Here is a 57,516-nt window from a genome sequence, read left to right as displayed (position 1 = left end):
CTGTGCCCTTTCGCTTGAAGCGTCCTCTGGGTTGACCTCGACGCCGCAGGGCGATCACACCATGTATTTCGCAGGTGGGATGCCATGTCATCGCGATGGAAAGCCGATGAACAATATCGTCAACGGTGCCGTTCAGCAGCGCTTCGCTGATATTGATGTTAGCTATTATTTGTCGTCGAAGCCGGAGATCACTCATCGCTACGAGACTATCTACGACAAGGTAGTAGCTTACGAGGGATTGATCGGCGGTGCCGCGAGATCTTTGGACCGAACGGCTAACGCCAGGACGCATGCCCGCGGGTTGATCTCAAATGACGACAGTCCATTCGCAATTCCTGACTCTGCCTCGGCCCGATACCGTATAGGCGCGGTAAACCGAAAGCTTATGGGACGGGTCGCCATCATAGGCCTTGGCGGGACCGGGTCCTACCTGCTCGACCTTCTTGCCAAGACATGGGTCACGGAGATCCACCTGTATGACGGGGATCAGCTTCTTAATCACAATTTGTTCCGGTCGCCTGGCTCGCCTGAAAGGGAATTGCTCAAGGAGTTCCCTTTCAAGGTGAACTACTACACGCAGGTTTACGCGCGTATTCACAAGGGCATCGTTTCCCACCCGGTCCGCGTTACATATGGCAATGTTGACGAGCTCTCGGGCTTCGACTTCGTCTTTGTCTGCATCGATAAGGGCTCGTCGCGGCGCGAAATCGCTGAGGGACTGGTCCGGTTGGCGATCCCGTTTATCGACACCGGGATCGGCGTTGGCCTGGAGGATGGCAGGCTGGACGGATGCGCGAGGGCGACGTTCATCCGCCCAGGCACCGACTGGAGCGAGGTCGAGAGGCTGCTTCCCTTCGGCGATGACGTAGAAGATGACGATGTCTACCGAACGGATATCCAGATCGCGGCCATCAACTCGCTAAACGCAATCATGGCCATCATGCGCTGGCAGCGGTGGGCGGACTATTTTCGTGATGAGCGTAATGAGATGAATTCGGTTTACATGATCGAGGGGAACAATATCTCGAACAGGGCTGCGATATGACGCGGATTAAAAGGCTGAGAACAGTCTTCACAGCGGAGATACCTGAAACTCTCGACGACGGGGTTTTGTATGTTTCGCGGGAGTGTCGCGTCGCACTCCACAATTGCGCGTGCGGGTGCGGTGAGGAAGTATCGACGCCTCTGGTCGCGACCGAATACAAGTTAACTATGCACGGCGACAACGCATCGCTCTGGCCATCGATCGGCAATCACGACTTTGCCTGTGCTTCGCACTACGTCATCGATCAAGGGATGATAGTTTGGGCCAACAAGATGTCACGGGCTGCAATCGAGGCCGGCCGAGAGAAGGATCGGCTTCTTAAGCGACCGCCCGCGCCTTCCCCTATTGCAGAAACGATGGGACCAACAGCCGGAGGTCTATTTGGCTGGTTCAAGTCCATCTTCCGAAAGTTCTTCAACTGACAGGCGGCGGACGCAGGCGAACAAAGACCTGCGTCCTTCTGACATTTAGTGGCTTGCGGTGACGGGAAGGCGGAAAGTTCTCGCTCGGGCTACCCAATCGGTCCACCGTCGGGCTCCAGTGATAATGACTCGCGTCGAGAGCCGGCATAGTGCAATCTGGGGTAGGGGGAATCAGGGGTAGGACATGCATCTCATCTTCGGCTTGGCAGCAGATGGTCGAGTTTATCCCGACGCGCACGACGCATCCGGAAGTTTGGATGAGGATGTCGTTGGACCCTTGGGTCTGGTTCAGACGCTTGAAACCCAGCTAGGAATGCTTGCACCGAGCGTTTCGAAGGCGGTGCGCATTTCGACTTATCTCGCAAAGCTCCGTGCTTGCGGTGGCGATCGTTTCTGGGCCTCGTCATTTTCGAGGGATCCCTGGTCTACGGCCGCCACCCTCCTTGAGTGGCGCGATACGCTGGTGGGCGGTGGCTGGCACGGTACCGCGACCGGTAGCAATCGCCTAGACGATCTCGCTGCCGCAGAGGCAGTCGAGCCAACATTGCCGGCGGGCTTGGAAGATCGCGCCATAGCTTTGCTCGACGTCCTTAAGACAAGGCCTGGCCTAAGAATTCACCAACTCGGTTTGGCAGACCGGCGGGATCTTTTGCCGCCACTGTGGGCACGCATTGTTAAGGCTCTCGAATCCGTCGGGGTCACGATCTTCCAACACGAGCAGCCCGACCTGGCGGCAGAGGGCTCTGACCTGCGCATAGTGCAGAGGGTTCTATCAGGGGAGCCCGTCCAGCCACTGGCAGGCGACGGCACTCTTACAATGGTGGAAGCCGATACGGAGCTCATGGCTGCTGAAACGATCGCCGACTGGTTAGCAGCCTTGCCGTCGGAGGACCTGCGCGGAAGCGTCATTCTCGCTTCCGACGGCGATACGGCGCTCCTGGACCATGCTTTGCGGGCGAGGGGCATTCCAGCCCTCGGGCTCTCCGCCTCATCACCCTGGCGTGGAGCACTGCAGGTTCTTCCTCTGGCTTTCGCCGCCGCGTGGCAGCCGTTCGATCCCCGCGCGCTATTAAACCTCTTTCTCCTTCCCAGGCCACCTGTTGCGGCCTGGGCCGCGCGTCGGCTCGCACGCGCGCTCAGCGAAGAGCCGGGGGTCGGTGGCCGCGTCTGGCGCGAAGCATGGGTCCAAATCGAGGATCGCCTGCTCGAAATCAATACGCGATCCGACGCGGATACAGCGCGCCGTAAAACCGACACGACGCTTGCGGAATGGCGCGCATGGACGGAGGTCGGGCGCTTTGCGAGAGGCGAGGGGATGCCACTGTCGGAGGCGTTGGCGATCTGCGGGAGAGTGGCCGCTTGGGCGATGCGTTCGGACGGTGGCGATGGCGACCGCTTGCTGATGGCAGTTTCGAATGCTGCGGCTGCTGTGTCTGACGCCCTGAGCCGCCTGGAGCTTTCGGTCATTCCCGCCCTCCTTCTCGAGCGGGTTGTCTTGCAAGTCCTGTCGGAGGGCGTTCCCAATCCGGACCATTTTGCGGAAGCTGGTGCTGTTCGTGCCATCAAGGCGCCAGGAGCATTGTGGTCCTCGGCCCTGCGTGTCATCTGGTGGAACTTTGTCGGTCCTGGCGAAAAGATTGCCATCACACCATGGGACAATGCCGAGCGTGAAGCGCTCATTGCCAATGGAGTGGAGATCGATGCTTCACCAGCGATTGCGCGTCGGATCGAGGCCGCCCATAGCAGTGTCATCCGGCGTTGCCACGGAAACCTCATTCTCGTGCGCCCAGCGCTTGCGCGCGACGCGCAGACGACCCTTCATCCAATGGCGCATCGTTTGCGGCCTCTGCTGAAAGAAAGCGGGGCGGCGATCACCTTCAAGGCGGAACGGCTGCTGCGTGAACCCGATGCCATGCTCGCCGGCAGGATACTTCCTCGCCAGCTTGTTGGACGGCAAGTGCAGCCGCCAGCAGGGGTTCCAGTCTGGACAATACCGCCGGGAACGACACGCCTTACCGACACCCGTCGTGAGAGCGCGACTTCGCTGACACGGATGTTGAACTGTCAATTGAGCTGGTTCGCCCAGGATATTCTCAATCTTCGGCCGGGTCGTTTTGCAGAAATCCCAGGCACCGACCAGCTCTTCGGAAATCTCGCCCACGAGATCGCCCGCCGGCTGCTCCTTCCGGGCGCACCACCGGCCGAAGCCGGTATCAGGACGGAAGCAATCAGGCATTTCGAAAGCCTGCTTCCCGAGATCGCAGCTCCGCTCCTCCAGCCCGAACATGCCGGAGAACTCGCGGCCGCTCGCGAAATGGTGCCACGTGCCTTGGAGGCGCTTGTTCGCCTGCTCCATGCTCAAGGTCTGGAGATCGTCGGGTCGGAGCTCGATCGGGAAGGTATCCAGGGGCAGCTCCTGCTTCAGGGCAGACTCGACCTCCTGGTTCGTCGCGGCGACCGGATCGCAGTTCTGGACCTCAAATGGACCCGCTCCGAACGGCGATATAGGGAGGAAGTCGCGTCCGGGCGTGCCATCCAGCTAGCCATCTATCGCGGGCTTTCGGCCAGCGACGGGACGGGTGCTCCGGGAGGCTATTTTCTGCTGCGCCAGCGACGCATAGTAGCGGGTCCGGGCTCCATTCTGACCGGCAATCCTATTGAAGCGGATATAGATGACCTCGCTACGCTTGGCCATGTGAAAAACGATTGGCGTCTCTGGCACGATCTCACCACGAAGGGGACTCTGATTGCGGCCGGCTTCCCCGATACAGGTGATCTGCGACCTGCTGGGCTTGCGATTGATGCAGCGAAAGAACCCTGCCGCTTCTGCAATTTGCGCGGCCTCTGTCGCGTCTACGAGGAGCTTGTTTGATGTCGCGACTGACGACCATTACCGCCGCCGCTGGCGCCGGAAAGACGACGAGGATCGTCAATGACATCGCCGACGAGGTTCTGGTGCGTACGCCCGAACAGATCCTTGCGACGACGTTCACCATCAAGGCGGCGGATGAACTTGTCGAACGCGCCCGTGCCAAACTATTTGAGCAAGGCAAGGCGGACGCAGCTGCCCAGTTGCTCGGTGCGCGCTTCGGCACTGTCAACGCCGTTTGCAGCCAAATCGTCAGCGAATTTGTCATCGACCTGGGGCGCTCGCCGTCGACCGCTGTCATCGGTGAATCCAACATGTCGCTGGTGTTCAGCGTGGCCGCGGACGGTGCAATCGCCGCACGTGCCGAGGTCCTGAACGAACTCGCGGACCACTTCGGCTACAATGATCCTCGTGCGCCGGGGACGGGAGAACCGCCTGACTGGCGCCGGACTGTGCGCAGTATCGCGACCCTCGCGCGGGCAAATGGAATTGAGGCTGACCAGTTAGCCTCGTCGGCGCAGCGATCAATTGAGGCCTTTCTGGCATGCTTTCCACCTCCCGCGGCAGACGCCGCGGACCTCGACGCAGCACTGGCCAACGCGTTGAAGGATGCCTTCGAAATGCGCCCGGCCATCGTGAGCAGCACGGGAGCGGATTCGGTCGAGACGATCAGGGCGGCGCATGAACGCATTTTACGCGGCGAAACGCTCAGTTGGTCGACTTGGGCGCGTTTGACCAAGGTGAAATGCGCGCCCACCAAGGACGGACAGCCTTATAATCAGGCGTTGATCCATCTTATCGCCGCGGCGGGGCGGCACAGCGAGCATCCGCGGCTCCGGTTCGAATGCGAGCAGTTCATCACGGAGACGTTTCATTGCGCCGCCGAGGCGTTGACCGCTTACCAGGATTGGAAGGCCGAGCGTGGGCTATTGGATTTTACGGATCAGGAAGCTCTCGCGCTAGAGATCCTCAAAACACCTCACCTGGCCGCAAGGCTCAAGGAACGTGTCAGCCGTGTCTTCGTCGATGAGTTCCAGGATTCGAGTCCCTTGCAGCTTGCCGTGTTCACACTTCTTGGGGAGCTGGTCGACGAGAGCACCTGGGTTGGTGATCCGAAGCAGGCCATCTACGGCTTTCGCGGCGCCGACACCGAGCTGACCCAGGCTGCGTTTCTCGGCGCTGGGGGGAAGCCCGAGGACAATCCGGTCCTGTCCAAATCATGGCGAAGCCGCAAAAGCCTGGTCGATCTCTTCAATGCCATGTTTACGCCGGTCTTCGAACGGATGGGACTGCCGGCGGCGAAGCACGCGTTTTCGGATGCGGCGCGATCCGACGCTGGCTTTGACAAGCCTTCAGCAGGATGGTGGTGGCTGATGGGCAAAGTCGACGAGCAGGCACAAGCCCTCGCGGAGGGAATCCGGCAATGTCTGGCCGAAGCCGACAACTGGCTTGTCGAAGACGACAAGCACGATCACAGGCCAATCACGCCAGGTGACATCGCCATTCTCTGCCGTTCCAATACCGATGTCGGACGTTTTGCCCTCGCCCTTAGCCGTGCTGGACTTCCGGTGGCAGTTGAACGATCGGGACTTGCGCGTACACCCCATGTGGAATTCGTGCTCGCCGCTTGTCGGCGCGTGGCTGACGCGACGGATCGCCTTGCCCTCGCGGAGCTCGCCCGCTTCTTCGCTGATGATGCCGGTTCCAATGCATGGCTGCAGGCTGCTACCTCTGATGATGCCGACGCAGCGCTCCGGGCAGCCGTGCCGATATCGGATGCGCTTGATAGGCTCGCAGGTCAATTGCTCAATTTCACGCCGGCCGAACTGGTCGACGCCGTACTCGCGTTGCCAGCACTGTTGAGCCATATCGAGAGCTGGGGCGATACCGCGATGCGCTTCGACGACCTCGAGGCGTTGCGCGGTTTCTCACGCGCCTATGAGGAAGAGTGCGCTGCATCCGGCTCGCCTGCGACCCTGCAGGGGCTGCTGCTTGCGCTCGACGGAGCGGAGCCGAAGCGCCCCCCAAGCCTTGCCAGTGATGCGATCCAGGTCATGACCTATCACGGATCGAAAGGCCTTGAATGGCCAATGACGATCTTGACCGGACTTGCCTGGGAATCGAAGGCGCGGCTGTTCGAGCCGGTCGCCGAGACGACCGGCGAGCTTGATTGGCGCAACCCTCTGGCGGAGCGGTGGATTCGCTTCTGGCCGTGGCCGTATGGTCAGAGTGGAAAAGGCGGCACGATCGATGTTGAGGTAGCGAACTCAGAGACGGGGCGGCGTGCTTTGCAACGCGCTGTCGAGGAAGACACCAGGCTTCTCTATGTTGGCGCCACGCGAGCCCGCGACTATCTGATCTTTGCTCCGCCGGCGAAAGGCCCGCTCAATTGGCTGAGCCTGCTCAATGCGCCGGAGGCCGCAGCGCATGTCGTTCCTCCCCAGAACGACGATAACCAGCTTGGGGTTGGGAACCAGAATTTCACAGTCAATGTGAAGGCGCTTGCGACGAGTGGCGAATTGACGGAGCGTGGCAGGCTGCCCACCTACGTGCGAGCGCGAACGACCGAGCCGCAGGTCCGTCCGCCCTTGTTTCTGAAACCAAGCGAGGCGGTAGGTGGAAGCTGGAAGGTCGTCGAAAGGGTTGACCTTGGCGGAAGGCTCCCGATACACGGGATCGCCGACATTGCAGCGCTAGGCGAAGCGCTCCATTCCATCATCGGCTATGATGATCCAGACCGCGACCGAAGTCAGCGCCTTGCCGACGCGTCGTCTATCCTGACGCGTTGGAACGTGATTGGCTTCAAAGCAGATGATGCGCTTATCGCCAGTGACCGACTAGCAACCTGGCGCCGCGGCCGATGGCCGGTGACCAGGTGCATTGCTGAAGTGCCCGTCACGTCACCCGCAGCCGATCAGCTTCTCAAGGGCCGTATTGATATGCTGGTCGAAACCGGGATTGATTTCGCTATTATCGACCACAAGAGCTTTCCCGGCCGTTTCGAGCTTTGGGAAGAACGAGCCGTTGGCCACGCGCCGCAACTTGCTGCCTATGCAGGTGCGGTGGAATCAATCACCGGACGGCGTTGCTCTGAACTCTGGATCCATATGCCCGTAGTTGGCACAATGTTCCGATTGGCTCCAGTGACGCGCGATCCCTGAAACATAAGCCATGGCCGCCGGCGCAACGCCGGCCAATCTCCTCGAAAGTGTTGAGGTTAAGGTGCAGCAACTTAACGACGTTTTTTGTCAGGCTACGGCTTCCATCGGAGGCCTCTACTTTCATCTACCAGTCCATGGAAGCGATCCCAAATTTCGCGAACGCGTATATTGCTATGAATTATATCACCAACTTCGGCAGATCTGGCCGTCGGACACTGCGTTCGTGTTGAACGGTGAAGTAGACAAACAAGGACACGCTCTGATCAAGGCAACCGGCGCCCGTCTCGCGTCGCCGGATCTGCTTGTTCACATCCCCGGATCGATGGACAACAATCATGCCATCATTGAGGTGAAACCTGGTTCTGCGCGGCTTGGCGGCATATGTAAGGATATTCTAACGCTATCTGAATACTGTCGCCTCGTAGGCTACCATCGCGCTATTTACCTGTTCTATGGCGAACTTCCAGAACGTCTGATCACCCAAGCGATCGAGATTGTCACAAAAGTCAACGGGCCGATCACTCCCATAGAGTTGTGGTTCCACCCTCAACCCGGAACACCGGCCGAGCTAGTCGGCACATTGATTCACGGTGACTCTGCGTCCAAGGGCTTTTGAAATGCCTGGGCGCGCTAACGCGTAGGGGAGTTGACTAATCTTGTCCTGAAAGGGAACAAGCAGATTATCACACGGGGCTTTATGCATGAACAAACAGATCGATCCGCAAGACCGAAACATTAAATCTCTTTTCCAAGACTTTTACCGCGTTCCCGATTATCAGCGGGAGTACGTTTGGGGTGAGACGGACCCTCGCGGTGAGGGTGGCGAAGAGGTCGAACAATTTCTGAGCGACATCTACAGCGAGTACCAGAATGCCAGTAAGAACGACGCGCCTGAGTATTTCATCGGGACCGTTGTTGTTTGTCGCGAGGCCGGCGATGTTTTCGACCTCATCGACGGTCAGCAGCGAACTACAACCGCCTATCTCACATTATGCGCGCTCCGCGATAAGCTGGTCGCTTTAAAGGCAGATGTTCCAGAGGAACTTCCCGGACAGATAATTTACAGCTCCACCAACTGGCAGGGCGAGACAACGCAAAGTCTAAGGCTCGACCTTCAATACGAAGATGCGGGCGACGTCCTAAGAAGGTATGCGGAAGGTGCAGGCACCGACGCCCCCAGCGATGGAACGAGGTCAATCCGAAATCTCTACAATGCATATCTGACAATCAAGGAATTTATTGAGACCACGCTTAAAAACGATCCAGCCGAAGTACGCCGTTTCTACGGCTACTTCACCAACAAGGTGAAGATCATCCGGATCGAAACTCCGACCGTAGCCGTGGCGTTGAAAATATTTGAGACGATCAATGATCGTGGCGTCGGCCTCGACGCCATGGACTTGCTCAAGAACCTCCTTTTCATGAACGCAAAAGGTGAGGAGTTTAGCAAGCTGAAAGCTGTGTGGAAACAGCTCACCGATGCTATCTATCAGGCGAACGAAAAGCCGCTACGGTTCTTGAGGTACTATCTGCTTGCGGCGCATGACGTAGACGGAAGGCTTCGTGAAGACGCGATCTACGATTGGTTTCGGAAGAACGCGGAGCAAACCAATCACGAAAAAAAACCGCTCGCTTTTGCCGGAAAGCTGCTTGACGCTGCCAAGGCGTATGCTCACTTCGCGAAGGGACAGAACGTCGCTGGCGAAGAAGAGGCAGGAATCATCAACACCCGTCTGCTCGGAGGAAAGTCCATAAAGCAGCACTTTATTCTCCTGCTTGCTGGTCGCTCCCTGTCCCCTGCGAATTTCAGCAAACTTGCCGACGATCTGGAGAAAACCATGTTCGTTTGGCTACTGACCGGCACGTCAGGTAAAGAGTATGAGAGACGTATTATCGAAGCTGCGCATCAGCTCAACAAAATCTCTGATGCGCAGCTTGAACTGTTTTTGGAGAAAACCTTGCGTGCCGAGCGTCAAACGCTGGCCCTTGAATTCCGGAGGACGTTGCTTGGTTTGAAGACCTGGCAGCTCCGCGGCTTCCGTCTCCGCTATCTACTGGCAAAGCTCACGCAGTATATCGACCTGCAGGCATACGGCTCGAGTGCATCGCGCGACCGCCTGTCCGACTACACGGCCGGCGGCAACGACATTGAGCACATCTTGGCATCGAATGCTTCTTTCGAGGCTATGGAAGAGTTTGGCGAGGGTGCCGCCGATATTCATATTCGCCAGTGTCTCGGCAACCTGTTACTCATCGAGAAAGCGATCAACAGGGCGCTTCAGAACGGCCGGTATTCCGGAAAAATCGTAGCGTATGAGCAGTCGAAATTTCTGCTAACGAAGTGTCAGGCGGATGCTGCAGCGCACGAGGTGGGCAAGGACGACAGGATTACGGCAACCGTGCGCAAGCTTGAAAGCTGGCAAACTTGGAATGCGGTAGCTGTCACAGAGCGTCAGGAGTTTCTGAGTAAACTGGCGGAGGTCGTCTGGGATATCCCAATGCCTTCAGCATCAAGCAACTGACAAGGAGTACCAGCGGCTGCACGAAGGGTTATGCGCGGACTACCTGACACGACTAAGGTGCTGAGCCAGCGCAGGTAACCACATGCGATAAAGCGCTTCGAGCCCCACCTGCAGTGCGGGCCGGCCCGTCAAAAACGTCCGGGTTGAATATCGCTCCGTGGGACTCTGTATGGAAATCGTTAGGGCTGCTTGATTACAGGCCGCATCTCTATCGAGATCTGCAGATCTCGACCGTCACGCCAAGACCGGTTGGTCCGTCTCCGGGCCCAAAGGGTGCCTGGTCTCCAATTCCAAGATCAGCCGTTCGTTTCAGTAATCTCTGTCTGTTTCTATAGGTTCATTACGCCCGTATGCTTCCGTCAGTGAATGGCAGTTTGTTCAGCCAGATGGAACCCTTGAGGTCCCGCCTAGTCATTGGTCTCCATTGCGCACTCATTCGAGTCACCCAGCGTGGATGTTGGTTTGATTCCTCGTCCCGAAATAGCGCCTGCTTAGGCTAAATCGATTGGATGCGCGGTAATCAAAATAGGTGGTAGGCCGTCTCCGTGATCATTCCAAACCGTCCTAATGCAATAACTGCGGCCATTCGGCATCCCGACAAAGCAGTCAACGACTAGCTTCATTCCGAAGGCATGTTTCTCTACTGAAGCGACAGGATTGCAAGCAGCGTGCTCTCGCATCGTTTCCTTAAATGACTCAATGTCTTCACGTTTGTGGCCAACGCCTTCAAAAAATTTGGCCTTCGCTGCTCCTATTGAATGGTTGTTGTTGAGAAGGTAGTCAGCGACCTTATTGTCGGCAATGCGAAGGTCTTGGGGGTTCTCAATCCACGATTGCTCGCCCAATGGCTGCCAAGGCGGGGTGTCATGCATCGATCGGCTCCAGATCACTCCCGAAGACCGTTACTGTCAAAGCCGGGGCAAGCGAAACCTCAACCTCGTATGCATCTCGCGACGGATAGCTATCGACGATGACTCCTTCTGTGCCTGCGGGAATATCGATTCTCGCGGCCGTGAAAGCACGCCGCAGCCTGACTAGGGAATGTGCGGCAAACCGATGGCCCGCTGTCCTACGGATAATGTCCTCAATCTGATGGGGCGCGAACGCTACGTCCCAATCCCAGCGACCGAAGCCACCTGAAGCATTGATTGCCCCGATCCACTCGTCGAGCGCGAGCCTTTTTGCCTTGTCCTGAGGGCTGTCAGTGCCCTTGACTTCCAGCGCCAGCATCGTCCCACCTGTGAGGCGCACAAGGAAGTCCGGAACATAGCGTCGCCGCGAACCCGCCCACATGTAGTAGATCTGGAAGCCGAGATGATCGTTCTTGGCATAAGCGATGACGTCGTCGCGCTTCTCGAAGATGTTCGCTGCATGTCCCTCCCAGGATGAATCCCCAACCAGGTGGCTGATATGCGACTTGGTTGTCGGAAAGCACGGCTTGGTGGTGTACCAGGTCCGCATCTGGCCGGTGGCGCCGATCGGGTTTTCCTCGTCGAACACCGGCGTCAGACGTTCCGTGTTCTGCTCTGTCACGTTGCTCAGCACATGCTGAACGACGAGGTCGATGTTGAGTGCGATCAGAATCCGCCGCCGAAGCGGGTCGGAGTGGAACAGCGACGGGATGTCGAGGCGGTCGGAGTTGAGGAACGCCTCAACGATCTTGACCAGCTGCGCTGCGAGATACTCGTAGTTACCCGAAAAACCGTGGCTGAGTTCGGCGAAGGCCTTCCGTGCTGCCTGAAAGACGAGACGTTGCAGACGAAAGCCGTCAGGCAGTTTCTCGAGGTCGATGGCTGTCACCTTGCCCATGTCGGTCGCGCCGCCGAGCGCGGGGGCCAATTCCGCGCTGATTGGCGTGCTGGCAGGGTCGAGCACGAGCGGTGTTACCTTGCCCCAGTCCATGGCAAGTTGTGGTCTCACGACCGTTTCAACCCGCAGCACGTTCGGCCAGCGAAGTTCCAGGTGGGCCCGCTCGGGCAGGACTTCGATCTGAGTGGTCGGTTTCGGAGGCGGTGGAGCTTCCCCGCCTTCGCCTGTTTCCGAAATGGAAAGCGGCACACCGAAAACGTTGACGTATTCGGGCAGGAACAGGCCATTCTCGTCCGTGTCATAGGACACCCGACGCAATCCGCGCCCGACGACCTGTTCGCAGAGCAGCTGCGAGGTGAAGGCCCGGAGACCCATGATGTGCGTGACGTTCTTGGCGTCCCATCCCTCCGACAGCATCGCAACCGATATGACGTTCTGCAGATCCTGTCCGGCCCCATCCCGCTTTCCGACGTTGTCCACGATCTCACGCAGCAGTTCTTCCTTCTTCAGGGCGCGGAACTGCTGGCGGCGGGTCTCGGGGATGGTCGCAGCGTCGATGATTGCCTTCAGCCGCGCCTCGTAATCCTTGTCGGAGGTCGCGGTCTCGCCGATCTCAGCCTTCTCCAGCACCTTGGAATCGACCCGGAGCGTTCGGGTCGGTGCGTGCAATTCCGGCCAGTGCGCATCGCCCTTGTTGAAATAGGTCTCGATGCGGGCTGCGGTTTCGGTGCGGTTGCAGACCGTCAGCATGACCGGCGGGGAATGATGCCCGGCCTCCTGCCATTGCGCCCGAGTTTCCCGCCAGTCGGCGCCGAGCAGCGTATAGGCGTCCTGGACCAGCTTCGGCAGCGCTTCATGCGCTTCGGCCTTGCGGTTCAGATCTTCGGAAACGGTCGGGTCGCGGTAAATGTGGTAGAGTTTCGAGCGCAGCGTCTTAGCATCCGGAACCGCATCGTCCCTGACCACCACGCGCGGGGTCTTCACCAGCCCGGCCTCGATCGCGTCGTTTAGGCCGAAATCCGAGATGATCCAGTCGAACAGCGCAGTATCGGTGCTCTTCTTACCCGTCGGCGCGAAGGGCGTTGCCGACAGGTCGAAGCAGCGCTGGATGCGCCGGGTCTTGTGGATGCGGTCGAGCCCCTCGATCCAGCGCGTTGCCTCGTCGAGGTCGATGCCATGCTCCTCGGCATGCTTCTTGCTGATCTTCACCTCGGGCGGCTTGCGATAGGCGTGGTGTGCCTCGTCGTTGATGACGATGATGTCCTTGTGCGCCGCCAGCTTGCCCAGCACGCGCCGTGTGAAGGCTTCGTCGGATTCGCGCCCCTTCTTCACCACCGAGCGGTCCGCTTCCTTCAGCGGCATTAGCGTGTGCCAGTTCTCGATCATCACCTCCGCCTGGTTCAGTTTCTGGCGCAGGGCCTCGGACGGGCACAGGTTGAACTCGTCGTAATAGCTGCCCTCGCTGGGCAATAGCACCTGCAGCCGTTCCTTCACGGTTAGGCCGGGCGCCACGATGAACACCGCACGGCTGAAATCCTTGTTCCGCTTCGGATAGGTCAGCGCGTTCAGCACCTGCCAGGTGATGATCATCGCCATCACCGTGGTCTTTCCCGCGCCCGTCGCCATCTTGTTGCAGAGACGCTCCCATACTCCGCCATCGCCGGGGATCGCGATGCCCTGCTTGTAGCCTGCCGCACCCTCGACCCACCAGATCAGCGTCTCGATGGCCTCAAGCTGGCAGAAATAGAACGGATGCTGTCGCGCTTCGTGGTCGTGCCAGTGCTCCAACAGCTTGCGGGTGACGATGGTCACGCCGGGCCAGCCGTCTTCGCGCCACTGATCCACGCGGATGCGGATCGTGTTCACCAGATCCAGCACCTCTGTGCGTTTGGTGTTGTTGCGCGCGTCAAAGACCTCGTAGCTTGCCGGCCGCCGCTCGGGCTTGATCTCCAGCTTGCCGCCCTTGGCCTCGACCCAATGCTGCGCCGGGCAAACGAAGGGCGAATTGATGATGAGGGACATGGGCTTATCCCTCCAGCGACATGATCTTGAGCGACTCGATCCCGCGGTCGTCCACGATCTTGACCGCGATGCGTCGGTTCTCGCCCGCTTCGAAGGGCAGCGAGACGGTGCCGTGGAACTGCTCCAGCAGGTCTTCGTCCAGCTCTGCCCTCACGGTTTTGCGCAGGCGGTTCCAGCCGCCCTTCGCATCCGCTATCGGGAAGAACACCTGATGCGGCATCAAGGATCGGTTGTCGTAATCCACGTCAAGCGACCACATGGCGATCTGCTTGGTGCCGCCCGAGACCAGATCGCCCTTGCGCGGATCGAAATAGTCGAAACCGTTGACCTGAACCTCCCACAGCCCGTCCTTGCGCTTGCGCAGGTCCACATCGGGCTGGCCCATCAGCCAGAAGGACTGGTTGGAACTGCGGCCCTTCTTCAAGTCTTCGGTCAAAAGGTCGGTGTTCATCTGCGCCTTGAGCAGCGTTACGCCCGGCCAGTTCACCTCGGCGATGTCTTTCGCAGCCTCAGGGTCAAAGGTGAAGGCGCAGAATAGGATGAATTTCGGCGACGGGCGCAGGGTCTCGGCTTCGGTCAGCGCCAGTTCCACCTGCCGCTGCTCCAGCGCCGCGTGCTCGGGGCCGAAGCTGACGACGACGCGTTCGCCCGTCTCGGCCAGCAATCCGCTGGCGTGTATGTGTTTCAGCCCCGGCAGCGTCTCGAATTCGGCGAAGCGGAGCATGGCGCCGCCCTTGCCACGCACGCCGGTCTTCAGCAGTTCGTCGCGCCAGAGCGCTTGGCGCGACGTCTCGCCGGAGCGGGCGACGGTTTCGTCGGCCTCTTGTGGGGGCAAGCTGTCGTCCAGCGACAGGACGGTAGGCGCCGGCACCGCCTCGACTGAGAATGGCCCGCAGATGCGCAATTTGGATTTGTCGATGCGCGGCTTGTCGTAAAGCGTTTCCTGCTCGGCGTGGTCACTTATGCTCTGGTCCATGCGGCGCAGCATCGCCTGCCGGGCTTTGTGGAAGCTTTCGAAGGGCGCACGGGCTGTATCGGGCCATGCGTCGGGCCAGTCTAACGGCACTTCCCATTCGTGCAGGGTGTCACCTTTGGCGAAGTCTACTGGCTCACCCTTGCGCACGCCTTGGCTGGGCTTGAGTGGCTTTGGTGGAGTGGCGGCCAGCGCACTGATCAGATCGGCCAGCGCCGCGGCGATTTTGGGATGGTCTTCATCAAATATCTTGTCGATATCCGTATTGCTGCCAATCGACCCCAGGCTAATGCGCTTTGCAGTTTCATGATCAAATCCGCCCTTCAATCCTTCGTGCGGGTATTTTAGAATGTAGTAGTCAAAGCTGGCAGTCATCAGCCGCTGCTTTGCGAGCGTGATGGCAATACGTGAGGTATCGCAAGTGATCCAGCGGCGCCCCCATTTTTCAGCTGTAAACGCCGTAGTTCCGGAGCCGCAGGTAATATCTAACACTAGATCACCTGGATCTGTCGTCATCAATATGCAGCGCTCTACAATGCGGGTGTTGGTTTCGACGACGTATTGCATGTTGGATGCGCCACCAAACCCAAGCCAAACTGAGTGAAACACCTTGTATTCGAAATCAGTCGCAAATTTCTTCAAACGAAGCGACGTAGTTTTCGGAACTATCCGCCCAGCTTTAGCCGCGCGATCAAGTCCTTCGATCGGCACCTTCCAATGTTCATTCGCGCCGCACGGCCAGCTCTTTCCCATGAAATTGTATGGGCAGGTGGTCGTACTTCTGAAGCCATCCGATTTCAGCGGGTCTTCAGAATAGTCGCCATCCATATCCGGCTTTTTTTCATAGAGAGTTCGGTACTTCAGGCGATCTTTGTTCTTCGCGTAAAACAACAGGATGTCGCAAACCTTTCCGAGGTGGCTGCCAGTCACAGATCCTGTTTTCGAGAATGATATCTGCGAGACAAAATTTGTAACGCCGAATATTTCGTCAAGCACTCCCCTGACCAAATGTACATTCTCATCAGATATCTGCACGAAGACTGCTCCACTATCGTTCAGCAGCTCTCTTGCCAATATTAAGCGGTCACGCAAATAGGTGAGGTATGAATGGATGCCGAGTTCCCACGTGTCCCGAAAGGCCTTGATCATCTCGGGTTCTTGGTTGAGGTCCTCATCTTTATCCGAGTCTGACAGCTTTCTTTTGTTCGTGAAGGGCTGGAAGTTTGATCCGTATTTGATGCCATAGGGCGGATCGATGTAGATCATCTGCACCTTGCCGCGCATGCTCTCCTTGGCCAGAAGCGAGTTCATGACCAGAAGGCTGTCGCCCGCCACCAGCCGGTTCGACCAGCCCTTTTCATGGTGATAGAAATCCAGTGCTTGGCGCAGCGGCAGGTTCTCGAACGGTGCGGCGAACAGGTCCGGCTGCCGCCACTGGGTCGGCGCATCCTTGCCCTTCAGCCGCTTCGCCGCATTGGCGAGGATCGTCGCCGGGTCCACCCGTTCATGGACATGGAGCGAGACGGTATCGACCTCGAAGCTCAATCGCTCTGCCTTGCCAGTCCAGTTCAAATAGGGCGCCTGCAGCCGCTTCAGTTCCCGCAGCGCGTCCTCCATCCGCTCGGGATCTTCGCTGGCCAGCGCGTCGTCGATCAGCTTCTCGATTCCCGCGCGCGCAGAGTCAAAATTCAGCACCGGGTCGAGATGCGGGTCATAGGCCCAGACCGTCTTGTCGCCATCTGGATCTGTACCGGCATGGACCATCCCGACCTCGGGGTTGTTCACCCGCGTCTCGCCGTGGCGGTAGGACAGCACCTCCACGAGCCCGTCCGCCCTGCGCGCGACCTTCTTCCCGGCCTTGGCCCTTCGCTGACGCGAGGCGGCCTCTTCGGTGTGGATCAGTTCGAACTGGTCGTCCTCGTCACTCTCATCCTCGTCTAGGTCGTCTTTATCATCGTCCGGTTCATCCGTGACACGGAAGATCGACCCGCCACGTCCCTGGCCACTCCCCAGCACGCCCTCATCGATCAGCGCATCGCGCGCGGCGATGTAGTCGTCTTCGGCAAGGTCCGGCATGTGCTCGCGCAGCAGCGCAAGCATCGCCCCGTTGCCAATGGTGGAGCCATCTTCGGGTGTCAGGGACAGGATTAGATTGGAAATATCGGACATGGGGCCAGGAACTCATAAACGGTCTTGTTCTTCATTACCTATCGCGCCGGTTGTCCGTTTGCACCTAGGAATTCTATTTCCTGATGCCCGACTGAAGATCATAAAGCGAGCAAGTATGCGAATGGTCGCTTCGGCGAAGCTCTAGCGCAGCATCGAGGGTTGTCGCAAATGGCCCCTGAGGAGCGTGAGCGAGCCGCTCTCAACGCGGAACGTTTGCTTTACCCGCTGCACTCCAACAAACGGCCTGACAGGTTGCGGTCCCCTTCCGGACAGCCCATAGCAGACCAGATGCTTGATCTGGCTGATTTATTTACCGCCTTGCATCCGAAATTCTGGCGGGTCGTTGGTTCATATCCCTTCAAGGCGTCTATCTTGAACCTCATCCAATTCATTTCGTGGACATGGGTTTGGGTTTTGGTTGGTACAGGCGCCGTTTGACGAGCGCAAAGCGTTGCGGAGATCCTTGTCCACCACCGCAAGATCGAGCCATTCCGGATCGAAGTAGCCGCCGCACCACCGGATAGTTTCAGTATATTCCGGATCTTCCTTGTCGGCGATGATCTCCAGGAAGCGCTCATAGCCGGAAACGCCGCCAACATCTTCGGGTGGCCGCGCCCTTTCGCCAGCAATGCAGCTTCCCTGTTTTGGCGAAGGCGCGAGTGTCAGGAATTCCTCGACCGCAACGGTGTGCCGCCAGCCATCCCCGAAATCATAGTTATAGCTGAAGACAGAACCTTCTTCAAAGTCCAGCAAGCGAACCTCTGTCTGATCGAAGACGCGAGGATCGTCGTCGGTCGCGTCCTCTGTGAGGACCTCGATATCACCATAGCGTAGACCACCAATCCGAAACTCGTAGAGATGATAGTTCCACCAGTTGAAGGCAGCCTGAATTCCGAGATGCAGGTGCTGAAGATTCCAGTCGATGGGCAGGACTAACCGACGCCAGACTTGCGGCTGGATCTCGTCGATGGAAACTTTGATCTGCACGGCGTTTGCGGGCTTGAACATGACAGGAATGAACAAGGTCGCAAGGAGATCGTCAAGAAGGTCGCTCGACGATATGGCTGGGATCGGCACGCTCCTGGCAGCAACCTGCCGGCTTGTGCAGGCGTCGATGCTCACTATCTCTGGTATGGGCCTGAATTGGAGCATCGCCATGGATCAAAGCGCGGCCGATATGGTGTCGAAGGTGTGCATCGAAATTCTTCCGCCGGAACGGGAAGACACCTGCACTCCGGACGCAGCAATCTGTCCCTGCTGTCGAAAGTTGCGCCCGGCATCGAGCATGGATGACGATGGCTGTGGGATTTGTGACGAATGCCTGGCGCCCTGACCTCCAGCAAAGAAGCGTCTGCTGTTTCTGCCTCATTTGAAGCCGCGCTTGCCAGACTATCTGACGGCTATATTCACGGGAATTTCGGTGGTCGAGCATGGGGCGTGACCGTCAAGCGGTCGGAGGACGGAAAGCGGACTTGGCTCTATGGCGAGGAGCTTGGCGGAACAGATATCATCAGCTTCAACTTCTATCGATTGGCTGCATCAGGCTCGCTGCTGAAGCCGTGCGAAATGTCATCCACCAAGGTGATCGAGTTCGTTCTCGGCTTTGAGCCGAGTACGCAGAAAGCTGTGCCTTCATCATAGTGGCCGAAAAATAAGCAAAAGATTTATGTTGCAATGCAGCATACGCATGGCTGCATTGCGATCTGAATGCTGGCGATCAAAGAAGCCTCTGGTATCCTCAGGGCATCGAAGCAATGCACCTCCTCCCGCAGGGCTTCGTGTTTCAGGCGACCCACCCCTCCTCCCAAGGGACGTCTGACGGAACAGCGGCACTCCTCCTCCCAGCCGTTGTTCAATTCTTTCGAAAAGCCTGCCGCACCTCCTCCCGCTGCAGGCTTTTTCGTTTTACGACAGATTCGTGGTCTGAGATCAGGCGTCAAAGCAGACTACCCTGTTCCACCGGCTCTCCGGATTTCGACACGATCGTAGATCCGTATGGTTCGCGTGAAGAAATGATGAGCGCATCATTCTGTAGTGGTCGAGCGAGGTGCTTTGCCTCGTCCCAAGGCGCCCGCATCCAGATGTCGGTTTCTTCCTTTGTCAGCAACAGTACCGGCATGGCCTTCTCGTGGATGGGCTTGACGAGATCGTTGGGATCCGTGGTGAGAAACCCATAGAGGTCGTCAGTGGTCAGGCCGTCCCTGACCTTCCGCACGCTTTTCCACTGCGGCACATGAATGCCCGCAAAGAACATCAGCGATTTCGCCTCATCGCGGGCAAACCAGGTATTGGGTACCTTGCCGCCGGTTTCCTGGCTTGCCGGATCCGGTTCGGCAAAGCTTGTGACCGGGACCAGGCATCGATGCTCGATGCCAAACCATCGTGTCCAGTGGGGAAGGTTAAGCTTGCGGACATTGGTCACGCCCCGGTCCGGTTCCATGCGGATGAGCTCGTCCATTTCGACTGCCTGACCCTTGGCTCTCAGTTTCTCCGCCCGAGCTTCCGCAGCCTTCTTTTGCACGAAAATCGGCGATGGCAGGCCCCAGCGCGCATGCACGAGCTGCTTTCTTCCGTCAGCCGTGTTGCGGACGACCGGCCCCATCTGGTCGGGGTTCATCTGATAGGCCGGCATCAGATTGATCAGGCTTTCGGCATCCTGGGCCCACTTCGCGACCCAGTCCTTGTCTTCCATCCGGTAGAGATTGCACATCCAACGCCATCCACGTTCGCAAGGTCGTGGAAGACAATCTAACGGACGATACCGATTTCGCTAGTCGAGCGTGAAGACGTCGGCATTGTCCTGACGTTCCCGCAAGCCCTTGTAGGATGGATGCCGCAGTTTGCCGTCTCCGGTCCAGGCCCGAAACTCGATCTCGGCGATCAAGGTCGGCGCGACCCAGACGATGTCAGCTTTCCCGGCGAAGGACACAGGTGGCTGCTTTTGCTTCCAGCGCAGATTGTCGAGCGTCTTGCGCAGCCTATCCATCTCGGCTTGCTTGAAGCCCGTGCCGACGCTCCCAACATGAACAAGATCATGGTCGCGGTAGGCGGCAAGCACGAGAGACCCGAAGCCGCCAAGCGACGCCGTGGATGGCTCATAGCCGACGATCATGAAGGCTTCGCTCTCAACGCATTTGACCTTCACCCAGTCGCCGGTGCGGCCGGAGCGATAGGGCTGATCGAGGTTCTTGCCGACGATGCCTTCGAGACCAAGGCGGCAAACGTTCTCAAGCAGGACAGCGGGATCCGCGTCGAACGTCTCCGAAAGACGGATGGCGCCATCTTTCTCGGTGAGCGTATCCTCAAGAAGATGCCGGCGCGAGCGGTATTCGATCCCGCGCAGATCATGGCCGTCGAGATAAATTAGATCGAAGGCGTAGAGAATGGCGTCCGAGGCGCGGTTGCCAGCGGCCTTTCCAGAAGCGCCGAGCGATTGCTGCAGCAGCTCAAAATCCGGTCGCCCTTCTTGGTCAAGCACCACCGCCTCGCCATCGATGATCATCGTCGCCGGCCCGAGCGCCCGAGCGGCCTCTGCTATATCAGGAAAGCGATGCGTCCAATCATGGCCACCACGTGTAAGGATGCGCACACCTTGCGGCTCGATATGGACCGCCAGGCGATAGCCGTCCCATTTCAGCTCCCAGCTCCACTGATCACCTTTTGGCGGATGTGCCTTCAGCTCAGCCAGCGCTGGCTCAACCCGATCGGGCATGGGATCGAAAAGCAGCTGTGGCTGTGCCGGATTGCGTTTCCTGCGTGGCTTCGAGCGGATCGGAGCTTCGCCGTCACGAAGAAGCGGCTTTGTTCTAGGTGGGTTTGACCTGGGAGGCTTTGTCATGGCTGAAGTGCAGCACAAAAAGCTTAAGAACATTGCGACGAACTGACTTCTTTCCCCGCTATCCACCGGCAGGGCCCAAACGCCCGGAAACTGCGCCAAAAATTCTTTTCGGCCTTACGCGATTGATTCCGTTCGCAATCTTCAAGATCGCTAATGCTAGGCGAATATTCCTACGCTCAATGTGTCTTGACTCTTTGCTGGCACAAGAACAGATAGTGAACATATCGCCCGCCCGACATGATGTCGATCCCGCCAACGCGACCTTGAAGGGAGCCGTGAACGATGAATGCTGCCCGTGCCACGAGGGCCCCTGAGGAGGTTTCCGATGTGATCGCCAATCTGCGCGAGCGCATCGCATCAATGGAGGGTGCGCAGGCCAGACGTGCCGGCTGTCTGCCCTTCGGTCTGTCGGAGATCGATGCGGTCCTGCCGGGCGGTGGTCTCGCCCATGGAGCGCTGCATGAGTTCGCGGGCGGCGGTTCCGGTACTGTTGATGGCGCGGCGGCGGCACTCTGTGTGGCCGGCATTGCCGCGCGAACCAAAGGCCCCGTCGTTTGGTGTTTGACCCGACCGGATCTATTCTTTCCGGCGCTTGCCCAGGTGGGCCTCCATCCCGACCGGGTGATTTTTGTCGAGTCCGACAGGGAAGAGGATGTTCTGGCCAATATGGAGGAGGGACTGTCGTTCGGCGGTCTCGGAGCGGTCGTCGGCGAACTTGTCCGCCTGCCGATGGTCAGTTCCCGCCGATTGCAGCTAGCCGCCGAGCGAACCGGGACGATGGCTCTTGCCGTCCGGCGATGGCGACGGCAGACCGAGGCGAATGATTTTGGCCAGCCGACGGCGTCAACAACCAGATGGCGGGTCAGTGTGATGCCATCGGAAGAGCTGCCGGTACCGGGGGTGGGCAGGCCTCAATGGTTTCTTGAATTGATGCGCGTGAAAGCGGGTGAGTGTGCTGAGTTTCTCGTGAGGGCGTGTGATGACAAGGGTCGTCTCGATCTATCTTCCGGATCTGCCGACGGATCGTATTCGGCGGGCGGATCCCTCCATTTCGCCTGAACAGCCAATTGCCGTGATCGCAAGAAGCGGGTCGAAGCGATGGGTTTCGGCTGCCGACCCGGCTGCCCGGGTGGCAGGCGTGCATGTCGGCATGCCGGCGGCAAAGGCGCAGTCGCTGTTTCATGGCCTGATGATGGTCGACGCGGATATCGAAGCCGATCGGGTAGCCCTCGAACGCATCACACTGTGGGCACTAACAATCTATTCGCCGATCGTCGCGATTGACGGGATCGACGGCATCGTGATGGACACCGAAGGCGCCGACCACCTGCAGGGCGGCGAGCTGCCAATGGTGACAAAGATCGCCAACCAGTTTCTGGGCAGGAAGCTGACTGCCCGCGTGGCGGTCGCCGACAGCTGGGGTGCAGCCCATGCCTGCGCCCGCGCAATCAAGCGCGAGACGATTGTCATTCCGCCGGGTGAGACAGTGCGGGCCGTCGAAAAGCTGCCTATATCGCTCCTGCGCCTGCCGGCAACGATTGTCAGCGATCTCCGCATTCTCGGATTTCAGACGATCGGGGAGCTTGCCAATACCCCGCGCGCGCCGCTGACGTTGCGCTTTGGGCCGGAGGTTGGGCGCCGTCTCGACCAGATGCTCTGTCGCATCGCCGAGCCGATCAAGCCAATCCGGACGCCTGAGCTGGTCGAAGTCTCGAAAGCCTTCGCTGAACCAATTGGCGCTGCCGAAACGATCAACAAATATGTCGGCCGCCTCGTCGTCCAACTGGTCGATGAGCTTCAGAAGCGCGGCCTTGGGGTGCGCCGCGCCGACCTGATCGTCGAGAAGGTCGACGGCACCAGACAAGCCATTCGCGCAGGCACTGCCAAACCTGCCCGCGACGTTGCCTGGCTGACGAAACTGTTTCGGGACCGGACGGAAAAGATCGAGCCGGGTTTCGGGATCGAGAGGCTCACCCTTGTCGCCGTCATGGTAGAGCCATTGGAGGAGGCGCAGAAAGTCTCTGCTCTGGTCGAGGATGACATCACCGATGTGACACCGCTCATCGATATCTATGGAAATCGGGGCCAGCGGGTCTATCGCGTCGCGCCGGTTGCATCCGATGTGCCGGAACGTTCCGTCCGGCGGATCAGTCCCGTTGCTGAACCGATCCCTGTTGCCTGGGTGAGCCATTGGCGCCGTCCAGTCCGGCTTTTGCCACGACCCGAACTGATCGAGGCGATTGCGCTGATGCCGGACCGGCCGCCTGTTTCCATCGTCTGGCGCGGCAAGCGCCGTAAGGTCAAACGCGCCGACGGCCCGGAACGCATCTTCGGGGAGTGGTGGCAGCGTGACGCCGAGATGGAGGCGGTGCGGGACTACTTTCTCATCGAGGACGAGGCAGGCGAGCGCCTGTGGGTGTTCCGCTCCGGCGACGGAGTGGATCCCGAGACCGGGTCCCATCGCTGGTTCTGCCACGGGATCTTCGCATGAGCTACGCCGAGCTGCAGGTCACGACCCACTTTTCCTTTCTGCGCGGCGCCTCCTCTGCACAGGAATTGTTCGAGACGGCGAAACAGCTCGGCATCGAAGCACTCGGCGTCGTCGATCGCAATTCGCTGGCCGGGATCGTCCGCGCCCTGGAAGCATCTCGCGCCACGGGTCTGCGCCTGGTCGTCGGCTGTCGGCTCGATCTCGCGGATGGGATGTCTGTGCTGGTCTATCCGATGGACCGATCCGCCTATTCGCGCCTGACGCGCCTCATCACGCTGGGCAAATCGCGCGGCGGCAAGAACAACTGCATCCTGCACTGGGACGATATCGTCGCTTACTCCGAGGGGATGATCGGCATTTTGGTGCCGGATCTGCCGGATGATCTTTGCGCGATCCAGCTTCGAAAAATGGCTGAGCTGTTTGGTGATCGCGCTTACGTCTCTCTCTGTCTGCGTCGGCGACCGAACGACCAGTTGCGGCTGCATGAGATTTCCAACATGGCGGCTCGGTTCAAGGTCAGAACCGTCGTCACCAATGATGTGCTGTTTCATGAGCCGGGCCGGCGGCAATTGCAGGACATCGTTACCTGTATCCGGCACAACACCACGATCGACGATGTCGGTTTCGAGCGCGAACGCCACGCCGACCGCTACCTCAAGCCACCGGAGGAAATGGCACGCCTGTTTCCGCGCTACGCGCAAGCACTCGCGCGAACCCTGGAAATCGTGCATCGCTGCAAGTTCTCGCTTGAGGAGCTGACCTACCAGTACCCGGAGGAAGCCATCGTTCCGGGCAAGGACGCCCAGGCGTCTCTCGAGCATTATGTCTGGGAATGTGCGCCGGACCGGTACCCGGAAGGTCTGCCGCCGGACGTGTTGAAGACCGTACGCCACGAGCTCGATCTCATCCGCACCATGAAATACGCGCCGTACTTCCTGACGGTGTTTTCGATCGTGCGCTTTGCCAGAAGCCAGGGCATTCTCTGTCAGGGCAGGGGATCGGCGGCCAACAGCGCCGTCTGCTATATTCTCGGCATCACATCGATCGACCCCTCGACCAATGATCTCCTCTTCGAGCGTTTCGTCAGCCAGGAACGCGACGAGCCGCCGGATATCGATGTCGACTTCGAGCACGAACGGCGCGAGGAGGTCATCCAGTGGATCTACAAGACTTATACCAAGGAGAAGGCGGCACTTTGTGCGACCGTCACCCGATACCGGGCCAAGGGCGCAATCCGCGATGTCGGCAAGGCGCTTGGCCTGCCTGAAGATGTCATCAAGGCGCTGTCGTCAGGCATGTGGTCCTGGTCGGAAGAAATTCCCGACCGAAACATCAGGGAACTCAATCTCAACCCGGACGACCGGCGCTTAGCGCTCACCCTGAAACTGGCACAGCAGCTGATGGGCGCGCCGCGTCATCTCGGCCAGCACCCCGGCGGCTTTGTCCTCACCCATGACCGGCTGGACGATCTTGTACCGATCGAGCCGGCGACGATGAAAGACCGGCAGATCATCGAATGGGACAAGGACGATGTCGAGGCTCTGAAGTTCATGAAGGTGGATGTCTTGGCGCTCGGGATGCTCACCTGCATGGCCAAGGCTTTTGATCTCATCCGCGAGCACAAAGGGCAGGATCTTGATCTCTCGAAAATCAGCCAAGAGGATGCGGCGACCTATGCAATGATCCGCAAGGCTGACACGCTCGGCACCTTCCAGATCGAAAGCCGTGCGCAGATGGCGATGCTGCCGCGGTTAAAACCGCGCACGTTCTACGATCTCGTTGTTCAGGTGGCGATCGTGCGGCCGGGCCCAATCCAGGGCGACATGGTGCATCCCTATCTCCGTCGTCGCGAAGGCAAGGAGCCCGTCGAGTATCCGACACCCGAGTTGGAGGCGGTGCTCGGCAAGACACTTGGCGTGCCGCTGTTTCAAGAGTCAGCGATGCGCGTCGCCATGGTCTGTGCCGGCTTTACCGGTGGTGAGGCCGACCAGCTGCGCAAATCCATGGCGACCTTCAAGTTCACCGGCGGCGTCTCGCGCTTCAAGGACAAGCTGGTGTCAGGCATGGTCAAGAACGGATATTCGGCCGAGTTCGCCGAAAAGACCTTTTCGCAGTTGGAGGGCTTTGGCTCATACGGCTTTCCGGAAAGTCATGCGGCCTCCTTTGCGTTGATTGCCTACGCTTCGAACTACATCAAGTGCCATTGCCCCGACGTCTTTTGTGCAGCCCTTCTCAACAGCCAGCCAATGGGATTTTATGCTCCGGCCCAGATCGTCGGGGACGCGATCAAGCATGGCGTCGAGGTGCGGCCGGTCTGCGTCAACCGCTCGCGATGGGACTGCACGCTGGAAAGGATTGGAGGCAGCGATCGTCATGCTGTGCGCCTCGGGTTTCGGCAGGTGAAAGGGCTGGCTGTCGCGGACGCCGCACGGATCGTTGCAGCGCGCATGAACAACCCGTTCGCCTCAGTCGATGACATGTGGCGCCGGTCTAGCGTGCCGACCGAAGCGCTTGTTCAACTCGCGGAGGCCGACGCCTTTCTGCCATCGCTGAAACTCGAACGACGCGATGCGCTTTGGGCGATCAAGGCGCTGCGCGACGAGCCGTTACCGCTGTTTGCCGCCGCCGCCGAACGTGAGGCAACAGCAATTGCCGAGCAACAGGAGCCGGAGGTGGCACTTCGGCAGATGAACGACGGCCACAACGTGATCGAGGACTACAGCCACATCGGGCTGACTTTGCGCCAGCATCCGGTCGCCTTTCTGCGCAAGGGCCTGTCGGTACGCAATATCATCACCTGTGCCGAGGCGATGAATGCTCGGGATGGCCGATGGGTTTACACCGCTGGACTCGTGCTGGTGCGGCAGAAGCCGGGATCGGCCAAGGGTGTGATGTTCATCACCATCGAGGACGAGACGGGTCCGGCCAACGTCGTTGTGTGGCCGTCGCTATTCGAGAAGCGTCGGCGTATCGTACTGGGATCCTCAATGATGGCGATCAACGGGCGGATCCAGCGAGAAGGGGAGGTGGTCCATCTCGTCGCCCAGCAACTCTTCGATCTCTCAGCCGATCTGGTTGGCCTTGCCGATCGAGATACGGAGTTCAGGCTGCCGACCGGGAGAGGCGACGAGTTTGCCCATGGGGGTGGGCCGGATTCACGTGATCGGCTAAAGCCGGTCGTTCCGCGGGACATGTTCACACCCGATCTTCATATCGATACGCTGAAGGTGAAGAGCCGGAATTTTCATTGAGCGATCTGGGTAAATGTCTGGTCGGAGGCGCTATTGGTTCAAAGCGATGTTACTTCTCAGTGGCCACTTCGCTGAAAATCTAGATGTTGACCGAGGCGTCGGGGAATTTCGCGGTGATCTCGAACGTGCCGCCCAAAGCCTCCATATAGCGTCGCAGGCTGCTGACATAGATATCGCCACGCTGCTCCAGCTTTGCGACAGCCGGCTGCTTCACATAGAGTGCGCGTGCCAGATCCTGCTGAGTTTTTTCGGGCCACGCGCAGCTCGTGTAGCGCCAAGTCTTCGAGAATTGTCTTTGTCGCTTCATCTTGCGGGCACGGCCTTCTGGGCCATTCTGTTGTGCAAGGTGTCGGATGAGAAGGGGAGGGAAAGGAAGTTGCTGCCGTTTGGCTTCTAGAAGCCCCGACTGCCCTTACAATATCGTCCTGAACGGCCTCGATCAGCGTCGTGTACCACTCACCAAACTCGTCGTTTATTGGGGGAACAAGAGGCGTGCGAAGCATACGCTAAGGGCGAACGGAATGAGAATTTAGGCTCCCGCAATGCGACGCTCTCGCTGAGAACGTCGCGCAGTGTTCAGGCACTGTGATGATTAGTCCGGACCTGCGAGCGAAGCTCGTCTCGTCGCCCAAGAACCTAGAGAATTAGTAACGTAAGGTTGTTACTTAGGTGTATTGGCGGTGGCGAATGTATGGCGACCGGGCAAATGAATAGACGCTCAATGCAGAAACAGAGAATATGACCGTACACACTTTCAAATCCTCTTCCAGCTCTCCCGAAATAATTAAGATCAACAAAGGCTTAATCCGCGAGAATTACCGGAACCGAAGGCAGACAAATGTGATGGTGGACACCAACATCCTGCTGACGATTGAAATCGCGTATAACGGATCGCAGCGGCATAAGGACTTGAAAGACGCAGGCATTGTCGATCTGGCAAGGTTGATCGAGACGACGTCAAAATACGGCGTTTTCATATCGCCTGCTGCTGCCTACCAGGAGCTTCCGCCGGGGCGACGGGCTCCGGTCGAGGCTGCGTTCGAAAGGTTTTGCAGAGACTACCTGCCCAAGTTCCGGGATGACCCTAACTCAGTGAAGGTTCCTTTCGCCGGCGAAAGTTTTGAGCCCGAGGCCTTCAGTGCACTATCACCGGAGCGTCAGACGACCATCGCCTGCTCTTATGCGTCACTGCTGGCCTTAAACATTATTTATCGCCTGGAAGCGTTGGACGGGTTTGAAAAATTCACGCTCTACATCGACTACTGCGAGGAAGTCCTTAACCTCATCAGCCTGAAGGAATTGTCGATCGCGCGATACGTATTCGCTCCTGAAAAGGGTATGACTGACGTTGTGAGGACGCGGAAGTCGGCCACTGTGAACAATTTCACGAAACTGAAGAAGGGCGGCGCCAAAGGCTTGACCCGGGTCCAAGAGCTACACCGTATCGCGCTGAACGGTGCTAATGACCTAAAACTGATCTCCGCCGCTGATATCGTGAATAATTCACGAGAGCAGTTCATGTTTGGAGTGATCGAGCACGATGTGTGGATCGCGACTCGTGACGAAAAACTCTACGAGTTCTGCCGCGCATGTCCAGGTTTCGTTGGCTGGGGGGCCGGGGGACCCCTTGCCCGCTTCGTTGACACACACGCAGATATAAAAGGCACCCGCTATTGGAAGGACACCATAGACCTGCAACAGCAAAGGCTCGAAGCGCGTTACGCAACGGTTGATCGAGCCAAGGAAATGGACGACATCGTGGCGGCGGCTTTCAATATTGAAGCTGACCTCTTGGACGATAGGGCAATCGGGTACTTTTCAAAGAGATCATGGAGATCTCAAGGGTGACGAGCATTTGCGTCTAAAAACCTCGACAGAGCTATGGTCGGCACTGAGCAGGTAAAAAACCGTGCCACTAAGAGTCCGTGCCGAAACTGGTCATGATTGGCGTGCGATGCGTCTGACGAGGATCATGACGGCTGCCGCGTAGAGGAAAGCGGTGGCGGATTCGATGGTCGCCTCGGCGTCCTTCCATAGCCTGCGGTTACGGCTGATCCAGGCGAAGAAGCGCTCGACCACCCATCGCCTCGGCTGCACGGCGAAGCCGATCTGATCGGGCTTTCGCCTGACAATTTCGACTGCAATGGACGTGGCTTCGGCCACGCGCGGGCCTTGGTAGCCTGCATCGGCGAAGACCTTGCCGACAAATGGAAATGGCCGCCGCGAGGCTTGCAGCACCGGGCCCGCTCCGTCGCGGTCCTGGATATTGGCCGGATGCGGGAACAGCACCAGCGCCCGACCGTCGGTGTCGACCAGTGCATGGCGCTTGCGGCCCTTGATCTTCTTGCCCGCATCATAGCCGCGCGGCCCGCCGCTCTCGCAGGTCTTGACCGTCTGGCTGTCGATGACCGAGGCCGTGGGCGAGGCCTCGCGTCCGCATCGCTGCCGATCCTGCATCAGAAGCTGGTGATTGATCTTCTCGAACAGGCAGTCGTCGCGGAACCGGCAGAACCACCGGAACACCGTGCTTCTCGGCGGAAAGTCGGACGGCAGAAGCCGCCAGCCGATGCCGCCGCGCATGACATAGAAGATTGCATTCATGATCTCGCGCAGCGGCCATCCGCGCGGACGTCCCGTCTTCGCCGCAGCCGGCATCATCGGCGCAATCAAATTCCACTCGCGATCCGTCAGATCGGTTTCATAACGCAGGCTTTCTCGGTTATGCTGGCGACGGGTAGCTGGCGTCCACATCAGGTCTCTCCGATTAGGCTTCGACACCCAATTCGGAATCACGACCGCGCCAGCTACTCAACCCTTTCGAGACGGGCTCTTAGGTATGCTTCCGGATCACCGAGCATGTTTTGTATCGGAGACGTCACCGGGAATATGCCGTGGATCTATCAACCGATACAAATATACGTCTATTTCGCTCTCTTCGGGTGGTGCAGTTACATCGGCGTTCAGACAAAGAGAACTTGGTCGAAGTTTCGCGGAACTGATAGTGTCACCAATGCCAATTCCCAGGGTTAAGATCGGAACGCTCAAGATCATCCTTTGCTTTCTGAGCGGCATCGGCGATCCCCTTCGCGAGATCGGCGGCAGCCTTCGCGGCGGCATCTGCTGCAGCTTTGGCGTTGTCGACTGCGCCCTGAACGCCTTTCGTCCCCTCCCGCCAGGCGTTGTCAGGAAGATCTTTGAGGGAGTCGAAAGGCCGCTCGTAGAGCTTGGTCAATTCTTTTTTCGTTTCCTCCGCCACATGCTGCCCCGCCCGAACGGCGTCCATGATTGCTTTGGCAAGCAAGTTCTTATCTAGTAGCGTGACATTCCAAGACTTAAGAATGAAGTTGTCATCGGGCTCGCAGGCAATAGCGGGAACGGCTTCGTTAAGGGCTGTCTTGAAAGCGTCAAACTGTTCCTTCGAAACCGGACCCGCATCACCCGTTTTTGGAACTATCGAGTAACCTGCGGAGAGCTCAAGATAATCCGCCCCCACCACGACGTCCTTCGGATCCCATGCGACCTCAACACCTCTGCGACCGAAGTTCGTATACTCGCGTTCGTCGGGCCTTGGCTCCTCGTTTTTGCCGAAGGGGTAGAATGTCGGGAGGCTGGAGATCAAAATTGAAGGCGCTTGTTTCCCGCCGCCGATGTTGCGCTCAACGTCAATCCTCAACTGATGAATGGTAAGCCACGCATTCGCCGCGATGTCGCTAGGCGCGCTCGGGGTAACGCCAATGGTTATACGTCGGCAGGCAAGCTCGGGTATCAGAACAATCGCCGAGCCGGCGGCGACCGTTTGCTTCGCCACTTTTATCGAGACTGGAAGATCGAGTGACGTTTTGGCGTGAAGATCGATATCATTGCCAAAACCTCCTCCAACAAAGGCGGCATTCGTGTGGGTGTGCAGTTCCACTTTCAGGCTTGCATCTACTCGAAGTGCGGTTTGAAGGCCAACCCCAGGCACCCACTTGATGTCTGGTGGCTGAACGTCGAACAATCCGGAGAGAAATGACGGCCCACGTGGCGTGACGACAAGGCTGACCTCACCTAAGAGGTCGTCCTTCAGCAAGGCTGGGTGAGCGATCTCTCCGCTCGCATTGGAACTGCTGATCGAGCCCGTCGTTGCCTGACGGAGCTCTGAAGCCATCTCTAAAATCGGAGTATTGTGGATTCGGACATAGACGAGATCGCGATCGTCGCGGAAAGGGCGCAGACGGTCGGAAACCGATTTCCTGCGGCGCTCAAGCGCTTCAGAAGTCGTTTCTTTTGTTTCGGCCAAGTGCGAGAAGACCTCGTCGATAGTTTTTCCGCCGAGCATCCAAATGCCGTTTGTCGTCGATACGGGGATTTCGGCTGCAATGCTTCTATGAAGCTTGTCGCGATTGATCTTAATCGCAAGATCATACCCGCCGCTCACTTCGAACTTGTTGTGACTGGAATTCGCTTTGCCAATGTCCAGTTCTAAGTCACTCACAATGCTTGGCCCCGGAATAACGAGTTCCTTGCCCCAACCCGTAAAAGCTCCGTCGGCGATTAGTTCGGCTAAGAGGTCCCCCGAACTTAATGATAAATTTCCCCAATTGAATTTAGGCTTAACTGCGTACGGGACGAGATGAAGGCGGATTGCGTTCCGGCCTTTGTCGTCCTTGTCGGGCAGCGGAAGGAGCATGGTATCGAGTTCAGCAAATGCTGTCGTTCCTGCCCACCAAGACGTCTTTTTATCGGCTTGATAATGAGCGGAAAGCGATAATTTGGCATGAAATGAGCCATCGTTCGTGCTCAGCACCGCTTCTTCGACCCGCACTATGACTGCGCCATCATAGTGTCCTTCGGGATCCTTATCGCCGAGGCGAACGACGCGTTCGATCCCATTGAGCCCGCTTACAAGTCCTCTCAGCGCGCGCTCGGGTAGAAAGATGCGGTTGCTCCAGTCGTCTGGCTTGGCCCCGGTTTGTAGAATGGCTTCGGTGAGGGCCAGCGAGCGCTCTTGCAACGCAAGTGTCTCTTCGAGTCTCCGCTCTTCAAACAGATGATAAAGATATGTCCCAGCTACACCGCAGACCAACACGACGATGGCGGCAAGTCCAATTAAAAGTTTCCTCATGTCGTTCCCCCAGGTTGCCACAATGGTGCACATTATTATTGTATTTTTCACCATAAATCTTGCACCGGCTGGCGAACTCAAGCGTCCCTAAGATCGACCCGGACATATCCGGGCGATCATACATGAGTGTACGGCCGGCTCACTGAGCCGGAGCCGCTTCGGCATAGCCGATCTCGTCGAAGACGGTGAAGGTGATCTCGCTCGGGCCGGCAAGCTCCTTCATGCGGCGAGCGATATGGAACGCGATGACAACAATGCACCCGGAAGCGCTGCTTCGACACAACTTACTATTGACGCGCCCGGCTGCGATTGGACGACCCCATGAGTTTAACTGCGTGCTATCCCTTGACCCAGGATAATAGAATTCGATCGCATTGAGAACGACCGTTGCGCGGTCGCTCGATGGTAATATCTAAAAGATCATGCCGCCCGCGACGTCGATCGTGCTTCCCGTTATCCAATCCGCGTCGCTAGATACCGCGAAGGAGACTGCTGCGGCGATGTCAGTAGGCTCGCCTATTCGACCTAGCGGCGTTTTACCGATCAAGTAGCCATCGGACGCAACGTCTCGGATATCGGCGTTGCCTTCCGTGGCGGTGAAACCGGGGGCGATCCCTACTACCCGAATCTTGCGAGATCCCAGCTCAAGCGCGAGAGACCGCGTGAGCGTGTTGACCGCTCCCTTCGTTGAGCAGTAAGCGTGCACAGTAGGATAAGGACTTTGCGCCATTCCGGAGCTGATATTAACGATCACGCCTCCTTCACCCAATTCGCGAGCCGCGGCCTGCGTCATAAGAAGAAGGCCGCGCACGTTAAGAGCAAAGTGCTCGTCGATGCTCGCAGCGGTTAGGCTTTCAAGGCTGTCCATTTTATAGACAGCCGCATTGTTGATGAGAATGTCCAACTTTCCGAACTTCTCGATGGTAGCGCGAACGAGGGACGAAATTTCGGCCGGGTTGGAGATGTCGGCTTTGATTGCGAATGCGGAGCCGCCAGCCGCCGTAATTCTATCGACGACGGCCTGCGCCATGTCCGACGATCGGGCGTAGTTCACGATTACAGAGGCGCCATCCGCAGCCAAGCGCTCAGCAATGCCAGCGCCAATGCCCTTCGACGACCCGGTCACGATCGCGACTTTCCCAGTAAGCTTTTGCATATCTTAATTTCCTATCAATCACTAGGAAACACATTTATGGGACTTGAACACAGCCGTCAAGAGTTTAATAATGATCACTATGATTGACGACCTTTATCATGCGCCTAGGAAGGGTGGACGGCCCCTGTCCTTTGACCGGGATGCTGCTCTCCAAAAGGCGATGGTGCTGTTCTGGCGGTACGGCTATGAAGGGACATCTCTCGCCACATTGACCGCCGCGCTCGGGGTCAAACCGTCGAGCATCTACACCGCCTTCGGAGACAAGAAGCGGTTGTTTCTGGAGGCTGTCGAACTCTATCTCGCGAGCGGGCCGGCAGTTGAGGACGTGGTCAGCGACGGAAAGTCGCTCACGGAGGTCGTCCACGAGTTGCTTGTCAATGCGGCTACCAAGTTTACCGGAGAGGAAACCCCTCGGGGCTGCTTGCTGGCAACGTCGGTCATAAGCTGTTCACAAGACTCGATGGATCTGCAGGAGATGCTTGCCGGCATCAGGCGCCATCTTGAGGCACAGCTACTGATTCGAATTTCCTACGCCATAGATAAAGGCGAAATAGGCCCAGACGTAAATCCGGTAGCGCTTGCGGGGCTCATCATGGCTGTTGCGCAGGGCATGTCGACCCTCGCACGCGATGGCGCATCGCGATCCCATCTTATGTCGATCGTCGATATCACGTTAGCGTCATTACCTTTTCGAACATAAGTCTTAGGTGCCGTTGCTCTTGAATATCAAATAAAGCGGCGGGCCTCGCGCGACGTGCACTAATGGCGCAGGCTCATCGCGCCGTACGAATCGTTCGCGCTCAGCATCCTGGTTCCACGTGTGTAACAACGCCTGATCCCGCACTATATGGAGTCCCCGCCATTCCGCCGTATCCGCTTATACGCTTCTAACTGAGCGGCGAGATGTGCTTCACAGAGTATCAGGAATATCTGTGCCAGTGATGACGCTAAAGGCGGAATGGTGACCTTCGATGCTGATTTTGAATTGGTCATGGCGCGGCTACGGCCGCTAACGACTCCACAACACAGGTGCACTTCTGGCTTCGATACTGCAGTTCCCATAAATAGACTTTGGCAATATGTTATAACGCCACAGTGCAATCATCGGCACAGGCCGGCCTGCAGCCGGACGACGTTATCGTCGCTCTCGACCAGCAGCCGGTGACGGACGTCGGGCAACTCCTCTCAATACTCGTGAAGGAGCATGCCCGTGCTCTCATCACCGTCGTGAGGAACGGCCACCGCCTCTTCGTGGCCGCTGACGTGCAGACCCAGTAGCAGCCCGCAGACCGTGTTCTGTCCGCTGAAATTCCAAGGTCGCTCTCGTGCTTGATGAAGATCAACGACGAAAATCTGCGGCGCTGTCACGATCGGCACGTCGCAAACCTGAAGGAGGTTGTCATGAACGACATTCAACTCAGACAGAACATTCTCGACGAAATGGAATTCGAGCCCAGCATCGACGCGGCTGATATCGGCGTCGCGGTCGATAGCGGGATCGTCACACTGACTGGTCACGTGCGCACCTACGCGGAGAAAGAAGCCGCAGAGCGCGTGGTTAGTCGCGTCAAGGGCGTGCGCGGAATAGCTGCCGATATCGAGGTCCGGATTTTCGGGCCGAAGGAAACAGACGACGACTACATCGCCCGGCGCGCTGTCAAAATGCTCGACTGGAACGTTTCCGTGCCAAAGGATTCGGTGCAGGTGCGGGTCCTCAAAGGGTGGATCACCTTGCGGGGAGAGGTCGAGTGGCAATATCAAAAGAACGCGGCCTACGACGCCGTGCGGGATCTCGCCGGCGTAGTAGGGGTGTCCAACCTAGTGGAGCTGAAGCCGCATATTACGGCGGTGGATGTCAAGAAACGCATCGAGGATGCTTTCCAGCGCGACGCCGCTCTTGAGGCCGATGCAATCAGAATCGACGTCCAAGGCAGAAAGGTAATCCTCTCCGGCAAGGTGAAGACCTGGTCGGAACGGCAGGCGGCGGAGCGCGCTGCATGGTCCGCTCCAGGGATCAGCACTCTCGACGACCGACTGACGGTCGGGTGATCGAATATCGGGATTGGCTAGACATTACTGCTCTGCCCACACTCAGCAGCAAGGGCGCCGCTGAGCGCCCTTCGCATAGAGCCCAATTTCCTTGATCGACTTGCGCGCAGATCTCGTCTTCGGAACGAAATTCCGCACCACCCGTTGCAGAGCCTCCGTCGCGAGCACAAGGCGACCATTGATGTTCTTGGAGAGCGACCTTGGGTGGCGACGTAGGCTGGGATCTTCCGCGAAGAAAGATATGAGTCCCCGCAACGGCAGCGCGATTGAGGTTCGGGTTTGATTTTTCTAAATTGAAATCCTGCTGTCGAGCAGAATCGCTATTAGGCCTCGCGGCGAGCAGCAGCCTGAGACGGGTCGACATCTCCGATGCAGTGTACGGCTTCTTCAGCCAGCCGGCGCCCGCTTCGATCTCCTTGTCCGCGGCATGGGGTTCAGAAAAGCCCGACGTCAGGAGAATTTTCACCCTCGGCCAGCGCTCCCGGACATTCCGGGCCAGTTCGTCGTCGTTCATTCCCGGCATGGCCACATCACTGAACAGGAGCGCTACGTCATGCCCCGCCTCCAGCTCCTTCAACGCGTCGATCCCGTTCGTAGCTTCGATCACGAAGTAGGCAAGCGTCTGCAGGCGGCTGACCGTCACTCGGCGAACTCTCGCGTCGTCCTCGACCACCAGGATAGTTTCCGTGCCCCGAGGCGGGGCTTCCTCAGCCCGCTGCTCGTTCGGATGAGAATCCTTTCCGGCGTCGGCGCGTGGAAGAAAGAGGCGCACCGTCGTCCCTTCGCCAAGTTCGCTGTAGAGCTGCAGGTGCCCTGCGGATTGCTTTGCGAAACCGTAGACCATGCTCAGCCCAAGCCCCGTTCCCGAGCCCGTCGGTTTCGCGGTGAAGAACGGTCGAAAGCCCTCTCCATCACATCGGACGTCATTCCGGTGCCGGTGTCGGTCACGGAAATGAGGACGTAGCTGCCGGGGCGGATCGCCGGGTACATCAGGACATAGTCGGAGTCGATCTTGCAACAGAGCCCTTGCAGGCGGGCACCTCAAAGCAGACAGGAGCTGCGATGGAGGACAAGGCTTCGCAGGTTCTATCGAGCACGAAATACAGCACTGCTACCAAGCAGTTGGCAGGATCCGTGCTCTCACAATCCAACAAAAAGCGCTGATGAACGAACAAGAACTTTCGAACCAGTTTCTGTTGTTTTTCCCGGGCTTCTCGTCAACCAGTCTTATTCCGTTTCCTGCCACCTTAACTCATCATCTTCCGGAAAAGCGGCAGTTGGTTGCGAACATCCAGTGCCTCGGTCGGTGGACTCCGCTGAAGCGCCTATTTGAAGTCACTCTGCCCCACGCTTCAATGCAGCTAGGAATGGGAAGCGATGAGCAAAGTGCGTAGGAGATCAAAGTTTCCCACTCCTTGTGGCCTGCCGAGGTCGGCGATCGATGACAGGCGTAATCGAGAGACACTGGCCCCGAGACATCAATGCCGCTTGGGGGAGACGTATCTGACAACGTTGGTTGTAAATCCGCTTTTGTTTGCCGATGCACATTCAGTGCCATGGCTGGATCGCATGGTTCAGATACACGCAGATAGACATCGCGACCGATCGCGCGCGTGCCCGGCCTCGCCGAAAAGGTGCCAGATGTGACGGCAGCCTTGCATGCAAAGCTCGACGAGCACCGGGCGTTCGTACGGGAGCGTGGAGAAGACTTGCCGGAAATCCAGAATTGGCGCTGGGCACGCTCCTCCTAGTGCGACAGAGGACCGGATTGGGTAGCGACTACCACCAGCCATACTGCCGCAGCTACGCCGGCACGCAGGAGAAAGGATTCGAGTGCGAGGTGGCAACCTCGCCTTCGACTTGGGGTGTCCCACGGCAATCGCAGCCTTTGCAGCGTCAGCTATCTGTTTCGAGTCCTGTTCGTTCTGCAAACGATGCGATCTTAATACGTCCTGGAGAATGATCGCCGGGTCATGCTGCAGCCGTCAACGAGAGGCAGCTAAGGGTGAAGCCCGGTCCCATCGCCGTCAGGACAGTTCTCCTGGGTAGTCCTTGCGCAAGAAGCTTCTCGAGTACGAACAGCGCGGTTGGCGAGGACATGTTCCCATAGTCCGAGAGAACCTCACGTTCCTGGTCGAGGGTTCCCTGGCTTAGTTTAAGCGCCGATTCCAAGGCGGTGATAACCTTTGATCCACCGGGGTGGCACGCAAACCGGTCAACGTCGGCAGGAGCAAGATCTGATCGGGCGAGTATGGACGTTACGCCCTTCAGCACATGAGTTTCGGCGAACGGTGGTATCGCACGATCGAAGATCACGCCCAGACCCTCCGGATCGACGCTCCATCCCATGATGTCTAGCGTGTCGGGCCACGTATGCTGGCCTGCAAGTTCGACCTCGGCCAGACCGGTCTCACTAGCACGCACCACGCAGGCGGCGGCCCCGTCGCCGAAGAGGGCGGTCGCCACGATGTTCGCCTTCGTAAGCTTGTCCATGCGAAATGCCAACGTGCAGGTCTCGACGGCGACCACCAGCACGACTGAGCCTGGCCGGGATGCCGCCAGCCGTGACCCGATTGAAAGCCCAGAGACTCCGCCGGCACAGCCGAGGCCAAACACGGGAACCCGTTCGACATCGTCCCGGAAGCCCAGTTCTCGGCTTACCCTCGCTTCCAGACTAGGTGTCGCAATACCAGTCGAGGAGACGGTTACGATCGTGTCGACATCGCCTGCTGCAATGCCCGCCGACACGAGAGCTTTGCTGGCGGCGGCGACGAACATTGCACCCGCGCCCTCGATATGAGCGAGGTTTCGTTCGGGCCATCCCGACGTCTCGAGATACCACTCGATCGGCCGGACGGCATAGCGGCGCCGAATTCCCGAGGTTTCGAACACCCTTGCCAGCTTTTCGAAATCGTCAAATCGCGATGAGAACGCGGTGTGCGAGGCTCGCGCCGCGTCACGCTGGTCGATGACATGTGGCGGAACGGCGGTGCCGACGGATACCAGCTTGACGGGTTGCTGCATAAGACTCCTTGCGACGGCGCGGGAAGAATTTGGTACGCCGCGCGAGGACGAGACCGAACCGTAACGCCTCGATCCTCAATAAGTTGCAATGCGGGCGAGCCTGACGCCGCACTTCGTCGGAAGGCTTCAGAGACGACGACGCGTGAAGAATGCCTCCCGCGGCTTCGTGTCTGCCTTGATCCACGTCAATGCGCTCAACAAGTTGGCTCCGTAATTGTCCGATCGAAAAGGAGACAGCGCGATGCTTGCTAGAGACATCATGACGACCCCGTGACGACGCTCGACGAGGGACACAACGTCAGGGAAGCCGTCGAGATCGTCAACGCCAGCAAGATCGGCGCGGTGCCCGTCATCGATGGCGAAGGGCGGCTCACCGGCATCGTCACCGGGGAGACCTGCTGCGCCGGGTGGCGTCATCCTGGGCGAGACGGGCGGTACCGCATACGCGCGACCGCGAAGATGCACTGGCGGACTATGTGAAGGCCCGAAGCTGGCGCGTCAAGGACGTGATGTCGACGCCCGTCGTCAGCGCCGCCCCGAGCGCAACCGCGAGCCAGCTCGCAGAACTCCTGCAGGCCCACGACATCAAACACCGAACGGCAGACTCGCCGGCATAATCAGCCGTCACGACTTGATGCGAGCGCTTCTCGATGTTCGACGGCAGTGTACTGCTTCCGGCGACGAGGCCCTAGGGACGGCCGTTCGTGGCCGCCTGGAAACCGAGTTCGAAATAAGGTTCCCCATCGTCAATGCGACCGTCTCCAACGGGGCAGTCACCCTGAGGGGAGAGGTCGAGACGGAGCTGGAATGCTCGGCGGCCAGGGTGGCGGCGGAAAGCATCCGCGGCGTCGGCGGCGTGGTAAACAACATCACCCTGGCTACCGCATGGTGAGCTCTCTCAAACTATGAAATCGTCCCTGGAGTTTCCGTCATGTTTGTCAGGGTCATCGCAGACGCCGTCGTGTCGAGGCTTCTCCTCATCATCCTGATCCTCATGGTGGGGACGGTCGTGAGCGTCCTACTGGTGAGGCCATCCCACGACTCCCGAACCGGGCGCGTCGAGCGCTCTCTCTGACCCGTGAGTGCGCGATGAACATCTGGCCCTCCAGGATTTAATTGTCCGGCCGCGTCCCGCAAAAGACCGGAGGCGCGACGGATTCGATGCTCTCCGAACTATTCGGCTTCATCTGGCTGATGGGAAGGCGTCATCAGGCGTTGGTCGCAGGGCTGTCCCTGGCTCTTTTCGTTATCGGCGCGGCGCCTCTCGAACTCCAGCGCCGGATCGTCAATGAGGCGACCGAGCAAGCGTCATACCGGTCTCTTCTCTTTCTCGTATCCCTCTATCTCGCGGTCGCAGTGTTGAAGGGCGCGATAAAATTCACCTCCAACCTCTAAAGAAGCTGGGTGGGCGAAAAAAGCACGCTTTGGCTCGGGGCGCGCGTTCTGCATCGGGCCGAGACGCCGCCATCGGAATCCACGCTCGAGGGGGTTGAGCTGTCGATCATCTTTGCGGAAGCGGAACCGGTGGGCAGTTTCGTTGGGACCAGCATCTCCGAGCCGCTACTCCAGATCGGCATCCTTGTCACCGTGGGCGGTTATCTGATCTATCTCCAGCCGCTGATGAGGATGGCCGCCCGCAAAGCCGATCACCCGCTACAGCGCAATGAAACGCGCGGGCGCTCGGCTTTACTCCCTACCGTCACCTACGCCACGTACTGGGACACGATCCAGTAGAACGGCCACCTTTTCCCGCGTGCAAGTGGCCATATGGGGGTGGCGTAATAACCAGGCATACGCGAGGTCGGTATGGCAGGTTTGATCTCTCCTTCCAGGTCGCTCGCGTCATAGATCGCGACGACGCCGGGCACCGAGAACGCATCGCCGACATCGATGTTCAGGATTCGGGCATGTGGCTGGTCGGAGCGTCGCAATGCGATATGCAACATACCGCGGCGCCATGTATCGACATACTGACCAACACCCGTCAGCAGACGTGGATCTTCGGTGCGCTTGTCCCGCTTGCCGACAAGTTTGGGCCGCAGCTCGACGGAATGGTCCTGCTGGCTCATTCGTAGAACTCCACACCCTTTCGCAACTCTTGCCATTGCGCGTCGTCGTGGCCGAAAATGATAGAAGCTCCCCGCTCCCGAAGAGCTTTCAGGCGAGCGAGTGCCTCTGCGGCGAGTTCGATGTTCCAAGTATTTCTCGGAGCGATACCGGTGTCGACGCTCGCCTGGAGCGGGGCAGCATCTGAAGCGAGTATAAATGAACCATCTTTTTCCAGCTCGACACGGGCGACGGTCATTCCGGGGGTATGACCCGGCATGGGCAGCAAGACGATGCGCCCGTCGCCAAAGACGTCATGCTCGGCATTGAAGGTCTGGAAACCCTGGGGCTGGTCCCATTCTCCTCGAAGATAGCCTTGATTTTCTGCACCGCTTGCCGTGGCGGCCTGCGCCTCCGCTTCGTGGCAGAGGATCGTTGCGCGCCGAAAGTACGCGTTGCAGCCGCAATGATCGGGATGCAGATGTGAACAGATCACAACATCTATGTCCTCGGGATCGAGAGCAAGAGTCTTCAACTGATGAACGACCGTCCGCTCTGGCGAAAAGATCGGGGTCATAACCTTGCTTAACCCACCCCATCGCGCGCCTGGATCGATGGCGGCCTCTGGATTGCATCCGCTATCGAACAGCGCGTTGCCTTGGGGATGGCGCATCAGGGTGGCGTGAACCGGCAATTCAATCGCTTCTTCCTTCAGCGCCCCAGGGACGTAAATGGACCGGCGCATACGAAGCCGGCCGGCCTCGAGAAAATGCATCTTCATCTTAAAGGTCCTCTCTTGCTAGCCAGTTCGCGGACGGCGTTGACGATGTTTTCATAGCCCGTACAACGACAGATGTTTCCTGAGAGCGCTTCCCTGATCTTATCATCGGTTTCCAGCGGATGGTGGCGAAGAAGGTCGATGATCGCCAACGATGAAACTGGGCCTACAAATTCGCATTGCAGGCCATGATGCTGGCGGAACGCTTCTTGGATTCGTCCGAGTATCGACGCTTCCCTGGCCATGGTTTCGATTTCGCTCCCGTCTGCCTGCACTGCAAGCATCAGACAGGAGCGTGCGCTCCTTCCATCGAGAATGACGGTGCAGGCACCGCAAACGCCATGTTCGCACCCGACATGGGTTCCGGTCAGGCAAAGGATCCTGGCGCAGGAAGTGGCTCAGCAGCGTTCGTGCTTCGATCGTGCGCGTCATATACGCTTCGTTGACGCTGACGGTGATCGTCTTCTCACTCATCTTGCTTGAAGCCTTTCGTGGTTCGCGCGGCTCCAGGCGGCGCGAAGGGCCCGTTTGGCAAGGACGCCTGAGAGATGCCTGCGGTAATCTGCAGAGGCATGGATATCCGTGTTGGGCGTGAGGATTCCAGCCAGGCGATCCGCCACCGTATCGAGAACCGGCTCGGAAACATCCGTCCCCTCGATGATGCCCTCGATCTCTTCAAGCCGCAGCGGGGTTTCACCAACGCCCATCATGCCAACGCGAACGTCAGACGCCCTGCCATCTACACAATGCAGCGTCGTCGCAAAGCAAGCGAGTGCGAAGTCCCCGTGGCGTTTTGCAAACTCCTCAAATCCCCATCCGGCATCCGGTCTCATCGCGTCGAGCTCGACGCGAATTACAAACTCGTCCGGTTCCAACGAGTTGACCAGCGATCCGACAAAAAAATCGGCTGCAGGTATTTCGCGTCTGCCGCGCTGAGAGGAGGCGATGACCGTCCCACCGAGGAACCGTGTCATCATCGGCATCTCGGTCGCTGGATCCGCATGCGCGACGCTGCCGCCGAAGGTGCCGCGGTTGCGCACGGTCATATGGGTGACGTGATGCATCGCCTCATGCACGATCGGCAAGTGTTGGCGGATGATCGGGTCTGTCGCGGTCATGTGATGGCGTACCGTCGGCGCCGATTCTCACCCGATCTCCGTGCAGTTCGATCCGATCTCCATGAACCGAAGTTACTACGCGCGGCGCCCAAAATCCCGCGGCCCTGCTCGGATGGATACGATCTCTCTGAGCAGTTCGAGGTTCTCGCCGGTCATGGTGGCCACGTCTTCGATCGTGCAGATATGCATCGAACGAGCCATCAGGCGGCCTTTTGCGCAGTGGAGACCGTCGGAAGCATATTCCACGGCAACAGGTCTTCAAGCCTATCTACCGGTTAATCTTTGATCTGGGTTAGGACGTCCGTGAGGTAGCTCTCGGGGTTGCGGCCATGCAGTTTGTCCGTTCCAATGATGGTCAAGATATTAGCGTTGCGCTATCCCGTTCGTAATTTGCATCGTGTAAGTCTTCACTCCTGATGCTCGTTCTCGGGCCGCGCCACGCAACGCGCGGCCCGTCTTTCGGTTTTCTCAACCCGGGAAATTGCTACTCGGATTGATTGATTATTACGAGTTTATATGCAACCTTCGGTACGATCGCCGACGGTCGGCGCACATCAGGAGGAAAAACCATGATCCGTACTAATGCAGTTGCAGCACTTGTGTTTGCTGTAGCAACCTCAGCTCTTGCTTTCGATGCAAGCAACTTCAAGGATTTTTCAAGCATCGCATCGGCTTCCAGCAGTTGGCAGAACCAGTCCGGCTCGACGATGATCATTCAAGTCGACTCGTTCGGAAACGTCTCCGGCCAATATGTAAACAGAGCCCAGGGCACCGGATGCCAGAACTCGCCCTATCCGCTAACAGGAAGGGTAAACGGGACGTTCATCGCATTTTCGGTCGGCTGGAACAATTCGACGGAGAACTGCAATTCCGCAACCGGATGGACCGGCTACGCACAGGTCAACGGCAACAACACTGAGATAGTCACGAGCTGGAACCTCGCTTACGAAGGCGGCTCCGGTCCGGCCATTGAGCAAGGACAAGACACTTTCCAGTACGTGCCGACGACTGAGAACAAAAGCCTCTTGAAGGATTAATCTCCTCTGCCCTGCCGGCGCTGGCCCGTCAGAGATTGTGGAGCAAGAATTCATCGAATATGGCCAAAGGCTTAGACGAAGCTGCTTTCCCTGCCGAATAAAAGCGCCGCGTGCTCGTCCGCGCGGCGCAAATCCTTATTTGATGAGTTCAATGCGGCCAAAACGGCAAGCTTTCCGGACAAAAGTAAGCATCCGAGGATGCGCCGCCTTGGGGCAAACGCGGCGATCTGATCAAGGTCGTTTGGCACGATGGCCAGGGGGCCTGCCTGTTCACGAAAAAATTGGAGCGAGGAAGGTTTATCTAGCGTGACGGCCAGGGCGCTTGTCTGTTCACGAAGAAGCTGGAGCGCGGCCGCTTCATCTGGCCGTCAGCCGCTGACGGCACGGTGGTGATCACACCGGCGCAGCTCGGTTATCTGCTCGAAGGTCTACAGAAATATCCCTGCTTGTGAGTCTGACGAATCATCACCGGACAAGATCGAGGTGCTGGATCCGAGCCATCCGTTATTTGGACGCTCCTTTAATGTGATCCGTGAGGTGGGACGTAGAGGCGGCAACTTCGCGCCGTCGTATGAGGTTGAACATCGTGGTGGATCGACCTTGCTGATACCCGTGTCTGCGACACAGGGATATGTCGAAGCCTGAAATACTGACGCGCAAAGGACACCATTCGCCCAATTGTGAGGAGAAGGTTTTGCCAATCACTGTGCAACGCCTCCGCCTTGCAGCGGGCATCTAGGTAAAGGCACAGCGCAACAGATGGACACACGAACCTAGTTTGCTCAGCGCCGTACAACTTGCCGCCAGGCTCGATATTCCCGTCAATTGGATTTACGTTCAAATCAGGCGGAAGCGCCTGCTCATCGACCAGCAATCAACCGGAGCATATTTGTTCCAAAATTCCCCGGCGGTCGTCAACGCGGTTCGCGACCTTCGCAACCGTACCATTCATCAACTCGATCTGAGAATCATTCAGCCTCACCAGGAGGGGCATCAACATCCGTTGTCGCTGGAGGGAATTGACTGGCGCGCACGGCAGGAAACCTGGCGCCCCAGCCGGGTTTGACTGAATTTTTACATTGAGATTGTTGAGAAATCTGATTCAATGTCGTTATGACATTGCCGCCGCTTACCCTGCCATCGGACCTTGCCAGCGCTCATCCGGCGCTGCTGGCCGAACCTGCTGCGCGGCTGCAAGCTGAGGCGGAAGCGGCCAACGCGAAGGCGCGGCTGTCGAACATTGAGGCGCTCAACGTGCATTTGCAGTTGCTGATCGGCAAGCTGGAGCGCGAGAAGCACGGGCCGCGCCGCGAGCGCACGCAGCGGCTGATCGATCAGTTGGAATTTGCAGCTCGAAGAGCTCGTGGCGTAGGCCGCCGAGGACGAACTGAGCGTCCAAGAGGCCGCGGCCAGAACGCAGTCCGTGCGCGCCTTCGCCCGCAAGCGTCCAGTGCGCAAGGCGTGGCCCAAAGACGTCGAGCGCGCACGCATCGTCATCGAAGCGCCGACGGCATGTGCCTGCTGTGGCGGCTCGCGGCTGTCGAAGCTGGGCGAGGACGTGACGGAAACGCTGGAGGATATCCCGCGCCGATTCAAGGTGATCGAGACGGTGCGCGAGAAATTTACCTGCCGCGATTGCGAGGCGATCAGTCAGGCTCCCGCACCGTTCCATGCGACGCCCGCGCGGCTTCATCGGCCCTCAGTTGCTGGCGACGATCGTGTTCGACAAGTTCGGGCAGCACATCCCGCTGAACCGCCAGAGCACGCGGTTCAAATGTGAGGCATCGGTCCGTCGACCCAGACCCTGGCCGGTGAATGTTGATCCGAATGTCTTCGAGCTGCGGCAAATGCTGGAGCATCACTGTCGCACGGCATACCAGGAGGCAACGTAGCCGGCTGCGGCGACCCCATGCGAATGCGGGACGTCGCGGACGATGCTACCGACAATGGCGTCCCTTTGATCGACGCCATTCGGCCAGTTCGGCACGATGTAGCCGCGATAGCTGTAGATCCAGGTCTCGCCGGCCACATCGCCCTTTCCAGTGAATTGCAGCTCGACAGGGTCTCCCGGACGCACCGTACCGGTCAATTCCAGCGACCACCCGGGCCCACCAATGGTTCCGCCGACCTTGCGCCGAGCCAACTCGGTCAGCACCAGCGTTCCCTGGCCAAATTCCAGTGCATTGAAATCAACCGATAAATCGGGATTGTTGATCAGGCTGCGATAACTCCAAGTGCCAGTGAAGCTCATAGTTCCTCCCAATGGCGATCGACGCCCTAATGATGGCCGGAAACGGTGCCACCCTGGCCGTCCGGCAGGGTGATCCTGATGTTCTGCATCATGCCCTGGTCCTCATGATCGAGGATGTGGCAATGCAGAACGAACTCGCCGATATAGCGCTGGTAGTGCGTCCGCACGGTGATCGTGTAGCGCGCCGACGGATCGGTGCCGGGATTCTTGATCCACAGCGTGTCCTTCCAGACATTTTTCAAGCCTGGATATTGCGGATCGCCGTCGTCATCGGCGCCAAGCGCGCTGACATCGTTGCCGGCCGCATCGACAATTTTGATGATCTGAAACGGATTGACATGGATATGGAATGGGTGGCTGACGAAATCCGAGCGGAGCGTCCATTCGTCGACTCCGCTCAGCGGCAACGTCCGGTCGATGCGGTTGGGATCATAAGGTTTGCCGTCAACCTCGAAGAAGGTGGCACCCGGCTGTTTCACATCGATGTTAAACACCAGTTGCTGCTCGCCGGTGACCTCGCCCGCGTCGATGTCCGGATGGGGAATAAAGCTTGAGAGCGACATCTCGTTCTTGAGGTCATCGATAACCTTGCCGGCGACATTCTGTGACATCGTGCGCTCAGCCGCCGAAATCAGCCAATCCTGCAGATAGGTGCCGATCTCGCCATTGACGGCATGGCCGCCTACTGCAGTGACTATGCCGAGAAGCCGTCGGCTTGGAGCCTCCTGGTTGACGCTGGCCGCTGCCGGTGCGGCGCCATCGATGATGCAGTAGTCACCCGCTCCTGGCAACACCACCAGCGCGTCAACGCGGTAGCCCGGTTGCAGGATCGCTTGCTGCCGCATCTGCACCTGCGCCATTGTCAGCCCGTCCTGGGCCACCACCCCATACGGAATAGTATCCTTGCCGCAATTCTGATCGATCCATCTGTCGGTGTCCGCTGCCGCAAGCGTGCGGAACGCGGTCGTCCCGGTCTTGCGCCGGATTTCGAAATTGATGGTGTCGCGAACCCCGGCGTGTATCATCCGCCACCGCTCGACCGAGCCAGCCTCCGCTAATGCCAACTGACCAAGCACCTGGCCGTTGACGCTGGTGAAGCGGCCCGAAGCCGGCCAACTGCCAGGTCCGAACTGATCGTAGCTTTCGATGCCGCCCACCTGTCCTGGCTGGCAATCATAAGTGATGTCGCCATTGTTATCGGTGCAAGCATATTGAATCTGCTGTAGCACCAAAACCCGTTCGGCGATATCGGAGCCGCCCGGCTGCTTCAATAGGCGGTCGATATCGCCAGTCTCGGTCGGTGTCGGCATGCGATCGCCACGGATGATCAACGCCCCGGACATGCCACTCGACACCTGCAATGCGGTTGATCCGTGTAGGTGTGGGTGATACCAGAAGGTGCCGGCGGGATGCTCAACGGCGATGTTGTATTCATATTGGAACGAAACGCCGGGACGGATTGAGATCAGCACATTATCGCCATTGCCAGACGGATTTACCCAGAGACCGTGCGAATGCAGGTTGGTACCGTTGAAGCAATGGGGGGTATTGGCACTGCCACCGCCGATGCCGCAGGTGGAATCCTGAGGGAACAGGTTGTGAAGCGTTACCCGCACCGTCTGACCGGGCCGTAGATCGATGGTCGGTCCAACCAATGGCGTGTCGGCACCGGATAAGCCGGTCTGGCGGGCGTCTTGATAGCCGCGCAGTTTAACGTGGTCGTAGCGCGCCGTGGCCGGATTGTAGATCTGTCGGTCGAGATAGGTAGCGTTCATATCGAGCAGAACCTCGCCCGGAAATGTCTCCCGGCTTTGTTCGAAGGTTTTCAGCATCCCCTGGGATTTTGTGATAGGTTGCAGCATATAGGCCAGGGGGTTAGTCACGGCCCTGGCCTCTTGAGCGACTGCGAATAGCGCATGGGTGACCGAAAAAACGCTCGCCATACCGAAGATCGCAATTTTGTCAGACACAGACAAACAACCCTCCCAAACCTCTGCCCGGAGTTTTGTTCTCCCCGGGTCGAACCGCATCCACAAAGTTCTACTGCGTCACCATGCGTTCACCTGCAATTCGACTTTGACTCGCGCGCTTTCTCGGGAGAAGACAGCTGCCGCCGCGCGACGAGAAAGTTTCAAGACTCATGCCACTCTGGCCGGATCGAGCCTCAGAAGGAATCTTGTGCCTATGCTTCAAGGACTTCCACGAGAGCGCGGTAGGAAGTCGGGCGGAACAGCACCATGGCGCGCACCTGACAAACCTGACAGCAGGTGTAGTAGGCCCGACATTTTTGTGGGGAGCATCGTTACGTGCGGCAATACGCGTCTCACCTTGTTTGTTTGTCGAGCTGCACTCGAGCAACGCCTTGACGCTCATATCGCGGTCACCGCCGCGGGCATTAATGTCGGCGTCACATACCGTTCATCACACCGCCTAATCGGAGAGACACCACGGGCAGACTACGCCAGTTCTTCCGGCTCTCTGCGCTGCGCGATGATCTCGAAACAAGGTTGCTTGCTCAGGAGTATCGCGCCCTGCTCCTCGACGATCATTTCGACGACGGCAGGAGGGAGCCCTTCCACAATCTTCTCCTACGGACGTCTCTTATGGACGTCCAACGCGATATCTCAGATGCACGGAGCCGAGGCCAGCGGCTTCGGCGCTGATAAACGTGAGCCTCGCCCTGCCGGCAAGCCCATCCTCGCCGCCCTCGAATATGGCCGGTGTATTCGACTTGCCTCCGATCGCAGGGAAGATGACCAGGCTGACCTCGTCAACAAGACCCGCCTTCAAGAAATGGCCATTGGTTTGCGCCCCGCCTTCCAGCATCAAGCGCTTCACACCGAACTCGGTTCCAAGAAGGTCAAGCGCGTTTTTCAGATCGACGCCATCTTTCTCCGAGACGATATAGGAAACGCCAGCCTGGGTGAGGCCCGCCAGGTAAGCATCATCCACGTCAGATCCTGTCAGGACCACAAGGTGAGCTCCCTCAATGTCGCTCTTGTCCCAGCGTAGCCGACCGTCCTTATCCACGATGACAGCGAACTCGCCGGCGTCCGGGTTGGCGATATGGATCGGTCGCGCGGCTGTGCCGGTTGCTTGATAGGGGCGGTCGACGGCGTCCGCGAACTCTTCTCCCGTCGCTCTTCCCGAAAGCCAGGCGTCGGCACCGATCTTCTCATGCAGGCCGTCATAGATCTTCACGAGCTCATCGACCGAATGGCCGGTTGCCTCGGCCCAATCATTGACGATCAATCGGCCATCCAGCGGCGACATCATGTGACAGATTACATAGGGTCTGGGCATTGGATTACTCTCCTCTACAAACATTCCACCGTCAGTGGCCTGCCTTCAACCAGGCTGCGAATTTATCCATCCAGTCGGGGTGCCAACGTGAAAGCGCGGGTCGGTTCAGAATCATGTCATCGGCCGCCCAGCGGATCCGTCTGGCATCTATCGCAGACGTAACCGCGTTATCCGGACAGATGATGTAAAAATTCTCGTCGAGCAGACGGACCAGGAAGTATTCCACCAGTTGCTCTGCGGTCCATGCCTCATCGGGTTTCGCAATGCCCTGCGGCTTGAGTGCGATGTTCATGGGTGTCCACGTGTAGCCAGGGACGAGGAGATGAGCCGAAACACGACCTCCCGTCTCCTTCAGAAGCTCGTGCGACAGCTGTTCGGTCAGGACTTTGACAGCTGCCTTTGCCACCGAATATGCGGCGTTACCTGGAGGAGTCGTAATACCTTCCTTGGAGCCGAGGTTGACAACGGCCGACTGGCGACCGGCTTCGATCATGTAGGGCACGAAGACGTGTTGCGCGGCCAGAACACCTCCGAAGTTTACATCGATCTGGCGTCGCCACTTTGCAGGATTGTCCCAAGGGCCGGCTCCTTGCGTTATGCCCGCGTTGTTTACTAGGACGGCCACGTCGCCAAACCGCGAAATCGTTTCGTCCCGCAACCTGGTCAGTGCCGACAAATCTGATACGTCGCCGCTCACGATCAGGATGTCCGTGTCGAGTGTCGAAGTAACATCCTCAAGTGCGTCGGCGTCGAGATCCAGCAGCGCGAGCTTCATGCCGCGGGCCGCGAGAGCCCTCGCGATTGCCAAGCCGATGCCCTTCGCAGCTCCCGTGATGACCGCAACGCGGCCAGGAGCAACGACGCTGTTCATTCTCTCGCTCATTTTTTGTCTTTCCCGTCATTGGACCGTCACCGCTGGAAGGTGTGCCGGACAAGCCGTCGCCGTGGAATTTTTCTCCGAGAAGCGTGCCGGCCGATGGCACCAGCGCAGAGAAGTCCATCAACGCTACTCGGGCGCTTGGGTCGTCGGATCATATCCGCGGGCTGCGAACGACCGTTCGATCGCACTATAAGAATAGGGTAGCGCGACGGCTACTTGAAGTGAGCGGGATCGCACGCACCGATGAGCCGTGTTCACTCAAGGGCCTTCGTGACGTAGGGAATGCCTGGCCAGTTCGACCGCGGACGGGACCAAAAAGGTAACGCACTCCTGGTCCCTGCCAGATCGGTGGATGATTTTCACTCGCCGCCCCGATCAATTTTGCTCATGTAACCAATCGGCTCCACGGGCATTTGGTCACCAGCGCCTCGAGACGATCGTGGTGCTGACCAAACCAAAGGAGTGAAATCATGACAGGGAATAAACCACTCGCAATGATCACGGGCGGCTCATCTGGAATAGGCTTCGAGCTTGCCAAACAATTCGCCAAGAATGGATTCGATGTCGCCATTTCAGGCTCAAGCGACAAGGTGAACGAGGCCGCCGATGCGCTACGAAGCCTTGATGCCGAAGCATATCCGTTCAAAGCGGATGCCTCGACGTACGATGGCGTCGAGAGGTTCTGGACCTTTACGCAGGGGCTGGGGCGCCCCTTGGAAGCCGCGGCTCTGAACGTCGGTATCGGTATTGGCGGCGCCTTTGTCGATAACGATCTCGAGGATGAGCTTCGCCTGCTTGCGATCAATGTAACCGGGACCGTCCATATGGCCAAACGCGTCGTCCAACATATGGTCAAGAACGGCCGCGGCAGGATTCTCATCACCTCCTCGGTTTCGGCGACCCTGCCCACGCCATACGAAACCGTTTACGGCCCGTCGAAGGCATTCGGTTACATGGTCGCGGAATCTCTGCGCGAGGAGTTGCGCTCGACCGGGGTCACGGTGACGGCACTCCTTCCGGGCGCCACCAACAGCGACTTCCACGCGAACGCTGGAATGGGCGGTACGAAGCTCGGTGGCCAACAAAAAAACGACAAGACGCTCGTCGCCAAGCAGGGCTTCGAGGCCCTCATGAACGGCATCGACCATATCGTCGGCGGAGATCAGAAAACCAAGCGGCAGGTGTTGGAAAACCGGACGACCCCCGAGCCCGTCAAAGCCGCGCGGCAAGCCGAATTGACCCAACCGCAGTGAAGGAGCACGTCATGTCACATCTGAAAAACAAGGTCGCCATCGTCACAGGGGCTTCCTCGGGCATTGGAGCGGCGACCGCCAGAGGATTGGCGGAAAAAGGTGCGCGCGTCGTCCTTGCCGGCCGCAATGAGGAACGCCTCAGTCAGATCGTCGAAGACATCACCGGTTCGGGAGGTATTGCCAGCTACAAGGTTGCTGATGCCACGGATTTTGAGAGTACCAAGGCCCTCGTCGCGTTCGCCACAACGACGTACGGCCCGGTCGATATATTGGTCAACAATGCCGGCCTCATGCTCTTTTCCTATTGGAAGGATGCCGCCGTCGGCGATTGGAACAAGATGATCGATACCAACCTGCGTGGCTATCTGCATGCGATCGCCGCGGTGCTGCCGTCGATGTTGGAGCGCCGGTCCGGCCGCATCCTGAATATGAGCTCTATCGCCGGCGTTCATGTCGGCGAGGCGGCAGGGGTTTACGGAGCCACGAAGTTCTTCATACGCGGTATTACCGAAAGCCTCAGGAAGGAGGTGGGCGTGGGTAGCGGGATCCAAGTGTCTATGATCAGCCCTGGCGTGATCGATACCGGCTGGGCCGACAAGGTTCATGACGAGACGGGCAGAAAGATCGCCGGAGAGCTCAACAAGCAGGGTATTCCGCCGTCGTCGGTGGCTGAAGCCGTGGTCTATGCACTAGACCAGCCCCCGGAGATCACGATCAACGACATTTCGTCCATCCAACCCGGCAGGACTGGTAGCCCGCGTTTTCGAGAGCTCAGAACTAGAACCTCCGGGACTGTTAGACCGCCTCGCGGAACCAACCGGTGCCGTCTCTCGTGGCTGTGGACACGAAGATCTTCATTGCATGACGATCTAATCCCGGACGTTTTCGTTTTTCAGCGACCGGGCCATCTCCGCCGTCCTTCGCAGGATCCAACATGGATCACTAGGTCAAATTTTTGACTGCTTCCTCGGCCATCACATACCAAATACAGGGCCAGTTAAATAAGGATTGAAGGTGCCGGCCGGCCTGAAGCAAGGTCGGCGCCGGCAAGGGCGATCTTTTTCAGTACAAGTGCGAGTATCCATAACTCATGGTATCAACGCGGGCCGATCTGGCCGACCTTGAAACTTTCGTCGCGATCGCGCGTGCGGGGGGGTTCCGAAAGGCCGCCGCGCTTCGCGGCGTTTCCGGGTCTGCCCTCAGCCACTCGATCAGGGGTTTGGAGGCCCGTCTGGGCGTCCGTCTGTTTCATCGGACAAGCAGGAGCATCAGTCTCACCGCCGCCGGCGAAGTGCTGCTTGCCGAACTGGAGCCCCGTTTCCTCGGCATTCAAGCTGCGATGGATCTCCTAGACAGTTTCAGGAGCGGGCCTACGGGCAGAGTGAGAGTGACCACCCTGCGTGACGCCGCCGAGCTGCTGATCGCTCCTCGACTGCACAGTTTTCGCAAGAGCTACCCAGATGTCGAGGTCGAAGTCAGCGTCGAGGATCGCTTCATCGATATGGTCGCCGAAGGTTTTGACGCGGGCATCCGTTATGGGGGAACGGTTCCCGAGGGGATGATCGCGTCGCGTCTGACATCCGAACTCGAATGGATCGTAGTCGGTTCTCCGGCCTATCTCAACGAACGAGGGCGGCCCGCGCGGCCGGAAGATCTCTTGACGCACGAGTGCATCCGGATCCGAACCGGTACGGATCACCTCTGCAAATGGGAACTTGGCGACGGCGATCGCATGGTTTCTCTCGACGTTCCGGGACTTCTCACGCTCGGAGATTCGGAACTATCTATCCGCATGGCGGAGGAGGGAGGCGGTCTCTTTTATTGCCTGCAGGCCCGGGTCGAGGACAAACTTGCGGCCGGTTCACTCGAAGTCGTGCTGCCGGACTGGACCTCTACCGGGCCGGGTTTTCATGCATACTACGTTTCGCATCGACAGGTGCCGTCCGCTCTCCGGACGTTTCTCGACTACCTTAAGGCGCCGGTTGCGGGCGATTGAAGTGACGGCCAGACGAGACAGCTTCACCAGGCAGGAGAATCGCATATGGATGGTAAGGAGTTGTTTTGCTGAGGCAAATCGACTCAAGAACTCTCCGATAATTTGGAGGTACGGATGAATCGATTTGCCACCTGTTTTAAAGATCTGCCCGACCCTCGGGGCGCAACACACGTCATCCGCTGATGTCGATCCTGTTCATTGCCATTGCCGCGATCGTTTGCGGCGCCGAAAGCTGCGCCGACATGGCCGATTCGGCGTTTCCAAAAAGAAGTGGCTCAAGACGATCGTGCCGCTGCCCTATGGCATCGCCGGCCATGGCACCTTCTCCACCGTTTTCCGCTGCCTCAATCAGGTTGCCTTCGAAGCCGCTTTACCGAAGCCTTTGCAAAGGGCATGGAAGGCGTGGTGGCGGTCGACGGCAAGGCGGTACGAGGCGACGCCGCTGCCCCTCGTCAAGGTCTGGGCTGCCGGTTGCGGCCTGGTCATCGGCCAACAGACCGCGCCGGGCCGCAACGAGGTCCAAGGGGCGCTCGATGCGCTTGCGCTTTTGTCGCTGGAAGGTGCCATCGTCACCGCCGATGCCCTGCATTGCCGCGCCGATACCGCTCATGCCATCCTTTCCGCCGGCGGCGACTATGCCCTGGCGTTGAAGGCCAATCAGCCCGGCCTCCTGGCACAGACGATTGCTCGTCTGGACGACGTCGAGCCACTCGGCGTCCAGACCGCCGCCGAGAATGACCATGACCGCTGCGAAAGACGCCGTGCCTGCATCGTCGCCGTCAATGACATCGACTTCCCCGGCCTGCAGGCCATCGGCTCCGTCGAGGCCACAAGCCGTCATGCCGATGGCCGTCTGACCAGCCATGTCCGCTACTTCCTGCTCTCCACCGTCATGTCGGCTGCCGCCCTGATCGAGGTAACCAGAACTCATTGGCAGATCGAAAACAAACTGCACTGGGTGCTCGACGTCCAGTTCCGCGAGGATGCCGCCAGAAACCGTAAGGATCACGGACCGGCAAACATTGCTCTGTTACGAAAGATTGCCCTCAACCTCATCCGGGCCCATCCAGATAAGGCCTCCATTCGTCGAAAGATCAAGAAGGCAGGGTGGGACGATCAGTTCCTCATCTCTATCATCGCTCATATGCGATAGCCCTGCTTCACCAGGGGAATTTGAGTGCCGGCAGAAAGCGGTCGCTCGCAGCCAGAAAAATAATTGGCAGCAAGATCGCCTGGCATCCTTTAACATGCCGAAAGCGGAAAAAAATACGTGACAGCCTCCGATCCCTCTCTGAGCCGAGGCCATCCATGATGGTAGAGAATCCGCAAGTCTTCGGCTGTCTGACACGACCAGCCGGTACGAATGCGGTACTGCCACGGCTCTCCTCCAGGCGCCCGTTTTTGATCTCTCGATATCTAAATTTGTGCAGACGAGCAGGCAAAGCTATAACGGCAGGATCAACGAATACTGGTAGCTCTCAGACAATCTGGATCGATATCAACCGGGAATGCCTGCATATGTAGGGAGGATTCAAGCACGGCGTGAGGGCGATGCAGACGGACGAGGCGGAGACGTCACGGAAACCCGAGAGCACCTGCATCACCTCGCTCGAGGTTTCCAGGCGGCCTTGTAGGAGACCCGCGGCGTAGTGCCCCGAAAACCCCACCGCGCAAATGCTGATTATGAAAGACAGTACGAAAATGATTACTCTGTAGCCGGAAACGGGACAACAGCCTGTCCATTGTGGTCGATCCTTGTCCATAGGCGGTGAAGAAACTTCATCAATCGGGATCCGCCTCCGAGGGAAGCATCGAATCATCAATGACGACACGAAAGCTGCGCGACCGAGGTTGTCTGTCAACAGATTGTCTGATAAAGCTTGCTAATGTTCGAACTGTCTCACAAACTTGCGGAGGAATAACTCCGTAACAGAACCGGCGCTGCCGCAGCCGGCACAACTTTCACTGCTGAAATCGATTGCCGCGATGTTCCTTGTTTTCAATGGAAAGCGGTGACCGCATCTCGGCTATGTGAAGGCTTCGAACATGTCGTCGTCCTCGCGACGGCGGGACGCGACGCCTTGATGAACAAACGGGCGTCCTTTTTATGGATGGACGGCTCCATGGCGCCGAGATCACCAGCTTCCCCGATATGCATCTTGAGATGTTGATCTGGGACAGGTAAGTATTGAGATTCAAGAAGCAGAGAAGATGATTGATAAGAAAGCATTGCTCGATAATATGACCTTGGCGGAGCAGGTCTCGCTACTTTCCGGCGATACGTTCTGGTCTTTACCGCCCATCGACCGCCTAGGGATAGGGAGATTGCGCTTGACCGACGGCCCCAACGGCGCCCGCGGGGCGGGGTCTTTTGTCGGAGGTGTGACTGCAGCGGCTTTCCCGGTGGGCATCGCCATCGGAGCGAGTTGGAACCCGGATCTAGCCAAGGAAATCGGCAGTGCCCTAGGTGACGAGGTTCTTTCAAAAGGTGCCCACGTCTCGTTAGCCCCCACCGTTAACATCCAGCGTAGCGTCACAAACGGCCGCAACTTTGAGTGCTTCTCTGAGGATCCGATCCTGACGGCGGAACTTGCAGTCGGCTATATCGAAGGTCTGCAGTCCACGAAAGTCGGTGCCACGATAAAACATTTCGTCGGCAACGAGTCCGAGATTGAACGTACAACCATCTCTTCAGATATCGATGAACGCACGCTGCGCGAAGTCTACCTGATACCCTTTGAGACGGCGGTGAAGCGGGCAAAGGTCTGGGCCGTGATGTCTTCGTATAACAAGCTAAACGGTACTTACACGGCGGAAAGCCATTGGCTGTTGAACGAGGTTCTGCGCGGTGACTGGGGTTTTAACGGCGTGGTGATGTCGGACTGGTTCGGCTCGCGTTCGACCGCACCCACCGTGAATGCCGGGCTGGATCTGGAGATGCCGGGCCCGACTCGCGATCGCGGCTCCAAGCTACTGGCTGCGGTCGAAGGCGGCGAGGTTAGTGTCGAGACGATCCGCGCCTGTGTGCGCAATATCCTGACTTTGATGGAACGCACCGGCGCTATCAACGATCATCGCGAGTTTAAGGAGTACGCCATTGATCAACCGAAACATAGGGCATTGATCAGGCGCGCGGGAGCGGAAAGCGCAGTTCTGCTACAGAATGACGGGATCCTGCCATTGGCTCAGCAAGGTATGGTCGCCATCATTGGACCCAATGCCAAGGTCGCGCAGGTGATGGGAGGCGGCTCGGCGCAGTTGAACCCTCACTATGTCATCAGTCCGTGGCAGGGGCTGGTGGACGCGCTGGGTGAGGAGAATCTGTGCTACGCTCAGGGCTGCAACAATTATCGGTTTCAGCCGCTAATCGAAAACCCCACAACCTTCGAGTTTTTCCAAGGAAGGGAGCTAGCTGGCGAACCGGTGAAGGTCGTCGAGGAACCGTCGAGCCTTGGTGTATGGTTGCCCCCCGTGGCCGAGGGCTTTGTCGATCCCCTTCGCTTTTCGGCTAGAATGCGCACCATCTTCACAGCCTCGGAAGCCGGCGTCTATCGCGTCGGACTAACCTCGGCCGGGCTTGGCCGGGTCTATGTGGACGGCAGACTTGTGGTGGACGCTTGGGCTTCCTGGATACGTGGTACCACATTCTTTGAAGAAGGCTGCGAAGAGGTCGTGGGTGAAATCACGCTCGAAGCCGGCCGTACATACGAGGTCGTCGCCGAGTACGCCCGGCACGACCACGTCAACCTCTATATCGCCGCAATTCGGGTAGGAATAGGCAGATTTTCGGCCGAAGCGGAGATTGCCGAGGCAGCAGCCGTCGCGGCAAAGGCTGATCATGCGGTAGTCTTCGTGGGCAGAACGGGCGACTGGGATACCGAGGGCTCCGATCTTCGCGGTATTGCACTTCCCGGTCTGCAGAACCAGCTTGTTGAGGCGGTAATTGCGGCCAATCCGAACACGATCGTCGTACTACAAACCGGTGGACCGGTGGAAATGCCCTGGCTTTCCGGTGCTCGTGCAGTACTGCAATGCTGGTATCCCGGACAGGAGGCTGGCAACGCGATCGCCGATGTGCTCCTCGGCAAGGCCGAGCCCTCGGGCCGACTGGCACAGACCTTCCCCGTGCGCTGGGCTGACAACCCCACACATACTGAGGATGACGCGGTCTATCCAGGTAAGGACGGCCATGTGCGATATGACGAAGGTGTGTTCGTCGGTTATCGGCACTACGACCGCCACGGCATTAAGCCGCTGTTCCCGTTCGGTCATGGTCTCGGTTATTCAAGCTTTGCGATGTCGGACCTGACGGTAGGGCTACCAGACGCTGCCGGCGCGGTGACAGTGACACTGGAATTGACCAACATCAGCGAGCGGCCAGGTTCGGCAGTGGTGCAAATCTATGTCGGCGATGTTGAAGCATCTATACCCAGACCGGTTAAAGAGCTGAAAGCCTTCTCGAAAATTGCCCTGGAACCCGGTGAGAAACGAAGGTTGCGTTTCATACTTGACGCCCGAACATTTGCCTTCTTCGACACGACCGAGCGGCGTTGGCGGATAGAGGCGGGGGAATTTGCAGTGATGGCTGGGTTCTCGGCCACCGACATCCGTTTGAGTTTAACTGTCACGCAAAAGGGCGCTGTCTTGGCGCTCTGAATGGGCCGCAAATCAATGACCACATTGGGCAGTGGTCGAGTTCCAACGTATGCAGTTTTGGCGGTGAAGCTGGGTGAGTTGAGTGAGAGAATGCCTCAAAACCGGTACTTGGTTAATGGCATGGCGAAACACCGCCTGCGCCTCCAAAAACAGGCAATGTTTTCTGAACGATCGTAAGCGCGATTTTCCCCGCACCTTCTGCAATTGAGTGAGCTTTGGCATGAGGTGTCCACCAAAATAGGTGGACACCAAGGGATGGAAGAAGTGACCTGCCACTGAATTTTCATCCGGCG

Annotated in this window: 51 protein-coding genes and 4 pseudogenes (1 of these 55 only partly in view); 30 read left to right on the top strand and 25 right to left on the bottom strand. The window is 58.4% G+C overall.

Features of this window, described 5'->3' with window-relative positions:
- From K6M89_RS28315 to K6M89_RS28290, 6 genes are all read left to right on the top strand, one after another.
- Nucleotides 1–1,045, top strand: partial view of a ThiF family adenylyltransferase gene (locus tag K6M89_RS28315; protein WP_004680483.1) — the 3' portion only. 146 nt of this gene lie to the left of the window's left edge; only the last 1,045 of its 1,191 coding nucleotides appear in the window; the start codon falls outside the window, past its left edge; it ends in the stop codon at nt 1,043–1,045.
- Nucleotides 1,042–1,467 carry a ubiquitination-like system serine protease family protein gene (locus tag K6M89_RS28310; RefSeq protein WP_010034424.1) on the top strand — a complete coding sequence of 142 codons (426 nt, stop codon included), beginning with the start codon at nt 1,042–1,044 and terminating at the stop codon, nt 1,465–1,467. Before K6M89_RS28315 ends, K6M89_RS28310 begins: the two co-directional genes overlap by 4 nt.
- Before the next feature lie 184 nt (nt 1,468–1,651).
- Entirely contained in the window at nt 1,652–4,339 is a 2,688-nt protein-coding gene (locus tag K6M89_RS28305; protein ID WP_004680481.1) for a PD-(D/E)XK nuclease family protein, read from the top strand.
- Complete coding sequence (locus tag K6M89_RS28300) at nt 4,339–7,497, top strand: UvrD-helicase domain-containing protein (RefSeq protein WP_004680480.1); 3,159 nt, start codon at nt 4,339–4,341, stop codon at nt 7,495–7,497. The genes K6M89_RS28305 and K6M89_RS28300 overlap by 1 nt, the downstream gene beginning before the upstream one ends.
- Before the next feature lie 10 nt (nt 7,498–7,507).
- Nucleotides 7,508–8,113 (top strand): hypothetical protein, encoded by a 606-nt coding sequence (locus tag K6M89_RS28295; RefSeq protein ID WP_004680479.1) that lies wholly within the window; start codon nt 7,508–7,510, stop codon nt 8,111–8,113.
- A gap of 85 nt (nt 8,114–8,198) precedes the next feature.
- Complete coding sequence (locus K6M89_RS28290) at nt 8,199–10,019, top strand: DUF262 domain-containing protein (protein WP_004680478.1); 1,821 nt, start codon at nt 8,199–8,201, stop codon at nt 10,017–10,019.
- A gap of 491 nt (nt 10,020–10,510) precedes the next feature.
- On the opposite strand, the gene K6M89_RS28285 is transcribed toward K6M89_RS28290, so the two are convergent.
- The 4 genes from K6M89_RS28285 to K6M89_RS28270 all read right to left on the bottom strand — a co-directional run bounded on the left by K6M89_RS28285 (nt 10,511) and on the right by K6M89_RS28270 (nt 18,114).
- Nucleotides 10,511–10,891 carry a DUF6883 domain-containing protein gene (locus K6M89_RS28285; RefSeq protein WP_004680477.1) on the bottom strand — a complete coding sequence of 127 codons (381 nt, stop codon included), beginning with the start codon at nt 10,889–10,891 and terminating at the stop codon, nt 10,511–10,513.
- Nucleotides 10,884–13,850 carry a BPTD_3080 family restriction endonuclease gene (locus K6M89_RS28280; RefSeq protein WP_004680476.1) on the bottom strand — a complete coding sequence of 989 codons (2,967 nt, stop codon included), beginning with the start codon at nt 13,848–13,850 and terminating at the stop codon, nt 10,884–10,886. Before K6M89_RS28280 ends, K6M89_RS28285 begins: the two co-directional genes overlap by 8 nt.
- 4 nt (nt 13,851–13,854) lie before the next feature.
- Entirely contained in the window at nt 13,855–16,992 is a 3,138-nt protein-coding gene (locus tag K6M89_RS28275) for a site-specific DNA-methyltransferase (RefSeq protein ID WP_004680475.1), read from the bottom strand.
- Between the two features lie 348 nt (nt 16,993–17,340).
- Nucleotides 17,341–18,114: a plasmid pRiA4b ORF-3 family protein gene (locus K6M89_RS28270; protein ID WP_244414447.1), complete on the bottom strand. Its 774-nt coding sequence runs from the start codon at nt 18,112–18,114 to the stop codon at nt 17,341–17,343.
- A gap of 195 nt (nt 18,115–18,309) precedes the next feature.
- On the opposite strand from K6M89_RS28270, the gene K6M89_RS28265 reads away from it, so the two are divergent.
- Nucleotides 18,310–18,633, top strand: coding sequence for a hypothetical protein (locus K6M89_RS28265; RefSeq protein WP_004680472.1), 324 nt, complete (start codon nt 18,310–18,312; stop codon nt 18,631–18,633).
- Between the two features lie 295 nt (nt 18,634–18,928).
- On the opposite strand, the gene K6M89_RS28260 is transcribed toward K6M89_RS28265, so the two are convergent.
- Entirely contained in the window at nt 18,929–19,702 is a 774-nt protein-coding gene (locus K6M89_RS28260; protein WP_010031308.1) for an SOS response-associated peptidase family protein, read from the bottom strand.
- Between the two features lie 60 nt (nt 19,703–19,762).
- Entirely contained in the window at nt 19,763–20,830 is a 1,068-nt protein-coding gene (gene ligD, locus K6M89_RS28255; protein WP_018247130.1) for a non-homologous end-joining DNA ligase, read from the bottom strand.
- A 282-nt stretch (nt 20,831–21,112) separates the two neighbouring features.
- On the opposite strand from ligD, the gene K6M89_RS28250 reads away from it, so the two are divergent.
- Genes K6M89_RS28250 through K6M89_RS28240 form a run of 3 tightly spaced genes read left to right on the top strand, consistent with a single transcriptional unit; the run spans nt 21,113 to nt 26,572 of the window.
- On the top strand, nt 21,113–21,889 hold the full coding sequence (locus K6M89_RS28250) for an ImuA family protein (RefSeq protein WP_004680469.1): 777 nt from the start codon (nt 21,113–21,115) through the stop codon (nt 21,887–21,889).
- Complete coding sequence (locus tag K6M89_RS28245; protein WP_004680468.1) at nt 21,810–23,321, top strand: Y-family DNA polymerase; 1,512 nt, start codon at nt 21,810–21,812, stop codon at nt 23,319–23,321. Before K6M89_RS28250 ends, K6M89_RS28245 begins: the two co-directional genes overlap by 80 nt.
- Entirely contained in the window at nt 23,318–26,572 is a 3,255-nt protein-coding gene (locus K6M89_RS28240; RefSeq protein WP_004680467.1) for an error-prone DNA polymerase, read from the top strand. Before K6M89_RS28245 ends, K6M89_RS28240 begins: the two co-directional genes overlap by 4 nt.
- 79 nt (nt 26,573–26,651) lie before the next feature.
- On the opposite strand, the gene K6M89_RS28235 is transcribed toward K6M89_RS28240, so the two are convergent.
- Complete coding sequence (locus K6M89_RS28235) at nt 26,652–26,879, bottom strand: type II toxin-antitoxin system RelB family anti-toxin (RefSeq protein ID WP_004680466.1); 228 nt, start codon at nt 26,877–26,879, stop codon at nt 26,652–26,654.
- 431 nt (nt 26,880–27,310) lie between these two features.
- Between K6M89_RS28235 and K6M89_RS28230 the strand changes: the two genes are divergently transcribed.
- Nucleotides 27,311–28,420 (top strand): hypothetical protein, encoded by a 1,110-nt coding sequence (locus tag K6M89_RS28230; RefSeq protein ID WP_018247131.1) that lies wholly within the window; start codon nt 27,311–27,313, stop codon nt 28,418–28,420.
- Nucleotides 28,421–28,510: 90 nt separating this feature from the next.
- On the opposite strand, the gene K6M89_RS28225 is transcribed toward K6M89_RS28230, so the two are convergent.
- The 4 genes from K6M89_RS28225 to K6M89_RS28210 all read right to left on the bottom strand — a co-directional run bounded on the left by K6M89_RS28225 (nt 28,511) and on the right by K6M89_RS28210 (nt 32,832).
- Entirely contained in the window at nt 28,511–29,323 is an 813-nt protein-coding gene (locus tag K6M89_RS28225) for an IS5 family transposase (protein WP_018247132.1), read from the bottom strand.
- A 253-nt stretch (nt 29,324–29,576) separates the two neighbouring features.
- Nucleotides 29,577–31,676 (bottom strand): hypothetical protein, encoded by a 2,100-nt coding sequence (locus K6M89_RS28220; RefSeq protein ID WP_225881307.1) that lies wholly within the window; start codon nt 31,674–31,676, stop codon nt 29,577–29,579.
- 139 nt (nt 31,677–31,815) lie between these two features.
- The gene (locus K6M89_RS28215) at nt 31,816–31,959 is read right to left on the bottom strand and encodes a hypothetical protein (RefSeq protein WP_155774532.1); all 144 of its coding nucleotides are present in this window, start codon (nt 31,957–31,959) and stop codon (nt 31,816–31,818) included.
- 129 nt (nt 31,960–32,088) lie between these two features.
- Entirely contained in the window at nt 32,089–32,832 is a 744-nt protein-coding gene (locus K6M89_RS28210) for an SDR family NAD(P)-dependent oxidoreductase (protein WP_018247133.1), read from the bottom strand.
- A 70-nt stretch (nt 32,833–32,902) separates the two neighbouring features.
- Here K6M89_RS28210 and K6M89_RS28205 point away from each other — a divergent pair, with 70 nt between their 5' ends.
- The 3 genes from K6M89_RS28205 to K6M89_RS28195 all read left to right on the top strand — a co-directional run bounded on the left by K6M89_RS28205 (nt 32,903) and on the right by K6M89_RS28195 (nt 34,881).
- Nucleotides 32,903–33,532, top strand: a complete 630-nt coding sequence (locus K6M89_RS28205) for a TetR/AcrR family transcriptional regulator (RefSeq protein ID WP_010030804.1) — start codon at nt 32,903–32,905, stop codon at nt 33,530–33,532.
- Between the two features lie 395 nt (nt 33,533–33,927).
- Complete coding sequence (locus tag K6M89_RS28200) at nt 33,928–34,110, top strand: PDZ domain-containing protein (protein WP_010030806.1); 183 nt, start codon at nt 33,928–33,930, stop codon at nt 34,108–34,110.
- Nucleotides 34,111–34,233: 123 nt separating this feature from the next.
- Nucleotides 34,234–34,881 carry a BON domain-containing protein gene (locus K6M89_RS28195; RefSeq protein ID WP_004674356.1) on the top strand — a complete coding sequence of 216 codons (648 nt, stop codon included), beginning with the start codon at nt 34,234–34,236 and terminating at the stop codon, nt 34,879–34,881.
- Here K6M89_RS28195 and K6M89_RS28190 read toward each other — a convergent pair.
- Nucleotides 34,847–35,725 (bottom strand): response regulator, encoded by an 879-nt coding sequence (locus K6M89_RS28190; RefSeq protein WP_004674359.1) that lies wholly within the window; start codon nt 35,723–35,725, stop codon nt 34,847–34,849. The two genes, K6M89_RS28195 and K6M89_RS28190, sit on opposite strands and share 35 nt — an antisense overlap.
- Before the next feature lie 319 nt (nt 35,726–36,044).
- Between K6M89_RS28190 and K6M89_RS28185 the strand changes: the two genes are divergently transcribed.
- Both K6M89_RS28185 and K6M89_RS28180 read left to right on the top strand, forming a co-directional pair.
- Nucleotides 36,045–36,275: a hypothetical protein gene (locus K6M89_RS28185; RefSeq protein ID WP_004674360.1), complete on the top strand. Its 231-nt coding sequence runs from the start codon at nt 36,045–36,047 to the stop codon at nt 36,273–36,275.
- 219 nt (nt 36,276–36,494) lie between these two features.
- Nucleotides 36,495–36,632, top strand: coding sequence for a hypothetical protein (locus K6M89_RS28180; RefSeq protein WP_257784652.1), 138 nt, complete (start codon nt 36,495–36,497; stop codon nt 36,630–36,632).
- 220 nt (nt 36,633–36,852) lie between these two features.
- Here the strand turns inward: K6M89_RS28180 and K6M89_RS28175 are convergent, their stop codons facing one another.
- Nucleotides 36,853–37,905 (bottom strand): type III polyketide synthase, encoded by a 1,053-nt coding sequence (locus K6M89_RS28175; protein ID WP_004674362.1) that lies wholly within the window; start codon nt 37,903–37,905, stop codon nt 36,853–36,855.
- 270 nt (nt 37,906–38,175) lie between these two features.
- On the opposite strand from K6M89_RS28175, the gene K6M89_RS28170 reads away from it, so the two are divergent.
- From K6M89_RS28170 to K6M89_RS28150, 5 genes are all read left to right on the top strand, one after another.
- On the top strand, nt 38,176–38,385 hold the full coding sequence (locus K6M89_RS28170; protein ID WP_008534154.1) for a CBS domain-containing protein: 210 nt from the start codon (nt 38,176–38,178) through the stop codon (nt 38,383–38,385).
- Between the two features lie 154 nt (nt 38,386–38,539).
- Nucleotides 38,540–38,797 (top strand): BON domain-containing protein, encoded by a 258-nt coding sequence (locus K6M89_RS28165; RefSeq protein WP_004674366.1) that lies wholly within the window; start codon nt 38,540–38,542, stop codon nt 38,795–38,797.
- A gap of 39 nt (nt 38,798–38,836) precedes the next feature.
- Nucleotides 38,837–38,980: a hypothetical protein gene (locus tag K6M89_RS28160; RefSeq protein WP_010033181.1), complete on the top strand. Its 144-nt coding sequence runs from the start codon at nt 38,837–38,839 to the stop codon at nt 38,978–38,980.
- An 86-nt stretch (nt 38,981–39,066) separates the two neighbouring features.
- Nucleotides 39,067–39,300 carry a hypothetical protein gene (locus tag K6M89_RS28155; protein WP_004674368.1) on the top strand — a complete coding sequence of 78 codons (234 nt, stop codon included), beginning with the start codon at nt 39,067–39,069 and terminating at the stop codon, nt 39,298–39,300.
- A 9-nt stretch (nt 39,301–39,309) separates the two neighbouring features.
- Complete coding sequence (locus K6M89_RS28150; RefSeq protein ID WP_009992643.1) at nt 39,310–39,639, top strand: hypothetical protein; 330 nt, start codon at nt 39,310–39,312, stop codon at nt 39,637–39,639.
- On the opposite strand, the gene K6M89_RS28145 is transcribed toward K6M89_RS28150, so the two are convergent.
- The 5 genes and pseudogenes from K6M89_RS28145 to K6M89_RS31920 all read right to left on the bottom strand — a co-directional run.
- Nucleotides 39,609–39,974, bottom strand: coding sequence for an aldehyde dehydrogenase large subunit (locus K6M89_RS28145; protein ID WP_004674370.1), 366 nt, complete (start codon nt 39,972–39,974; stop codon nt 39,609–39,611). The two genes, K6M89_RS28150 and K6M89_RS28145, sit on opposite strands and share 31 nt — an antisense overlap.
- The gene (locus K6M89_RS28140; RefSeq protein ID WP_004674371.1) at nt 39,971–40,732 is read right to left on the bottom strand and encodes an N-acyl homoserine lactonase family protein; all 762 of its coding nucleotides are present in this window, start codon (nt 40,730–40,732) and stop codon (nt 39,971–39,973) included. Before K6M89_RS28140 ends, K6M89_RS28145 begins: the two co-directional genes overlap by 4 nt.
- Nucleotides 40,729–41,013, bottom strand: a complete 285-nt coding sequence (locus K6M89_RS31680) for a (2Fe-2S)-binding protein (protein WP_004674373.1) — start codon at nt 41,011–41,013, stop codon at nt 40,729–40,731. The genes K6M89_RS28140 and K6M89_RS31680 overlap by 4 nt, the downstream gene beginning before the upstream one ends.
- Nucleotides 41,014–41,199: 186 nt before the next feature.
- Nucleotides 41,200–41,847 (bottom strand): FAD binding domain-containing protein, encoded by a 648-nt coding sequence (locus tag K6M89_RS28130; protein ID WP_004674374.1) that lies wholly within the window; start codon nt 41,845–41,847, stop codon nt 41,200–41,202.
- A gap of 200 nt (nt 41,848–42,047) precedes the next feature.
- Nucleotides 42,048–42,221: pseudogene (locus K6M89_RS31920) on the bottom strand (transposase domain-containing protein); the annotation flags it as partial.
- A 195-nt stretch (nt 42,222–42,416) separates the two neighbouring features.
- Between K6M89_RS31920 and K6M89_RS28120 the strand changes: the two are divergent.
- The 4 genes and pseudogenes from K6M89_RS28120 to K6M89_RS28100 all read left to right on the top strand — a co-directional run.
- A complete protein-coding gene (locus K6M89_RS28120) occupies nt 42,417–42,884 on the top strand; it encodes an avidin/streptavidin family protein (protein WP_004674376.1) in 468 nt (155 codons plus the stop codon).
- Between the two features lie 224 nt (nt 42,885–43,108).
- Nucleotides 43,109–43,336, top strand: a pseudogene (gene tnpB, locus K6M89_RS31795) (IS66 family insertion sequence element accessory protein TnpB); the annotation flags it as partial.
- Nucleotides 43,337–43,662: 326 nt separating this feature from the next.
- Nucleotides 43,663–43,950: a hypothetical protein gene (locus K6M89_RS28105; RefSeq protein WP_010031604.1), complete on the top strand. Its 288-nt coding sequence runs from the start codon at nt 43,663–43,665 to the stop codon at nt 43,948–43,950.
- Between the two features lie 47 nt (nt 43,951–43,997).
- A pseudogene (locus tag K6M89_RS28100) lies at nt 43,998–44,700 on the top strand (transposase domain-containing protein); the annotation flags it as partial.
- A gap of 42 nt (nt 44,701–44,742) precedes the next feature.
- On the opposite strand, the gene K6M89_RS28095 reads toward K6M89_RS28100, so the two are convergent.
- The 5 genes from K6M89_RS28095 to K6M89_RS28080 all read right to left on the bottom strand — a co-directional run bounded on the left by K6M89_RS28095 (nt 44,743) and on the right by K6M89_RS28080 (nt 49,321).
- Nucleotides 44,743–45,135 (bottom strand): hypothetical protein, encoded by a 393-nt coding sequence (locus K6M89_RS28095; protein ID WP_004674379.1) that lies wholly within the window; start codon nt 45,133–45,135, stop codon nt 44,743–44,745.
- Nucleotides 45,136–45,161: 26 nt separating this feature from the next.
- Nucleotides 45,162–47,111: a multicopper oxidase family protein gene (locus tag K6M89_RS28090; RefSeq protein WP_018446454.1), complete on the bottom strand. Its 1,950-nt coding sequence runs from the start codon at nt 47,109–47,111 to the stop codon at nt 45,162–45,164.
- 480 nt (nt 47,112–47,591) lie between these two features.
- Nucleotides 47,592–47,714: a hypothetical protein gene (locus K6M89_RS31555; protein ID WP_009982859.1), complete on the bottom strand. Its 123-nt coding sequence runs from the start codon at nt 47,712–47,714 to the stop codon at nt 47,592–47,594.
- A gap of 22 nt (nt 47,715–47,736) precedes the next feature.
- Nucleotides 47,737–48,438, bottom strand: coding sequence for a RibD family protein (locus tag K6M89_RS28085; protein WP_004674381.1), 702 nt, complete (start codon nt 48,436–48,438; stop codon nt 47,737–47,739).
- Nucleotides 48,439–48,469: 31 nt separating this feature from the next.
- A complete protein-coding gene (locus K6M89_RS28080) occupies nt 48,470–49,321 on the bottom strand; it encodes an SDR family NAD(P)-dependent oxidoreductase (RefSeq protein ID WP_004674382.1) in 852 nt (283 codons plus the stop codon).
- A 467-nt stretch (nt 49,322–49,788) separates the two neighbouring features.
- On the opposite strand from K6M89_RS28080, the gene K6M89_RS28075 reads away from it, so the two are divergent.
- From K6M89_RS28075 to K6M89_RS28060, 4 genes are all read left to right on the top strand, one after another.
- Complete coding sequence (locus K6M89_RS28075) at nt 49,789–50,571, top strand: SDR family NAD(P)-dependent oxidoreductase (RefSeq protein ID WP_004674384.1); 783 nt, start codon at nt 49,789–49,791, stop codon at nt 50,569–50,571.
- Nucleotides 50,572–50,582: 11 nt separating this feature from the next.
- The gene (locus K6M89_RS28070; protein WP_004674385.1) at nt 50,583–51,530 is read left to right on the top strand and encodes an SDR family oxidoreductase; all 948 of its coding nucleotides are present in this window, start codon (nt 50,583–50,585) and stop codon (nt 51,528–51,530) included.
- A 131-nt stretch (nt 51,531–51,661) separates the two neighbouring features.
- A complete protein-coding gene (locus K6M89_RS28065; protein WP_004674388.1) occupies nt 51,662–52,567 on the top strand; it encodes a LysR family transcriptional regulator in 906 nt (301 codons plus the stop codon).
- Between the two features lie 286 nt (nt 52,568–52,853).
- Nucleotides 52,854–53,720: an ISAs1 family transposase gene (locus K6M89_RS28060; RefSeq protein WP_237353332.1), complete on the top strand. Its 867-nt coding sequence runs from the start codon at nt 52,854–52,856 to the stop codon at nt 53,718–53,720.
- A gap of 409 nt (nt 53,721–54,129) precedes the next feature.
- Here the strand turns inward: K6M89_RS28060 and K6M89_RS31265 are convergent.
- Nucleotides 54,130–54,310 (bottom strand): annotated as a pseudogene (locus K6M89_RS31265) (hypothetical protein); the annotation flags it as partial.
- A gap of 468 nt (nt 54,311–54,778) precedes the next feature.
- Here K6M89_RS31265 and K6M89_RS28055 point away from each other — a divergent pair.
- Nucleotides 54,779–57,223 (top strand): beta-glucosidase, encoded by a 2,445-nt coding sequence (locus tag K6M89_RS28055; protein WP_004674391.1) that lies wholly within the window; start codon nt 54,779–54,781, stop codon nt 57,221–57,223.
- Between the two features lie 12 nt (nt 57,224–57,235).
- Here the strand turns inward: K6M89_RS28055 and K6M89_RS28050 are convergent.
- On the bottom strand, nt 57,236–57,516 hold a 281-nt coding region (locus K6M89_RS28050), incomplete at its 5' end, for a hypothetical protein (protein ID WP_207900914.1).

This window comes from Rhizobium croatiense (assembly GCF_019793465.1).
GTDB classification, from domain to species: Bacteria; Pseudomonadota; Alphaproteobacteria; order Rhizobiales; family Rhizobiaceae; genus Rhizobium; species Rhizobium croatiense.
The sequence above is the reverse complement of the archived record's forward strand: the minus strand, read 5'-3'. Positions and strand labels throughout refer to the sequence as shown.

Bases quoted from the DNA above. Each gene is read 5' to 3' on its own strand.
- K6M89_RS28310 (WP_010034424.1), top strand. From the start codon at position 1,042: ATGACGCGGATTAAAAGGCTGAGAACAGTCTTCACAGCGGAGATACCT.
- K6M89_RS28305 (WP_004680481.1), top strand. From the start codon at position 1,652: ATGCATCTCATCTTCGGCTTGGCAGCAGATGGTCGAGTTTATCCCGAC.
- K6M89_RS28300 (WP_004680480.1), top strand. From the start codon at position 4,339: ATGTCGCGACTGACGACCATTACCGCCGCCGCTGGCGCCGGAAAGACG.
- K6M89_RS28295 (WP_004680479.1), top strand. From the start codon at position 7,508: ATGGCCGCCGGCGCAACGCCGGCCAATCTCCTCGAAAGTGTTGAGGTT.
- K6M89_RS28290 (WP_004680478.1), top strand. From the start codon at position 8,199: ATGAACAAACAGATCGATCCGCAAGACCGAAACATTAAATCTCTTTTC.
- K6M89_RS28285 (WP_004680477.1), bottom strand. From the start codon at position 10,891: ATGCATGACACCCCGCCTTGGCAGCCATTGGGCGAGCAATCGTGGATT.
- K6M89_RS28280 (WP_004680476.1), bottom strand. From the start codon at position 13,850: ATGTCCCTCATCATCAATTCGCCCTTCGTTTGCCCGGCGCAGCATTGG.
- K6M89_RS28275 (WP_004680475.1), bottom strand. From the start codon at position 16,992: ATGTCCGATATTTCCAATCTAATCCTGTCCCTGACACCCGAAGATGGC.
- K6M89_RS28265 (WP_004680472.1), top strand. From the start codon at position 18,310: ATGCCTGGCGCCCTGACCTCCAGCAAAGAAGCGTCTGCTGTTTCTGCC.
- K6M89_RS28260 (WP_010031308.1), bottom strand. From the start codon at position 19,702: ATGTGCAATCTCTACCGGATGGAAGACAAGGACTGGGTCGCGAAGTGG.
- ligD (WP_018247130.1), bottom strand. From the start codon at position 20,830: ATGACAAAGCCTCCCAGGTCAAACCCACCTAGAACAAAGCCGCTTCTT.
- K6M89_RS28250 (WP_004680469.1), top strand. From the start codon at position 21,113: ATGAATGCTGCCCGTGCCACGAGGGCCCCTGAGGAGGTTTCCGATGTG.
- K6M89_RS28245 (WP_004680468.1), top strand. From the start codon at position 21,810: ATGACAAGGGTCGTCTCGATCTATCTTCCGGATCTGCCGACGGATCGT.
- K6M89_RS28240 (WP_004680467.1), top strand. From the start codon at position 23,318: ATGAGCTACGCCGAGCTGCAGGTCACGACCCACTTTTCCTTTCTGCGC.
- K6M89_RS28235 (WP_004680466.1), bottom strand. From the start codon at position 26,879: ATGAAGCGACAAAGACAATTCTCGAAGACTTGGCGCTACACGAGCTGC.
- K6M89_RS28230 (WP_018247131.1), top strand. From the start codon at position 27,311: ATGACCGTACACACTTTCAAATCCTCTTCCAGCTCTCCCGAAATAATT.
- K6M89_RS28225 (WP_018247132.1), bottom strand. From the start codon at position 29,323: ATGTGGACGCCAGCTACCCGTCGCCAGCATAACCGAGAAAGCCTGCGT.
- K6M89_RS28220 (WP_225881307.1), bottom strand. From the start codon at position 31,676: ATGAGGAAACTTTTAATTGGACTTGCCGCCATCGTCGTGTTGGTCTGC.
- K6M89_RS28210 (WP_018247133.1), bottom strand. From the start codon at position 32,832: ATGCAAAAGCTTACTGGGAAAGTCGCGATCGTGACCGGGTCGTCGAAG.
- K6M89_RS28205 (WP_010030804.1), top strand. From the start codon at position 32,903: ATGATCACTATGATTGACGACCTTTATCATGCGCCTAGGAAGGGTGGA.
- K6M89_RS28195 (WP_004674356.1), top strand. From the start codon at position 34,234: ATGAACGACATTCAACTCAGACAGAACATTCTCGACGAAATGGAATTC.
- K6M89_RS28190 (WP_004674359.1), bottom strand. From the start codon at position 35,725: ATGGTCTACGGTTTCGCAAAGCAATCCGCAGGGCACCTGCAGCTCTAC.
- K6M89_RS28185 (WP_004674360.1), top strand. From the start codon at position 36,045: ATGAACGAACAAGAACTTTCGAACCAGTTTCTGTTGTTTTTCCCGGGC.
- K6M89_RS28175 (WP_004674362.1), bottom strand. From the start codon at position 37,905: ATGCAGCAACCCGTCAAGCTGGTATCCGTCGGCACCGCCGTTCCGCCA.
- K6M89_RS28165 (WP_004674366.1), top strand. From the start codon at position 38,540: ATGCGAGCGCTTCTCGATGTTCGACGGCAGTGTACTGCTTCCGGCGAC.
- K6M89_RS28160 (WP_010033181.1), top strand. From the start codon at position 38,837: ATGTTTGTCAGGGTCATCGCAGACGCCGTCGTGTCGAGGCTTCTCCTC.
- K6M89_RS28155 (WP_004674368.1), top strand. From the start codon at position 39,067: ATGCTCTCCGAACTATTCGGCTTCATCTGGCTGATGGGAAGGCGTCAT.
- K6M89_RS28145 (WP_004674370.1), bottom strand. From the start codon at position 39,974: ATGAGCCAGCAGGACCATTCCGTCGAGCTGCGGCCCAAACTTGTCGGC.
- K6M89_RS28140 (WP_004674371.1), bottom strand. From the start codon at position 40,732: ATGAAGATGCATTTTCTCGAGGCCGGCCGGCTTCGTATGCGCCGGTCC.
- K6M89_RS31680 (WP_004674373.1), bottom strand. From the start codon at position 41,013: ATGCTTGCAGTGCAGGCAGACGGGAGCGAAATCGAAACCATGGCCAGG.
- K6M89_RS28130 (WP_004674374.1), bottom strand. From the start codon at position 41,847: ATGACCGCGACAGACCCGATCATCCGCCAACACTTGCCGATCGTGCAT.
- K6M89_RS28120 (WP_004674376.1), top strand. From the start codon at position 42,417: ATGATCCGTACTAATGCAGTTGCAGCACTTGTGTTTGCTGTAGCAACC.
- K6M89_RS28095 (WP_004674379.1), bottom strand. From the start codon at position 45,135: ATGAGCTTCACTGGCACTTGGAGTTATCGCAGCCTGATCAACAATCCC.
- K6M89_RS28085 (WP_004674381.1), bottom strand. From the start codon at position 48,438: ATGCCCAGACCCTATGTAATCTGTCACATGATGTCGCCGCTGGATGGC.
- K6M89_RS28080 (WP_004674382.1), bottom strand. From the start codon at position 49,321: ATGAGCGAGAGAATGAACAGCGTCGTTGCTCCTGGCCGCGTTGCGGTC.
- K6M89_RS28075 (WP_004674384.1), top strand. From the start codon at position 49,789: ATGACAGGGAATAAACCACTCGCAATGATCACGGGCGGCTCATCTGGA.
- K6M89_RS28070 (WP_004674385.1), top strand. From the start codon at position 50,583: ATGTCACATCTGAAAAACAAGGTCGCCATCGTCACAGGGGCTTCCTCG.
- K6M89_RS28065 (WP_004674388.1), top strand. From the start codon at position 51,662: ATGGTATCAACGCGGGCCGATCTGGCCGACCTTGAAACTTTCGTCGCG.
- K6M89_RS28055 (WP_004674391.1), top strand. From the start codon at position 54,779: ATGATTGATAAGAAAGCATTGCTCGATAATATGACCTTGGCGGAGCAG.